A 57,671-nucleotide genomic window follows, 5' to 3' on the forward strand; every position below is an offset into this window, starting at 1 on the left:
ATCTTCCGTTTTTATCAATTCAGTTCCGCATTCCGGACAGTTTTTGATGTATTCTAACTCTTTGCTGTCAGAAGTCCTCCTTTCAGTATTTACACCGACAATCTTCGGAATAATTTCCCCGCCTTTTTCCACGTAAACAAAGTCATTTTCATGTAAACCGAGTTTTTTAATTATATCTTCGTTATGTAAAGATGCTCTTTTTACAATCGTTCCGGCTAATAAAATAGGTTTCAAATTGGCAACAGGAGTGATTGCGCCGGTTCTTCCCACTTGGTAAGAGACACTTTGTAATTCGGTTTCTACTTTTTCAGCTTTAAACTTATATGCCATTGCCCAACGTGGTGACTTGGCCGTGTAACCAAGTTGTCTTTGCTGTTTTAGGGAATTTACTTTTAAAACAATTCCGTCAATTTCAAAAGGCAAATTGTGTCTTTCAACATCCCAAAAATTGATGAATTCTTTTATTTCATCTAATGTTTTGCACAATTTTGCCTGATTGGAAATTTTAAAACCCCAATTTTGAGCTTTATGCAGCAGTTCCCAATGAGATTCAGCGGGAACTTCATTTGAAACAAACTGATAGAGAACAGATGACAGTCTGCGCTTTCTTACCTCACCACTGTCCTGGATCTTCAAACTTCCGCTGGCTGTATTTCTGGGGTTCATAAACGGATCAAGACCTTCTTCTTCCCGGAGTTTATTGATTTTCTCGAAATTTTTTCTCGTTAAATAAATCTCACCCCGCATAAAAAAGCGTTCCGGGAAATCTCCGGTCAGTTTTAAAGGTATATCTGAAATTGTGCGAACGTTTGAAGTAATTTCATCACCCTGAAATCCGTCACCACGGGTTACGGCTTGAGTCAGCTTTCCGTTTTCATAAAGAATAGAAATAGATGCACCGTCATATTTCAATTCGGCAACAAATTCTACAGGATCATCTATTGTTTTAATAATCCGCTTTTCCCAGTCTTCCAAATCATCAAAATCGTAAGAATTATCTAAAGAATACATTCTGAACTGATGCTGAATCGTAGGAAAAATCTTTGTAACACCACCTCCGACACGAATTGTGGGCGAATTATCATCATGAAATTCCGGATATTTTGCTTCCAGATCCTGAAGTTCTTTTAAAAGAAGATCAAATTCCATATCAGAAATATTCGGCTCATCCAAAAGATAATAGTTTTCGTTGTGCTGATGAAGTTCTTTTCTTAATTGATCAATTTTATGCTGAATATTTTCGGACATGCGCTTTCTATCTTTTCAACAAAAATAATAAGTATTGCGGAGAAAACAGTTATTAAAATTAAGATTAAGTTCAAGAAATAATCAGATCGATTTTAAAACTAATCAGGAATCTCTTTCTACCTTTGTGCTCAAATCTGTTTAAATCATTATCTTGTTTTAAATTTCAGTTTTAAAAGAGATTTAATGCTAACTGAAAAAATAATAATGCAGAAGAATAATTAAATTATGAAAAAGTTTATCTTAGGGTTTGCAGTTTTAACGACCGTTTTTATGAATGCACAAACTCAAATTATCGCACACAGAGGTTATTTTCAAACCAATCCTCCTACAACCGAAAACTCTGTTAAAGCATTGGAAAATGCTCAGAAATTAAAAATCTACGGAGCTGAATTTGATGTAAGAATGACGAAAGATGGTGTTTTGGTGATCAATCATGACGAGCATCACGGTAAAATGATTATTGAAGAAACTGATTATAAAGAATTAGAAAAACTAAAACTTTCAAACGGTGAAAAACTTCCGACTTTAAAAGATTATCTGAAACAAGGGAAAAAAGACACATCTGTAAAGCTGATTATCGAGATTAAACCCATTAAATCTCAGGAAAAAGAAAATGAGATTGTAGCAAAAACGGTCAAAATGGTGAAAGATATGAAGCTTGAATCCCAAAGTGAATTTATATCTTTTAGCTTAAATATCTGTAAGGAAATTAAAAAAACTGCCCCAAAATTTAAAGTTCAATATCTGAATGGCGAATTGTCTCCTGAACAAATAAAAAATGAAGGTTTAGATGGGATGGATTATCACTACAGTGTTTTTCAGAAAAATCCAAGTTGGATTTCGGAAGCAAAAGCTTTGGGATTAATCACGAATTCATGGACGGTAAATGATATAAAAGTTTACGAAGAATTAAAAGGTCAGGGAATTAATTTCGTGACAACCAATATTCCGGATCAGCTGAAAGGAAAATAATTCAGCTAGGATAAAATTTAACTATAAATCTGCTTCAATTGAGGCAGATTTTTTTCTTTAAAGACAGATTTTTTCAACTTAGATACTGTGAGGTACTTATTTTTGTATATTTTTCTCAATAGATAACGTCGCTAAAGATGTACAAACTATGATCTTTATAAGATTATTTTGAACTTTAATTTTACGATTAAAAATATACAATTGAAATTTCAAATGATAAAAATCTATTAAATAAAGAGAGTTTAAAAGGTTTTACATTTCATCTTTCGTAAATTTGTGCCATTAAAATTTAAATAATGAATCTAAACGGAAAAAACGCCATCGTTACAGGTGGTGGAAGAGGTCTGGGAAAAGCTGTTGCTTTAATCCTTGCCAGTGAAGGAGTGAATGTAGGAATCACCGGAAGAAACGAAGAAAATCTAAAAATGACTGTTGATGAAATCCAGAAATTGGGTGTAAATGCAGCATACGCAGTTTTCAGTATAGATAATGAAATTCATGTAAAAGCAGGAATAGAATCGATCGCTGAACAGTTGGGCGGGGTAGATATCCTGATCAATAATGCCGGAATCGGTGACTTCGGAAGCATCGAGGAGATGTCATCTGAAGTTTGGGAACAGGTGATCAAAACCAATCTTTTCGGAGTTTATTATGCTGCAAAAGCGGTGTATCCTTTCCTGAAAGAAAGAGGGGAAGGTGATATAATTAATGTTGCTTCAACGGCAGGTTTAAAAGGCGGACCCAATATGTCGGCTTACGCAGCGTCAAAAGCAGCAGTTGTTTCTCTGTCTCAATCAATGATGGCAGAATGGAGAAAACAAAACATTCGGGTTGTAACATTAACGCCGAGTACAATCGCATCTGATATGTCAATAGAAGGCGGATTAACAGACGGAAATCCCGAGAAAGTTCTTCAACCTGAAGATTTTGCAGAATGGGTAAGAGATATTTTGAAAATGAACAGACGTGCTTTGATCGCCAATGGTTCTATTTTTTCTACAAACCCATAGAGAGAATTAAAAATTTGATTCTAGAAATCAGTTTTCGAAATAAACAAAAACAGCAGCGGACTTCGGTTCGCTTTTTTATGCTTAAATCTTTTCATTGTGAATAGCAGAGCGATGAAGTAATCCTAACATTATTAAAAAAGATTGATCTGAGATTCCTGCAGAATGATAAAAATGACGACAAATCAAAAAAGTAGTTTTATTTTTGCAGCAAATTATTTACATGCAAAATTATTTAGAATTCGATTTCAGGATTTCGCCACTTCAGCCTTGGAACGAAATATTAATGGCAGAGCTTATCGAGATAGGTTTCGACAGTTTCACGGAAGAAATTCATGGTATTTTAGGATATATTCAGAAAGATTTATTCAATGAAGAAGAATTAAAAGCTTTACCACTTTTCCAGAATGATGAAGTTAAAATCGAATATACTTTCACAGAAATGCCGAATATTAATTGGAACGAAGAATGGGAAAAGAATTTCGAACCCATAAATATTGATGATAAGGTCTTAATCAGAGCCGAATTTCACGAATCTGTACCGGGAATGCACGAAATTGTTATTCAGCCAAAAATGTCTTTCGGAACAGGACATCATCCGACGACGCATTTGATGATTCAACAAATGATGGATATTGATTTTAAAAACAAAAAAGTTTTAGATATGGGATGCGGAACGTCAGTTTTAGCAATTTATGCAAAACAAATCGGAGCCGGAGACACTAAAGCAATCGATATTGACGAATGGTCAGTTGAAAATTCTAAAGAAAATGCTGTAAGAAACAATGTAGAGCTGGATATTGAATTGGGAACTGCGGAAAATTTGGGTAAAGAAAACTTTGATGTAATTTTAGCGAATATCAACAGAAATATTTTGATCTCAGACATTCCTACTTATGTTTCTGTTTTAAATGAAGGGGGAAAATTATTACTTTCAGGATTATGTTTCTTTGATGTAGATGATATTTTGGAGGTTTGTAAAGTGAATAATTTAGAACTTAAAAAGAAATTACAGCGCGAAGAATGGGTAAGTTTATTGCTTGAAAAATAAGTAGCTAAACTTTAATCTTAAACTTAGCCTCAATCTAAAATTATGAAAACCTTCTTCACCATTTTATTACTATTCATAATTCAGATTTTTTCTGCTCAGGAAGAAGATTACACTTATGCAAACGGAGTTTTCAGTTTCGAAGAAAATAAGCCACAAAAAATATTTACTGACTGGGCGAGAATTCGGCAATTACCCGATGTAAGCGGTAAAATTCTGGATTCTCTGCAAACCAATCAGAAGATTTTAATTCTTAAAAAAGAGGAAACTATTTTAAAACTGGGCGAAAGAAGAGCCAACTGGTATAAAATATCATATCAGAAAGGTGATAAAACTTCAGAAGGCTACATTTGGGGCGGAAATCTTTGTGTAGGTTTTAGAAATAAAAACGGTTATGATTTTCTTTTTGGTTTAACAAAAACAGTGAATAAAAAAGACGAAAAATATCCTGAAATTATTATTCAACAAAATGTTGCGTCAATAAAAGTTGTTGAAGGAAATACTTTGATTGATGAGGTTTCCTTTGAAACTGGTTCTGCTGAAAGTCTGAGCTATGGAACTTTTAGCATTGAAAGTAATCATAAATTACAAAATGTAGAATTCACTTTAAAAGCAAGTGTTTCCGGGGAAGCATGTGGAATTGCTAATTATCATCAATATGTTCTTTTTAAGGATAAAAAGCTAATTCCTTTACCTCAGTTAATGAATGTTGGAGATGCCGATATCTATTATCACAACGAAGAATTTATTTTCTCGAATGATAAAGGCGGAATTCCCAACGCTTTTATTTTTAAAATGGAAGAAATGGAAAGGGATGAAAAAGATCGCGAAATAAAGAAAAAAGCTTCGAAAACCTATCTTTGGAACGGAGATTCTTATAAGCTGAAATAAGATTTATGACTGTCCGTATTGGTAGTAATTTAAGTTAAGAGTTTGTTCGTCATTCCGGAGGAATCTAAACATTCTGAAATAAAGCAGCTTAGATTACTCTTGAATGACAAATTGACTGCTGATTTAGAGTTATAATTAAAAACGGATATTCTCGAAATATGGCATAATACTGAAAAGAGATCTTTTGCAAAAAAAGTAATAGAGAGGGATACTAAGTGAAACGATAGTTCCTTTCGAATATCACATTTATCCTAAAAGTTTTGAACATTTAGAGTTTGGAGAAATGAAGGCTCAATCACAAAACCTGGGGAGAATTGTTGAAAGTTTTTAACTTTGCTTCATGTCTCAAGATCAAGAATTATTAAAACTGTTACTTCCCGAATATTTAGTGGCGTATTTCGATTTCGTAAAATCTGAAGAAAAAGAAGGACTTCTTCATCTTTACTTTGAAGAAAAAAACAGTGTTCCTAAAGAGTTTTCCTCATTAAATCTTCAATCGAAAGGATTTCACGAAGAAATTGCCGTTGATGATTTTCCGCTTCGTGGCAAAGCCGTAAAACTCAACATTAAGCGTAGAAGATGGACGGATATGAAGTCTGGAAATATTGTTCAACGAGATTGGAATCTCATCGCTAAAGGCACTCGCATGACACAGGATTTTGCAGAGTTCTTAAAAAAAATCAGCCGATACTAAAGCGCTTCCTTTGGAAATCATTGGCGAGATGTATGGTGTCAACGGAAAGAAATTTCGCAGACAGTACAAAAAATCCCTCAGTGAATTTAAAGACTGGAACCAGAAATCCCATGCCGAAGATTACATTTTATACCCCGCAAACTGCCTCTCACAACTCTCTTTAGACGAAGTAGCCTTGTCTCAGGGCGAACTTTACACCGTGCTTACATCCAAGCATGCCAAGGGCAGGAAAGGCAGTATTGTTGCCGTCATTAAAGGAACAAGAAGCGAAGATGTTATTGATAAACTCTTAAAAATAAGCAGAAAATTAAGGCAAAAGGTAAAGGAGGTTACCTTGGATATGGCGGGCTCTATGAAGCTTATTGCCAAGCGGTGTTTTCCCAATGCCGTGCAGGTTGTCGACCGTTTCCATGTACAAAAACTAGCCATCGAAGCTGTTCAGGAATTAAGAATCAAACATCGTTGGGCAGCCATAGACAAGGAAAATGAAGCATTAAAAACCGCAAAAGAAACCAAAGCAAGAGCGAAAATCGAAATCTTTGAAAATGGCGATACCCAAAAACAACTTTTAGCCAGAAGCCGATATTTGCTCTACAAAAGCAGAGAAAAATGGACTGAAAACCAATCTGCCAGAGCCAAAATTTTATTTTCTCAATATCCGGACTTGGAAAAAGCTTACAACTTATCGGATAATCTCAGGAAAATTTACAACCAAAACATGACAAAGTCTGTAGCCATGCTCAAATTGGCTCGTTGGTTTAAAGACGTAGAAGAATCCGGTTTTAAATCATTTTCTATACTCAAAAATACTATTATGAATCATTATAATGATATCCTTAACTATTTTGAACAAAGAAGTACCAATGCCTCTGCAGAAAGCTTTAACGCTAAAATCAAAAACTTCAGAATGCAACTTCGAGGAGTAAGGGACAAATCATTTTTCTTATTCAGATTGTCAAAACTTTCAACAATTCTCCCCAGGTTTTGGATCAATCACAAAACCTGGGGAGAATTGTTGAAAGTTTTTAACTTTTCTTCATGTCTCAAGATCAAGAATTATTAAAACTGTTACTTCCCGAATATTTAGTGGCGTATTTCGATTTCGTAAAATCTGAAGAAAAAGAAGGACTTCTTCATCTTTACTTTGAAGAAAAAAACAGTGTTCCTAAAGAGTTTTCCTCATTAAATCTTCAATCGAAAGGATTTCACGAAGAAATTGCCGTTGATGATTTTCCGCTTCGTGGCAAAGCCGTAAAACTCAACATTAAGCGTAGAAGATGGACGGATATGAAGTCTGGAAATATTGTTCAACGAGATTGGAATCTCATCGCTAAAGGCACTCGCATGACACAGGATTTTGCAGAGTTCTTAAAAAAAATCAGCCGATACTAAAGCGCTTCCTTTGGAAATCATTGGCGAGATGTATGGTGTCAACGGAAAGAAATTTCGCAGACAGTACAAAAAATCCCTCAGTGAATTTAAAGACTGGAACCAGAAATCCCATGCCGAAGATTACATTTTATACCCCGCAAACTGCCTCTCACAACTCTCTTTAGACGAAGTAGCCTTGTCTCAGGGCGAACTTTACACCGTGCTTACATCCAAGCATGCCAAGGGCAGGAAAGGCAGTATTGTTGCCGTCATTAAAGGAACAAGAAGCGAAGATGTTATTGATAAACTCTTAAAAATAAGCAGAAAATTAAGGCAAAAGGTAAAGGAGGTTACCTTGGATATGGCGGGCTCTATGAAGCTTATTGCCAAGCGGTGTTTTCCCAATGCCGTGCAGGTTGTCGACCGTTTCCATGTACAAAAACTAGCCATCGAAGCTGTTCAGGAATTAAGAATCAAACATCGTTGGGCAGCCATAGACAAGGAAAATGAAGCATTAAAAACCGCAAAAGAAACCAAAGCAAGAGCGAAAATCGAAATCTTTGAAAATGGCGATACCCAAAAACAACTTTTAGCCAGAAGCCGATATTTGCTCTACAAAAGCAGAGAAAAATGGACTGAAAACCAATCTGCCAGAGCCAAAATTTTATTTTCTCAATATCCGGACTTGGAAAAAGCTTACAACTTATCGGATAATCTCAGGAAAATTTACAACCAAAACATGACAAAGTCTGTAGCCATGCTCAAATTGGCTCGTTGGTTTAAAGACGTAGAAGAATCCGGTTTTAAATCATTTTCTATACTCAAAAATACTATTATGAATCATTATAATGATATCCTTAACTATTTTGAACAAAGAAGTACCAATGCCTCTGCAGAAAGCTTTAACGCTAAAATCAAAAACTTCAGAATGCAACTTCGAGGAGTAAGGGACAAATCATTTTTCTTATTCAGATTGTCAAAACTTTTTGCTTAGTCCCCAGATTTTGTTACTGATCCCAGGTTTTGTTACTGATCCACATTTAGAGTTTGGAGAAATGAATAAATTTATATTTAAAACAAAAAAACTCACAACTGCTGTTGTGAGCTTTAAGTGAGCGCGTCAGGATTCGAACCTGAGACCGTCTGCTTAGAAGGCAGATGCTCTATCCAGCTGAGCTACGCACCCATTGTAATTTTGAGAAAATTATCGAAAACTGTCGGGGCGGCAGGATTCGAACCTGCGACCTCCTGGTCCCAAACCAGGCGCGATGACCGGACTACGCTACGCCCCGATTAAAGATCATCCGAAACAAATATTACCTTGTTTTTTGTGGGTGCAAAGATAGGATATTTTTTTATAAATCAAAATCAAAACTAAGATAATTTTAGTTTAATATTCATGTGTTGATTTTTTTGTTTATTTACTGAGTTAGTAACCATTGCTTTAAGCGAAATTTAAAATGGAAAATAAAATTTTATTTTTGTTCTTTTTACAGATGATAATTTAGATTGTTTACAATTTTATAGTGAGAGAAAACTTCATGTGATTTTATCGAAGATTAAAACTAAAAATATCAAAAGCCTGGAAGATCTTTCAACTAAAAATTTTTCTAAAATAAAATTAAAAACAGAGATGAGAATTTACAGTAAAAATTAATAAATATGAATGTTGATCAATGTAAATATAATTTTCTTTTCTTTTTTCAAAAATGAAAAAAATGTCTGTAAGTAAAGGTGAAATATTTAAGTTCAAATCAATGTTTAAAATTGAAAGATTTAAAAATTGTAATTAAATTTTTTAGAATAGATAAAACAAAAAAAACTCACAACAGAAGTTGTGAGTTTTAAGTGAGCGCGTCAGGATTCGAACCTGAGACCGTCTGCTTAGAAGGCAGATGCTCTATCCAGCTGAGCTACGCACCCATTGTAATTTTGTGAAAATTATCGAAAACTGTCGGGGCGGCAGGATTCGAACCTGCGACCTCCTGGTCCCAAACCAGGCGCGATGACCGGACTACGCTACGCCCCGAAAAATATTTTGTAAAAAGAAAAAGCGGAGGGTAAGGGATTCGAACCCTTGCGACACTTTCGCGTCGACAGTTTAGCAAACTGCTCCATTAACCACTCTGGCAACCCTCCTTTATTCTTTATTTTTAATGATCGTTGTTCTGTTATTGCGAGTGCAAATATAGAATAGATTTCTTTATTTACCAAATAAAATTCAAGAAAAAATTGTGTATTTTTACGCTAATAAACTGCTAAAAAATCAAACTGATGCGTAAAACATTATATATCATCGGCTTAAGTACACTGGTTTTTTCTTGTACATCACAAAAAAACGTAAAAAAAAGTACTTATCGTCCTAAAACAGGGGTTGCACAGCCAAAAGTAGCAACAAATCCTGTTGCTGCTGAGAAAAATAAACCTCAAATATCAAAGGAACATGGAGTTGAGTTTTTCACTACAAATATTGCAGATGCTGCCAAAAATGATAATACTGCAAGTTACGGATCAATCGTTTCTGCAAAACCTGCAGGATACAAAGTGGTAAAAACTTATTTTCCGGCAATTGCTCAGAATTTCAGACAAAAATATCTGATTTTACATTACACAGTTTTACCGGATGACAAATCAATACAGGTTCTTACGCAACAATCGGTAAGTGCCCATTATTTGGTAAATAACCTAGGAGATAATGAGATTTATCAACTGGTTGATGAAAACAAACGTTCTTATCATGCAGGAGTCAGTGCTTGGCGCGCAGATAAAAATCTTAATGATACATCAATCGGAATCGAAATCGTTAATATGGGCTACACTGCTGATGCAGCGGGTACAAAAACTTTTCAACCTTTTAGTGATGATCAGATTAAAAAAGTAGCAGCTTTGGCGAAAGATATTGTAACCAGATATCAGATTCCCGCTACCAATGTTTTGGCACATTCGGATATTGCACCGACAAGAAAACAGGATCCGGGACCGCTTTTTCCCTGGAAAAAACTGTATGACGAATATCAAATAGGAATGTGGTATGATGAAGCTTCCAAAGAGGCTTTGCTTACAAATGCACAAACAGATATTTCTACAAAATATAATGATGCAGTATTTATTTATACCGTTCAGATGGCATTGCAGAAATTTGGGTATGCTCTTGACAGCAGCGGGAAATGGGATGATGCCACAAAAAAAACAATTGAAGCATTACAATATCATTTCCGCCCTCAAAACTATAACGGAATTATGGATGCCGAAACATGGGCAATTCTTCAGGCTTTAAATCAAAAATATCCTTCTAAGTAAGGCTAAGGTAGAGGTTAAAAGTTTTAATTATTATCAACACAAATCTATTTCAACCTTAATCTTAACCCAATACTCAACCTTAATTTATGGAAAATTTCAGACAGGAAAGCGATCTTCTCGGCGAATTAAATGTTCCGATCGACGCTTATTACGGTGTTCAGACTCAAAGAGCGATAGATAATTTTAAAATTTCAGGACAGCTTTTATCATCATATCCGGAATTTATCAAAGGTTTGGCTTTCGTGAAGAAAGCGGCGGCAAAAACCAATTATGAACTGGGACTTTTAGATCAGGATTTATATTTTAAAATTGCAGAAACCTGTGATGAAATTTTGCTGGGAGATCTTCACGAGCAGTTTCCTGTAGATATGATTCAGGGCGGAGCAGGAACTTCAATTAATATGAATGCGAATGAAGTGATTGCCAACCGGGTTCTAGAAAAATTAGGAAAAAATAAAGGCGAATACGAATTTTGTTCACCCAACGATCATATTAACTTATCTCAATCAACCAATGATGCTTATCCTACTGCGATCAAAATGGGATTATTGCAGATGAATGCTACATTGGTTAAAAAACTTGAAACCATTGTTGAAGCTTTTCGTGAAAAAGGAAAACAGTTTCATGATGTAATTAAAATGGGGAGAACGCAGCTTCAGGACGCTGTTCCTATGACGATGGGACAAGAATTTGAAGCTTTTGCAGCAACTTTAGAAGAAGATGTTTCAAAACTGAATAATAACGCCAATCTTTTTGTTGAGGTAAATATGGGTGCGACGGCGATTGGTACAGGAATTAATGCTCCCATCGGATACGCGACACTTTGTGCGAAAAATTTAGCTGAAATTACCGGTTATCCTGTTGTTTCTGCTCCAAATTTGGTTGAAGCTACACCAGATACAGGTTCTTACGTGATTTATTCTTCCGCAATGAAGCGTCTTGCTGTAAAACTGTCAAAAATCTGTAACGATTTAAGATTACTTTCTTCAGGTCCGAGAGCCGGATTATCTGAAATAAATCTTCCTCCGATGCAGCCGGGCTCTTCAATTATGCCAGGAAAAGTAAATCCTGTAATTCCGGAAGTGGTGAATCAGGTTTGCTTTAAAGTAATCGGGAATGATCTTACCGTAACTTTCGCAGCAGAAGCCGGACAATTGCAATTAAATGTAATGGAACCCGTTCTTTCTCACGCCATTATGGAAAATATCCATTTTCTTTGCAATGCTTTAGATACGCTGCGTGATAAATGTATTGTAGGAATTACCGCCAATAAAGATGTCTGTCTGAATATGGTGAAACACAGCATCGGAATTGTAACGGCTCTAAATCCTTACATTGGTTATAAACAATCTACAAAAATTGCCAAAGAAGCTTTGGAAACCGGTAAAAGTGTTTACAATCTGGTTCTCGAACATGGTTTGCTTTCGCAGGAAAGCTTAGATGAAATTCTTGATCCTAAAAATATGCTGAAGCCACACAATAAATAGTATTTCGGTGAGTAAAATAAAGAAAACTTTTCAGGCTTTACAAAATATTGCGCAGGAACCAAGTTTGCTCAATTTGGTAATTAATGATAACGAATCTAGGAAAAAAGAATTTCTTGAAACGTATGCTCATCTGAAAAGTCTTCCTCAAGTTGACTTTGCAGATTTGTCTGATGATTTTGATGAAAGCGTTGATCTGGCATTTTTAGATGGCGGTTCTCTGCCTACAGATTTAGCTTTGCTGAAAACATTGGCAAAAGGCAAAAATAGTTACTTCGAAATCGGAACATGGAGAGGAGAAAGCGTTTGGAATGTTGCCAAAATAATAGATGACTGCACAACTTTTAATTTATCGAAGGAAGAAATCAATACATTAGGTTTAGATAAAAGATATGCCGAATTGCATGGAATTATCTCTAAAAAAAATCCCAGTATTCTTCATTTGGAAGGCAATTCTAAAACTTTTGATTTTAAAAGTTTAAATAAAAAATATGACCTGATTTTCATTGATGGCGATCATTCATATGACATGGTGAAAAACGATACTGCAAAGGTTTTTAAAAGTCTTGTGCACGAAAATTCGGTGGTCGTTTGGCATGATTATGCATTTAATCCTGAAAAAGTAAGATATGAGGTTTTCAAAGGGATTTTAGATGGATTACCGAAAGATTTACATTCAAATTTATACCATGTTGCCAACACGATGTGTGCGGTTTTTACAAAACAAAATTTTAAAACCAAACAGTTTGAGGAGCTGAAAAATCCCGAGTTTTTGTTTGAAGTGAATTTAAAAATTAAAAAATAAGTTGAGGTTTCTAATCATAATTCCTGCACACAACGAGGAAAATAATCTTCCGTTTACATTAGATTCTTTACAGCGACAAAGTTGTAAAGATTTTAAAGTTGTGGTTGTCAACGATGGTTCGACAGACGGAACTTCTGATGTAATTAAAAAATATACCGAAACTGATACCAGATTTGAAACCATAAATCTTCAAAAATCGTCTCATCAACCAGGTTCAAAGGTTGTTGCAGCTTTCAGAAACGGATTACAGACTCAGAATTTGAATGAGTTTGACATCATTTGTAAATTTGATTCGGATGTTATTTTAGAAACAAATTACCTTCAGAGTGTTGCAAATGCTTTTGTCGAAAATCCGGATTATGGTTTGGTTGGCGGACTTTTATACATTGAAAAAAATGGAGGATGGGTGTACGAAGGGAATTCCAACAAGCATCATGTTCGTGGCCCCATGAAAGCATACAGAAGAGAATGCTTTCTCCAAATGGGCGGTTTGCGTGAAACTTTAGGTTGGGACAATATTGATGCAATTTTGCTTCAGAATTTAGGCTGGAAAGAAGTGGTTTTATCCGATTTACACGTGAAATTAATTAAAGTAAAAGGAGCAGATTATACGATAAAACCGGCAGATTATTACGGCAGATATTTTTATTTTTTAGGATTAAACCGGTTTTTGACGTATGTTGCTTCTGCAAAGGAAGCCATGAAAATAAAATCGCTATCGTTTCTATTTCAAATTATCATTTCGTACGAAAAATGTAAATCTCAGAATCTTGAATTGAAAATTTCAAAAAACGAACAGAAAATAATCAACCAGCAACGCTGGAATCAGTTTAAAAAGAAATGGTTTAAGATTTAATTTAATAGGAACGGGCTTTAGTCCGTTTAATCTAAAAAGAATAGTTCCATTGGCTTAAGCCAAAACATAATCTAAAATTTATTTGAAAAAAATAGCCTACATCGAAATTGATACTCACGCAGAAATTGCTGCAGATTTTATGGATTTAATGGAAGATTCAAAAGAGTTTTCTGTGGATTATTATTTTTCCGGGAAGATCAAAAAACAGATTGCCGGATGTCACGAAAATGTTTTTTTATCGGATAATCTGATGATTTTAGATCAGTTAGAAACCAAGAAATACGATTTAATTATTATAGGAACCGTTCACCGCTATTTCAATACTTTTTTTAATATCACCCAGAGATATAAAACAGCAGTCATTGCTCATAATCTTAATTTCTCAAAAGCGTCTAAATTAGATTTAATTAAAAATATTTTCAAGGAAGATGTTATTTATCGCTTGAAATTATGGTGGAAAGAAGGTTTGTTTAATTCTTCAGAAGTTTATAGAAATGCAAGTCAGCTTTTGGTTTTGGATAAAGGACTTTCATCATCAGAACATCAGTTTCTGCCACTTTTTTATGCGAAAGAATTTCAGCAGAATAAAAATGAAAGCTTAAAGGTTGTAATTCCGGGTGGAGTTTCTCAAAAAAGACGTGATTACAGCCATGTTTTGAATATAATTTCAAAATCTGAAGGTGCTGAAAACATTGAATTTATATTGCTTGGAAAGGCAAAAGGTGAGGAGCTTGAAAATATCAAAAAAGTTGCTGAACAATTTAATCTAAAATACTTCACAGAAAGAGTTTCGCAGGAAGATTTTGAAATGTGGATGAAAAAAGCGGATGTTCTCTGGTGCCCGATTCAGCGGAAAACAGAGTTTTTTAGCCTGGAAGAAATTTATGGCAAAACCAAAATGACCGGAAATATCGGCGATGCCATTAAGTTTGGTAAAGTCGCGGTTTTTCCTGAAAACTATTCTTCAAATCTCGAGTTTGTAATTCCTGAAAAAGAGAATGTTATTCAACAGTTTGAAGAGTTGGAAGATTTTAAGTTTGATTTTCAAAAAGATTACAGTAAAAAAATGATTCTTGAGAATTTAGAAAAATTGCTAGCTCAACTTATTTGAATTTAAGAATACTTTTGATGAATTTCAGATTAATATACTGCTCGACCGGAAAGATTTTGGTGAAATGATTTCCAATGAAAATCAGCAGTAAAACAACGGCTGGTTTGTAAATTAAATTGATGAAATTATTATCAAAAACCGGCAAAACAATCGCAACAGTAATCGCCAAAGTACAGATAATGGATACAAAAATCATTTCAATAGAAAAAGGTGAAACTTTAAACACGAAATAATTAAATACAACTTTTATCAGATTGTAAATGGTCACAGAAATTGCTGTTGATAAAGCAATTCCAATCAAAGAAAGGTCTGTGTGATGGATGAAATACCAATTCAGCCCGATCGTTAATCCCGCCAATAAAAGCATGACGATGATGTTGAATTTGTAATATTTTGAAAGTGAAATAATATTTCCATTAAATCCGGTTGCTAAATCCATTAAAACCGCAGAACCCCAAATCCAGATTACAGGCTCATACATTCTCAGTAAATCTCCTTTATTAGGCATAAAATGAGTCAGGTAAGGAAATCCGACCATAATGCATCCGAATAAAACAGCTCCTAAAAAATAGATTGTTAATGATGTTTTTTTGTGGAATCTGTCGAGTTCCAGCATATCACCATCGGCTAAATTTTTTCTGATTAATGGGGCAGAAATATTAAATAATCCCAATTGTGGAATAGAAATCAACGAAATTAAAGCCAATAAAATGCTATAAACTGCGATTTCTTCTTCACCAATAAATTCACCAATCATGTAATTATTGATTGCCATGTGATTTCCGAAAGTTCCTAAAAATCCAAAAAAGCTGTATGCCGCAAATTCTTTATAAAAATTGTTTTGTTTGAAGTAATCTCTGCTGAAATCAAGGTTTACTTTTTCAAGTTTGTTGGTGTAATAAATATATCCTGAAAGCATTAAAGCAAACATTCCGAAGAAAAAAGCCAATGCAATCTGCTCTGAAAACTGAAAATAAAAGAACAGGCAAAATGCACCGAGATTGGCTAATTTCGGTAAAAGATTATCGAAAATATTAGAAACAACAATTCTTTTATAGTTGGAAATGTATTTATTAAAAATGGCACACAATGACAGCGTTAAAACAAGCGGAAGAATGTATTTTTTGCTCTCCCAGATTTTCATTTTTGTAAAATCCGGAAAAAAATACGGAATGAGAAAAAAGATCACAAGAAAAACAAGAAAGTTGAAAGAAACTACTGCCAAAGAAAGCGATAACATATTTTGATGTTTATCGTCTTCGTGCGCTCTTCCGAAAAACTTTACATTAGAATACGAAATTCCCAAAACAACAAAAGGAACCAGCATTTCTGCAGCAGACATTATGTATCTCAATGTTCCGTAAAAGAAAAGATCGTTTGTGAAAATAAAAATCGAGAACATCCCGATCAATGTCGCAACGTATCCTACAACCGAATATTTAAAACCCTGCCTTGCAACTACACTCATACCTAGATTTTACAGATTTTTGGGAAGGAAAATAATATTGTTAATGTATTCGGTTTTATTTTTTTCGTCGCTGATGTTTTTTAATAAAATTTCTTCAGTAAGCTTTTCGGGTATAAAAGTTTTCCGGTTTAAATAATTGGCTTCAAAACCCCAGCTTTCAATTTCGGAAATTTCATTCCAAATTGGTTTTTCGTGGTGTCTCTGCTCCATTTCAACCATTAAGGTTGGCTTAAATTTTTGAATGGTTTCTTTCCCTCCGAAAAGAGTTTTCATTTCATTTCCCTCTACATCAATTTTAATGAAATCAATCTTGATAACCTTCTTAGATTTCGTCCAGTCATCCAGTTTTACAACGTCTACCGTTTCGGTGTAGCTGTTTTCTTCGTCTTTTTCTTTGTAAGAAGTATTGAGTGTTCCTCGTGAAGCGACCATTTTTCCTTTAATAATCGGAACTTTAAATTGTGCTGTTGTATTTTCGTCAGAAAGTGCCACAGAAGAAATATTCATCAACGGAAAAAGTCTTTTCAGTCGGATGTTGAGCTTTTTATTAGGCTCAAAAGCATAAATGTTTTTATGGTTCAGCTTGTTTTCAAACTGATAAAGAAAAGTTCCTACGTTAGCTCCGATGTCGAAAATTACGGCGTCATTTTGTAAATATTCTTTAATCCAAACCAATTCCGGCTCTACATTTCGTCCTGAAAAATTTTCTTTCGTAAGGTTTTTTAAACTTTTAAAATACCTCTGTTTGTAAAAACTTGGACTGATGTACTGTAGCTTTTCGGCTAATTGTTGGTATAAAGACATGTGTGATTGTTTGACGACCAGCAAAGGTAATGAAAAATGTTAAATTGTTGTTAAAAAAGAGTAATTATAATGCCTTGATTATCAATGTGAAATTGCCTTTCGTCTAGTTTTGAGTATTTGAAATTGGGGTATCCAGAAAATCATTCAAAGGTTTTCCTGCTTCAAATATTTTTGACACATTTTTCACTGCGTTTTTATCCATTAAGTCTTTATTCGTCATATTATGAACTCCGATGAAGCTTTTCAGTTTTAAAAATTCTGCCATCGGATCTTCTTTCTCAAAACCTTGCGGAACGTTTTTCAGTTTGTGTTCCGGATCAAGTTCACCATAATATTTTTTAAAATCTTTATCCTCAATAGTTGTAAGAAAATCGTTTTTAAATAAAGAAATTTCTTTTCTGATTTCTTTTAAGATAGGAGCATCGGGTAAATAAATTCCGCTTGCTAAAAAAGATTTTCCGGATTCTATATGTAAATAAAAACCCGATTTTGAATTCATTTTTCCCATTCCCAAAGAGGTCCCGAAATAGGTTTTATAGGGAGTTTTATCTTTTGAAAATCTGGTATCACGATAAATTCTGAGTAAAGATTTTTTGGCATCTAACTTTAACATATTTTCATCAAATTTTCCCATTTCAGCAATGAGTGCTTCCACAAAATCCTGAAAATCTGATTGCGCTTCCAGGAAAAGACTTTTATTTTCATTAAACCACTCTCTATTGTTATTTTTCTCGATCAGTTTTAGAAAATCGAATATTTTTGCTGAAATCTGTGATGCCATATCATTTATTTTACTCAAATGTAGATAATATTTTTGTAAATAGGTGTTGCAAAATTTTTAATCATTCATAAGTATTGCTGTAGAAAACAGCTGATCCCGTAATTTTAATTAATGTTGAAAAATTTTTAAATTAAAAATAAAAAAGGTGTGGTTTTTTTGTTTAAATATAAAAATGATTATGTTTTTCTAAAATAAAATTATCAATTCGTTAATATTATATAATTGAGTATTCGGAAAAAAGTTATATCTTTGCAAAAATTTTATAATATTTAATGAATTTATTTACGGAGTCCAATTTAAGTCCTGATATTCTTAAGGCCATTGGCGAACTGGGTTACGAAAGCCCGACAGAAATCCAAAAACAGACTATCCCTTTCATTCTTTCAGATATACGCGATCTAATCGCACTTGCGCAGACAGGGACAGGCAAAACAGCAGCATTTTCGCTTCCGATTTTGGATATGATTGACGATACGAGTCGCAAAATCCAATTTTTGGTGCTTTGTCCGACACGAGAATTATGTCTTCAAATTTCAAAAGACATTAAAAATTACACGAAGTACATGCCGAACATTAAATCGACAGCGGTTTATGGAGGAAGCAGTATTGTGGATCAAATGCGTTCTTTAAAGGAAAAACCGCAAATTATTGTAGGTACTCCGGGAAGAGTTATTGATTTAATTAACAGAAAAGCATTAGACTTTTCAGCAATTCACTGGTTGGTTTTAGACGAAGCAGATGAGATGCTTTCTATGGGTTTCAAAGACGAATTGGAAACAATTATGAAAGAAACTCCGGAAACAAAACAGACTTTCTTGTTCTCAGCAACGATGAGCAAAGAAGTAGAGAGAATTTCTAAAAATTATTTAACAAACCCTCACAGAATTTCTGTCGGTTCTATTAATGAAGTTAAGAAGAACATCAAACACGAATATTATGTAGCGGGTTACCGTAATAAAAAAGAGGCTTTGAAGAGATTGATCGATTCAAATCCTAACCAGTATTCAATTATTTTCTGCAGAACCAGAATGGAAACTCAGGAAGTTGCCGATTTCCTGATGCAGAATGGTTATGCTGCAGATGCCCTTCATGGTGATCTTTCTCAAGCGCAGAGAGATACGGTAATGAAGAAATTCAGACTGAAAAATATTGATATATTGGTAGCAACAGATGTTGCAGCAAGAGGTTTGGATGTTGATTCATTAACTCATGTTATCCATTTCTCTTTACCGGATGATCCTGAAGTATTTGTTCACAGAAGTGGTAGAACAGGTAGAGCAGGTAAAGATGGTATCTCAATGTCTTTGATTAAGCCTGAAGAAAGCAGAAAGCTAAAGCAGATAAAAGCGACAACGAAAATTGATATCGTTGAAAAGAAAATTCCTACAGGTGACGAAGTGATTTCGGCTCAGGTGAAAGGTGTTTTTGAAAATCTTATGACAGAGCACGAAAATATCTTTGAATTTGATCAAAGTCTTGTTCCTGATCTAAGTAATTTCACCAAAGAAGAATTGGTTGTACAGTTGCTGCAGTTCCAGTTAAAAGATATGGCTTTGTATTACAAAGACAGACAGGATTTACTGGAGCAGAAAATGAGCAATAGAGATGATGACAGAGGTGGAAGAGATCGTGACAGAGGTAGAGACCGTGACAGAGGAAGAGATCGTGACAGAGGACCGAGAGGTGACCGTGAAGGAAGAGGAGAGAGAGGTAGAAGCGGTGGTAAACCAAGACAGAGAGATGAAAACATGACCAGATTTTTCTTCAACCTTGGTAAAAAAGACCAATTGAAAAAACTGGATGTTTTGGAAATTATCAACAAAGCAACTTCGAGCAAAGGGAACAAGAGAGCCGAAATCGGTAATATTGAAATCCTTGAAAAATTCTCATTCTTTGAGATTGAAAAATCTTATAAAAATGAGCTTTTAGGTAACATTTCTTCAATGAAATTCAAAGGAAAAGACATGAGAGCTGAAGAAGCGAACTAATCTTATTCTTACAACATAATAAAGCCGGCGATTTTGCCGGCTTTTTTGTGATTTTATGTGAACAAATATTACCTCAATGTGAACAAAAATTAACGCGGGAAGCTTTTTGGTAAGATGCTTTTTTAAGAAATTTGCACACGAATTTATAAATACTATAAAATGGGCATTGGTAATATTTTCCACGCTTTTCAACCGAAAGATAAAATCTTCTTTGTGCTTTTCGAAAAAGTTACAGATAACCTGGTTGCTATGTCAAACGATTTTAATCACGGAATCAAAGATTTTGATCTTAATGACGATTCTATGTTGAAATTAATGAGCGACTATGAGCACAAAAATGATGAACTTACTCACGAGATTTTCGTTGAATTGGGGAAAAACTTCATTACACCTTTCGATCGTGAAGATATTCACACTTTAGCAACAGGATTAGATGATATCGCAGATTATATCTATGCTTCTGCAAAGTATATTTTCCTTTACAAATCTCCTTTGATGAAAGCGTACGCAGATTTTTCATTATTGATTCATAAAGCTTGCCTTGAGATTCAGAATGCGATGAAAAACCTTAAAGGTTTCAAAAATATGGAGCAGGTAAAAGAAGCTTGTATCAAAGTAAACTCTATTGAAAACATTGCAGATGATCTTCTTTCAAATTCTATGGTAGAATTGTTTGAAACCAATGATGCCATCAATATCATCAAAATTTCATCAGTATTAAATTATCTTGAAGTAGTAACAGATAAAGCAGAAGATGTTGCCAATACGATTGAGAACATCATGATTAAATACGCATAAAACAATATAACAAAAATGGAATTTCCTATTTTACTTACGGTTATTATTGCTTTAGCTTTAATCTTCGATTATATCAACGGTTTTCATGATGCGGCAAACTCAATTGCAACAATTGTTTCTACTAAAGTTCTTACGCCATTTCAGGCAGTGCTTTGGGCAGCACTTTGGAATTTTGCAGCATTCTTTATCGCTGTTTATATCATCGGAGAATTTAAAATCGGTAATACGATTGCAAAAACCGTAAACGAAAACTTTATTACCCTTGAAGTAATATTTTCAGGTCTTATTGCAGCCATTGCATGGAATCTTTTGACATGGTGGTTTGGTATTCCTTCATCATCATCTCATACCTTAATTGGTGGATTTTTAGGAGCAGCTCTTATGCACGCTTTTCTGATGGATTATCGTGAAGTTGTGGCAGCTCAGCCAGATTTGGGTGCATTTGCTACAATAAAAGAAGCGATAATGAAAGTCACAACGCAGGATGTTGTAAAATTTGGCAAAGTAATCCCAATCTTCTTATTTATATTTTTGGCACCGGTTATCGGGATGGTTATCTCAATTATCATCACCTTAATTATTGTGCATCTTTATAAAAAATCAAATCCTTATAAAGCAGACAAGGCATTTAAAAAACTGCAATTGGTTTCTTCGGCTTTATTTAGCTTGGGACATGGTTTGAATGATGCTCAGAAAGTAATGGGAATTATTGGTGCGGCTATAATTTATTATCATGTAAATATGCTCGCAGACCAGGATTATTTAAGAATTGCAGCAGCAGATCGTTTTAATCATTTCTCAAAAGATTATATGTGGGTTCCTCTGGTTTCTTTCATTGCCATTGCATTGGGAACAATGAGTGGAGGTTGGAAAATCATTAAAACAATGGGTACTAAAATTACAAAAGTAACTCCATTGGAGGGGGTAAGTGCTGAAACAGCAGGGGCAATTACGCTTTTCATTACCGATCACTTTGGTATTCCGGTTTCTACTACGCACACTATTACAGGTTCAATTATCGGAGTTGGTCTTACAAAAAGAATCTCTGCAGTACGTTGGGGAATCACCGTAAGTTTACTTTGGGCATGGGTTTTAACGATTCCTATCTCGGCAATTGTGGCAGGAATTACTTATTTAGCCATCACTTATTTAACGTAATTATAACTTCTTTCTAAAAGATTATTACACTACATAAAAAAGATACTGACGTTTTACTAAAAACGTCTGTATCTTTTTGTTAAAACGTCCGCACGTTTTTATGAAAGATGCGTATCTTTTAAATAGGTTATTATTTCGATGAATTCAATAGTCTTTCGATCAGCTTATTCTGCATTTCCATAAGTTGACTTATTTGTTCCTGTTGCTTTGATAATTGATTCTGATTTTGAACGAAATTTTCTAATAAATTTTCAGAAACTGTATTATGTATCGTTATTGTACTGTTATGCATATTACCAACTGCTGAGTTGTGATTGTCCGCAATATTTTGAACAACTTGATCATCTAAAAAATATTGTGGCTCTACTTTAAATAATTCAGCAACTTTCTGCATAAAGAGGAAATCTATTTTCTCTACAACACCATTTTCTAATTTGCTGAGATAGCTTTGGGAAATATCCAGCTGGAAAGCCATATCTTCCTGTGAAATATTTTTCTGTTCTCTGAGTTTCTTTATTTTAAAGCCGATACTGTTATTCATTAGTGCTGAATTTTAAACGTAAAGATACTGTTTTTTCGAATGATATTGTATTCCGGATGGAATAGCGTTTTATTCTTTTTGGAATTGTTGGGACATAATTTATTTTACATTTTTGTTATTCAGAAATAAATAATATATTTAACTCTTTAAAAAACAAATGAAAATGAAGAAAAATCTATTTCTCAGGCTTTGCCTGATTCTTATGGTGACACTGTCACTTTACTCCTGTATTCATGATGAAATCATTTCATCATCAGATTCTGCTTCTACGGAATATGTCAACAAAAGCCTCTGGAAGCAAGACGAAAAGTACATTAAAAATGTAATGAAAGTCTATGCCGAAAATGAAGCAGAGATTAAAAAAGTAAACGGCATCCCTTACTGGAACTTTGCAACTACAGTAGACAGCTTTGATGAAAGCTATGTAGCAATACCTGTAGTAAACAACGAAAAAGTAGTTTCTGTACTGAAAGTACCGAGACACGGAAAAAACATCTATTTTTACTACACCAATGAAGAGGGCGATCTTAATTTCTTTCAAGGATTGGTTTTTGCTAAAACGAAAAAAGCAGGAACACCCGATGGTTCTATGGCTCAGACAGACGGGATGGCGTGTACCAGACAATGGATATCGATGTGGTTTCCTGATAATGAACAATTCCCTACACCAGAGACCGGATCGGGGCATTGGGAAAGTGTATCTGTGGTGAAATGTAAATCAATAAAAGACGAATGTGTAGGCGTTGTCAATGAATTTGGAATTTGTGAAGGTGATACCGGTGATGATGGTGGCTATCCTTATCCTGGAGGAGGAGGAGGTGAAGCACCACAAGAAGAGGAGGAAACACCTTGTGAGAAGCTTACTAAAATAGGTAAATCATCAGATACGAAATCTTACATGAATACACTGAAAGGTAAAACTAATGATACGAAAGAGCATGGGTATGTTTTAGCTGAAGCCGGAGGAACTGTTTATGATTATCCTGTACAGGGAGAAGATGGCAAGGCAGGAATTACTTTCACTCTAGGAGTCGGAGATAAAATAGATGGATATATCCACAGTCATTACACCGGATTATTATCGATATTTTCTCCTGATGATATGTTTTCTATCGCAATATTTCTCAAAAATAACGCTATCAAAAATTTAGATACATTTGTAATAGGTGTAGTAACAGCTTCGGGAACACAGTACATGATGGTAATAGATGATTCAACGAAGTTCCAAACATTTGCTAATGGTTTATTTACAGGTAATAGTTTTTACCAAGATGCATTAGATAATTATTCATTAATGTATAATGATTTCTTTAAAATAACTCCATCCAATTCCGCAGCAGAAAATGAAAGAAGTTTTTTAAACTATATCGAAACCAGCGGGAGCGGGTTAAAGGTTTTGAAAGGTTCTTCGGATATGCAAAACTGGCAATCTCTACAATTAGATCAAAATAACAATGTTGTACCAACTAACTGTAATTAAAAACAATAAAATGAAAAATATAATATTCTTAATTTTCGCATTATTTATGATCAATATCAATGCTCAAAATACTTTGCCTCAACCAGGAGATAATATTTTAGATCCTAATGCAGATAAATTCATGGGGACATGGAAATGGGAAAATGGAAATAGCAGTTTCACATTAATTATGCATAAAGAGAATGTTTTGGTACCCTTCCCCGATAATGTGCATGCGGATTGGGTTATAGGGTTTCATAAATTCATAAATAATGGATCTATTATTGAAGATTTTAGTATGTTTTCTAATACAAATTTTAATGATAAGAAAAAAAGCATTGTTGCTAAATCAAAAAATGGTTTTCCAAATATATTACACGGATATATGCAACATAAATCAAAAAATAAATCTGTTGAGTTTGAAATTGAATATATAGATTCTACCCATATAAAACTGTTAAGTTTAAAAAACAAGCCTGGAACAAAAGTAACAATTCAGGGACAACCTGCTTTTGACTGGAGTATATCATTACCACAGAATATTATTTTAACAAAACAATAAAACTATTATTTTGAAAATTAAATTTCACTATCAGTATTGTTTTTTATTCTGTTTTTTTTCAATTTTTTTGTTTTCGCAAAAAGTTGATATATACAATGATGTTTCTATAATTGGAAAAACTTCTGTATCTGGAGAAAAAAATATTTACAAATACATTCGAAATAATAATGAATATATCGCTTTTAGGTTAAAAAGAGATAGTGTCTCTAAGTTGTATAATTATGATGGTGAAGTAATTTCTATAAAAAAAGATTTCGATACTATAAAGATTATAAACCCAAAAGACAAAAAACTCCATGCAGATTTTGAAAGACTAAAAAAAATAGAAGAAAAATATACTTATTATCATAAAGATTCAATCTTTCTTACAAATGCACAAAAACGTAAATATCAAAGATTACTTAATAAAATAAATTCCACATCAGAAAACAATCTTAAGATAAAGCTAAAGAATGAATTTACTGTAACAATAGACGGCACAGCATATACTTTTAATTTGTCAATTATAAATGTAAAAAAATCAATTGGTATTTATGGTCTTACTAAAAAAGAATATCCGCTTCTATATAACTTTTTAATATTTACAAAAAAATATTTTCTGAAAAAATAATCGAACGAAGAATTCAAAAGATTAATATTTATAGAAAATAAATCTGTCAAGTTTGAAATAGAATATGTTGCTTCTATTCATATCAATTTTAAGTTTAAAGAATCCGTCTCACAACCACCAAGTGAGGCGGATTCTTTTAATTCGTCTAAAGCATTTCCTAAAATCCCTTCGACGATTATACCAAAAGCTCCCGTCGATTTAGACAAGTCCTCGAGAGCTTTTAGAAAATGCAGGCTTGCATTTTTAAAAAGCTAAGTAACCATTTTTGAAAAGCACGCCTGCATTTTAAAATTGCTTAGTTAGCTTTTTTTTAAATTAAAATTATTAAGAAAAATATTGTGCTTGAAACTGATAAAATTTTGTCGAAACGGACAAAGTTTTTTGTTTTAAAACCCCTCAGAAAATCGTATTTTTGTTCAAACTATTAGATTTTATGGAATTTTTAGACACCTACCAACAGATTGTTGCTGATGCCATTACCAAATATACTTTTAAAGATAAACCTACGGAACTGTATCAACCGATGAACTACATCATTTCACACGGTGGAAAACGTCTCCGCCCGATAATGGTTTTAATGGCTTGTGATTTATTTGGTGGCGATTTGAAAGAAGCAATTAAGCCTGCTTTGGCAATAGAATTTTTCCATAATTTCACGCTGATTCATGATGATATTATGGATGAAGCGCCTTTGAGAAGAAACAAACCAACAATTCATACCATTCATGGTCTCAATACAGGAATTCTTTCGGGAGATGGTCTAATGTTGAAAGCATATAAGTTTTTCGAAGATTTAGAGCCTGAAATCTTTAAAGCTTGTATCAGAATTTTCACACATACTGGTTTGCTTTTATGTGAAGGTCAGCAATATGACATCAATTTTGAAACTCAGGAGAATGTGACTTTTGATGATTATATCAGAATGATTACTTACAAAACAGGAGTTTTAAGTGCATCTTCATTTGAAATCGGAGCTATGATTGCTAAGGCTCAGTTTAAGGATGCAAAAGCAATTTTCAATTTCGGAAAACATATTGGTATTGCTTTCCAGATTATGGATGATTATCTGGATGTTTTCGGTGATCAGGCTCAGTTTGGTAAAAAACATGCAGGAGATATTTATGAAAACAAAAAAACCGTTCTTTATCTTTTGGCAAGAGAACACGGAACGGATGAAGAGCGTAAAGAATTAGATTATTGGTATTCTAAAAAGACGGACAATATTGATAAAGTTTATGGCGTTGAAAAAATCTTCAGACGAACAAAAGTTGACGAAAAAGCATTGCGTCTGATTGAATCTCACAACGAGATCGGACAAAGCTATTTATCTAAAATTGATGTTCCCGAAGAGAGAAAAAAACCTTTTTCTGAACTGGCAAACTATTTATTGAGAAGAGAGTCTTAATTTGACAATTCGGCAATTTGAAAATTTGAAAACGAATAAGACGGGTTTTTAGATTTTAAATTGGCACATTCTCAAATTTTCAAATTGATTTAATGAAATTTCGTACTGAAGTTGACATCAGACCGTCGCAGAAAAAAATAGAGATTGGAGATAAAATATTTTCAATCGGTTCTTGTTTTGCTTCGGAAATGTCAGATTTATTTCAGAAAGGTCAGCTTCAGACGGTAAATAATCCTTTTGGAACGATTTTTAATCCGTTCTCTATTAATAATTCAGTTAAAAGACTCCACGATTCGGAATTTTATCATGAAGATGAGCTGATTACCTATCACGATGAGTTCATTTCTCTGGATCATCATTCAAGTTTTGACACGAGATATATTCATCAGACTTTAGATAAAATCAATTCAAAATTAGAAGAAGGAAACGGTTTTTTACAGGATGCAAACTGGATAATTATTACCTACGGAACTTCATTTATTTATGAATTTGAACCTAAGAAAAAACTTGTTGCCAATTGCCACAAAATTCCACAAACGTTCTTTGAAAAAAGACTGTTGACGAATCAGGAATTGACAGATTCTATTTACAATACGATTATTAATCTAAAAGATATTTGTAAAGACGATTTGCAGATTCTTTTCACTGTTTCGCCGGTTCGCCACACCAAAGATGGAATGATTGAAAATCAATTAAGCAAATCTAAACTGATTTCTTCGGTGCATGAAGTGATTTCTCAGTTTAAATACTGCCATTATCTTCCGATTTATGAGATTTTAATGGATGATTTGCGGGATTACAGATTTTATAAAGATGATTTGATTCATCCGAATTCTCAGGCAGTCAATTATATTTTTGAGAAATTTGGTGAAGCTTATTTTTCTGATGACACGAAAGATTTTATTAAAGAAAATTTTAAAATTAATAAAGCTTTAGAACATCGAACTGATGATGAAAAAGATCCGAAATTTATAGAATTTAAAGAAAAATTAAGTCAAAGAATTGAAGCTCAGCGACAGAAAGTAAAGCATAAAATATTTTCAAATGACTGATTTTACAAAACTTGATTATCTGAAAGTAGGAAATGAGAGACAAAAAAGAGCTTATGAAGTTATTGCAAAATATAGAATTTTTCATGTTTTAGAATCTTATTCATCAATTCTTGCAGGAACTATTCCTATTGAGATTGATATTGAAGGGTGCGATTTGGATATAATCTGTGAACTGGATTTTAAATTTGAGGAAGATTTTTTAGATGATATCGCATTTAGTAAAATGATTCCATTAGGAGCAGATGTAAAAGTTGAATATCCAATAATTAATGGTGAAAAATCTGTTACTATAAATTTTATGTTAGAAGAATTTCCCATTGAAATTTTTGCACAAAATAAACCGACTATACAACAGAATGCTTATCTCCATATGATTGCCGAATACAAAATATTACAGGAAAAAGGAGAAAAATTTAAACAAAAAATAATAGATCTTAAGAAACAGGGAATTAAAACCGAGGCGGCTTTCGGAATGCTTTTGAACTTAGAAAATCCTTATGAAGATCTCTTGAAATTTTAAAATTATGATTGATACTCATACCCATTTATACGCAGATGAATTTGATGAAGACAGAAAAGAAGCGATTCAAAGAGCTTTAAACAAAGGTATTACAAGGTTTTACCTTCCTGCAATTGATTCTGAATCCCATGAAAAAATGCTGCAGTTGGAAAGGGAATATCCAGACCAAATTTTTTCGATGATAGGATTGCATCCTTGTTATGTAAAACCTGAATCTTGGGAACGAGAACTGGAAATTGTAAAGAAATACCTTGATCAAAGACATTTTCCGGCGATCGGAGAAATAGGGATTGATCTGTACTGGGATAAGACGACTCTAGATATTCAAGTGAAAGCTTTCGAGCAGCAGATTGACTGGGCCATTGAAAAAGATTTACCGATTGTCATTCATACCCGGGAAAGTTTTGATGAAACTTTTGAGGTTTTAGAAAGAAAAAAACATCCAAAACTTCGTGGAATTTTCCATTGCTTCTCAGGGAATTTAGAACAGGCAAAACACGTTATAGATTTAAACTTTATTTTGGGAATCGGTGGAGTAGTGACGTTTAAAAATGGTAAAATCGATCAGTTTTTACATGAAATTCCGCTTGATAAAATTGTTTTGGAAACCGATTCGCCTTATCTTGCTCCCGTTCCGTTCAGAGGAAAAAGAAATGAAAGCTCATATCTTGATTTGGTTGCCGGGAAACTGGTTGATATTTATAAAAAAGATTTTGTGGAGATCGACAGGATTACGAGTGAGAATGCGAAAAAAATGTTTATACATTAAATGATATGGAATTCATTAAAAAGTATTTTCATTACTTCCTTTTACTTTCTTCTATTTTCTTTTTGGGAAGTCCGGCAAAGTTTCCTGTTGATGATGGTTTTTTTTAAATCAAAGAATATGAAAACCCGGCAAAAACCTGGCAGACCAACTAGTATATACAAAACAAAATTTTAACATTATTAAAAAAGCCTTCCAAATCCGGAAGGCTTATATTTTATTTCTTTCTTGAGAAATTACTTTTATTGTTTGGCTTCTTGAAACCCACATCTTTTCTCTGTTGAGCAGGATTTCCTGGTTTTGGTCTCGGAATAAACGGTTTGTTGTTTGAATCTCTTTTTTCCACAACCAGATTATCAGTATGGTAAGGATGATCTTTCACGACAGGAATTTTCATACCTATTAATTTTTCAGTATCTCTCAGGTTAAGTAAATCCAGACCATCAACGAATGAAAGTGAACTTCCCTCAGATCCTGCACGACCCGTTCTTCCTATTCTGTGAACATAAGTTTCCGCAACATCTGAAAGTTCAAAATTAATGACATATTTCAGTTCATCAATATCAATACCTCTTGCTGCAATGTCGGTTGCTACCAAAACACGCGTTTTTCCTGATTTAAAATTATTTAAAGCATTCTGTCTTGCATTTTGAGATTTATTACCGTGAATAGCTTCCGTTGTAATTTTTGCAGCCAGCAATTTTTTTGCAATTTTATCGGCTCCGTGTTTCGTTCTTGAGAAAACCAAAACAGATTCTGAAATGTTATTTTGTAAAATATGAGTCAGAAGATCAAGCTTTTTGTCTTTATCTACAAAATAAATTGATTGCTTAATCGTTTCTGCCGTTGACGAAATTGGCGTTACAGAAACTTTAATCGGTGTATTCAAAATAGAATCTGCCAATTTTTGAATTTCCGTCGGCATTGTTGCAGAGAAGAAAAGTGTTTGTCTTCGTTGAGGTAAAAGTTTAATAATTCTTTTTACATCGTGCACAAAACCCATATCAAGCATTCTGTCGGCTTCATCCAAAACGAAGATTTCAAGATTTTTGAGAGAAATAATTCCCTGAGCAATAAAATCAAGCAATCTTCCCGGAGTTGCTACCAAAATGTCAACGCCTTTTCTTAAAGCTGAAACCTGACTTCCCTGTTTTACACCTCCAAAAATTACCAAATGTTTTAGAGGCAAATTTTTTCCGTACGCATTGAAGCTTTCTTCAATTTGAATGGCTAATTCTCTTGTTGGCGTAAGAATCAGTGCTTTTATATGATTGTTTTTCGGGCCTTTTCTTTCGGTAAGGTTTTGTAGAATCGGGATGGCAAAAGCGGCTGTTTTTCCTGTTCCTGTTTGTGCTGTTCCCAGAACATCTCTTTGTTCTAATATTGATGGAATCGCCTGTTCCTGAATGGGTGTAGGTTTTTCGTAACCTTGAGTCTGAAGCGCATCTAAAATGGGCTTAATCAGTTTTAAGTCTGTAAATAACAAAATTTTTGTTGTGTATTAAAATAATGCGGTCGAAGCAGTATACTTCATCATTTTTAGCAAATCTGTTAAAGTTTTTTTAACAGAGTTTTTAAGTAAAATCATTTACTATCTGGCTGAGAATGCCGCGAAATATGCTGCAAAGATAGGCTAAATTATTTTAACAATAATTACTGAACTTTTTCCCACTTTTGATTATGTTTCAAATCTTCAAAAAATTGGTAAACTGCGATTAGTTTTTCAGTTCCTCGTTTTCCGTAATCTTCTATATTTTTGTCTGTGCCATCTGAGAATTTGATTCTTAGGTAAGAAGTTGGCAAATCTGTAATATCTCGTGTTCCGTATTTTTCATTTAAACTTTTTACATTTAAACCGTCAAGAAGAGTTATCAATTTTTTGTAATCTTCATCTTTTATGTTTGTTTTAAAAGTTCCTTCTCTTGGCTTATCAAATTCACCTTTAGAAAATCCTTGAGAAAAATTAAAATGCTCTGCTTCCAAAACGGCAGTTCGGTCAGGATTGATGGTCATTTTAAAAATCGGGCAAGAACCAAAACAGGCTCCTGCTTCATATTCTATTGTGGAGTATTTCGACTGCATTTTCTGTGATTGGCATGAGAATAAAACTACAATGGCAAACAGGCTTAATAAATATTTCATTTATTTTAAATTTTGAAAAGTTTGTTTCAATAAACATTCCAAAACTAAAAATAAAAAAGAGAAACCCAAAAAGTTTCTCTTTAATTTATAATTCATAGAAAATTAATTTCTATCCATGAAGTCTTTTCCAAATGGCATCTTTCAGCTCAACCAAACCTTCTCCGGTAACCCCCGAGAAAAATAAAGGTTTTCTGTTTTCAGGAAATTCGGCTGAAATTTCTTTTCTCAATTCCTCGTCCAAAAGATCAGATTTAGAAATCGAAATGATAAAATCTTTATCTAATAATTCAGGATTGTATTCTTTCAGCTCGTTTTCCAGAATTTTAAACTCCTGAAAATGACTTTCAGAATCTGCCGGAATTAGAAATAGTAAAATTGAATTTCTTTCGATATGTCTTAAGAATCTGTGACCAAGACCTTTACCTTCTGCAGCTCCTTCGATAATTCCCGGAATATCTGCCATTACAAAAGATTTATAATTTCTGTAATCAACAATTCCTAAGTTGGGAGTTAATGTGGTAAATGCGTAGTTCGCAATTTTTGGTTTTGCCGCAGAAACAGAAGCTAATAAAGTAGATTTTCCGGCATTTGGGAAACCGACAAGACCTACATCTGCCAGAATTTTAAGCTCAAAAACAATATAACCTTCCTGACCTTCCATTCCCGGTTGTGCAAATCTTGGAGTTTGGTTGGTAGATGTTTTAAAAAATTCATTTCCTCTTCCACCTTTACCTCCTTCCATCAAGATGATTTCCTGGCCGTCTTCTAAGATTTCTCCTACAATTTCGCCTTCTTCATTCTTGGCAATTGTTCCAATGGGAACATCTATATAAACATCCTCACCGAAAGCTCCTGTTAATTGGTTTTTTGCTCCGTTTTCTCCACGTTCAGCTTTTACGTGACGGGTATAACGAAGCGGAAGTAAAGTCCATTCATGTGCATTTCCTCTCATGATCACATGACCGCCCCGACCTCCGTCTCCACCATCAGGACCACCTTTAGGAATATATTTTTCGCGGCGAAGATGGGCAGAACCTGCACCTCCGTGACCGCTTTTACAATGAATCTTTACGTAATCTACAAAATTTGACATAATTTTTTGTTGTCAGTTAATGGTTGTCAGTTGATTGCTGACAACTATCAACCATCAACTATCAACTGTTTTTATTTTACTTTTTCTACTTCAGCAAAAAGTTTTTCAGAAATCTCGTTGATTTCTCCTACGCCGTTGATCTCTACATATTTACCCTGTTGTTTGTAAAGTTCGGCTACTTCTGCTGTTTTTGCGTAGTATTCTTTGATTCTGTTTTCTATGATTTCCACATTGCTGTCATCTGATCTTCCGCTGATTTCTCCTCTTTTCAGTAATCTTTCAACCAAAAGAGAATCTTCTACAACCAAAGAAAGACAAACGTCGATAGTATCATTCAGTTCTTCTTTGACTATTTTTTCCAAAGCTTCTGTCTGAACTGCCGTTCTTGGATATCCGTCGAAAATAAATCCTGCAGCATCGCTTGGTTTTCTGATTTCGTCAATCAGCATATCTGTTGTTACCTGATCCGGAACCAATTCTCCTTTATCGATGTAAGATTTAGCCAATTTTCCAAGTTCAGTATCATTTTTCATGTTAAATCTGAAAAGATCACCTGTTGAAATTTGTTTTAAATTAAATTTCTCGATTAAATTTTGAGCTTGAGTACCTTTTCCACTTCCCGGAGGACCGAACAGAACAATGTTTATCATAATGTAGTTTAGCTGTTGGCAATTGGCGATAGGCTTCTTGCTTTAGCATTTTTAAATTAATAATTACTTTTTATTGAGATATAATTTTTAAAAGCTAATAGCCAAAAGCTAGAAGCTGATAGCAGTTTAATGGTTGATTTGTCCGTCTTCTAATTGATATAGATTCGGTAGGTTTCTTCCTAATTCATCATAATCCAATCCGTAGCCTAAAACAAATTTGTTTGGAATTTCCTTTCCGATATAATCCAGCTTAAAATCTTTCTTGTAAACATCAGGTTTCAGTAAGAATGAAGCAATTTTTACAGATTTCGGACGTTGAGTTTCGTTAAAATATTTAAATAGACTTTCAACAGTATTTCCTGTGTCTACAATGTCCTCAACAAGAATGATGTGACGGTCTTTCACGTCTTTCGTCAGTTCCATTTTCTGGTATACGATTCCTGTAGATTCAGTTCCTGCATAAGAGCTCATTTGGATGAAAGCAATCTCACATTCTCCAGGATAATGTTTAAGAAGGTCAGAAAAAAACATGATAACACCGTTTAAAACACCGATGAAAACAGGTACTTCATCTTTATAGTCTTCATAGATTTTCAAAGCTGTCGCTTTTACAATTTCCTGAATCTCGGCATCTTTTAAATAGGGAACAAATTTTTTGTCGTGAACTTGAATACTTTCCATAAAATTTTTAGTAGTCGGCAAAGTTAGGGATTTTTGATGAAAATGTTTTGCAGTTTTTTTAAGAATGCTTTTCTTGTAGGCTAAGTTTAATTTTTAAAAGACAATTTATTTGCAGTGATTTTATTTTAAACAGCCGGTATATTTATAGAATGATTAAATATTTTACTTTTAAAGATGAAGTTCAACTAAAGCAGGACAATGATCAGAATGTACTGCTTCTTTTAAAATAACAGCTCTCGAAAGTTTATCCTTTAAAGAATATGAAGCAAAATTATAATCCAGTCTCCATCCTTTATTATTGGCTCGGGAATTTTGTCTGTAGCTCCACCAAGTGTAATTGTCTGGTTGATCATTAAAAAACCTGAAACTGTCAATCAGTTCGCACTCTTCAATAAAATTGGTCATCCATTCTCTTTCCATTGGTAAAAAGCCTGAAGTATTTTTTAAACCAACCGGATTGTGGATGTCAATCGCCTGATGACAGATATTAAAATCTCCCGAAATAATCAGATTCGGGATTTCTTTTTTTAAATTTTTTATATATTTTGAAAAATCATGGCAAAACTGCATTTTAAATTCCAGTCTTTCGATATTTGAGGCAGACGGAACGTAAACTGAAATCACTGAAAATCCATCAAAATCCGCTCGCATCACTCTTCCTTCGTTATCGTAACTTTCAATTCCGCAACCATATTCAATATGATTAGGCTTTATTTTTGATGCAATTCCGACTCCGCTGTAGCCTTTTCTTACCGCTGAATGCCAATAACTGTGATAACCCGCTTTTTCAAGACTTTCAATATCGATCTGATCGTTTCCAGCTTTACTTTCCTGAATACAAATGATATCCGGATCAGCAGTTTTAAGCCAACCTAAAAAATCTTTTGTAAAAGCTGCTCTTATTCCGTTGACGTTGTATGTAATTAATTTCATAATTTTATTTTTCCCAACAAGAAATACATAAGTCTATCTCTGAATCACCAAGTAACTTCAATGTTTTAGCTGGTAGTTCTAAATTACACTGGTTTTGATATTCGTATAAGATCCAGAAAGAAATATGATTGCGATGAATGTTTAAAGTTTTTAAGGTTTCAAAATGGGGATTTAAAATTTTAATGAAATAGTCCACAAAATTTAATGCTTTTTCAGATTCATTAATTTCATAAATCCATACATCGGAAAATTTTGAAAGAGGCTGAACATTTAAATGTTTTGTAACCTGTTTAAAATTTGCCGTATTATTCTTTAAATCAATTCTTATTTGATATGTAATTCCCATTTCTCTCCAAAAATACAAAATGAAAATGGGTTCTAATCTCATAAAATAGTTTCGGGCGAAAAAAATCTTAGATTTTTTTCGCCCGAATTAAGTTTGTTGCTAAAAGCCAACTGCCAAAAGCAAGTTGCTAAGAGCTGACTATTTCGGCTCAAGAATACTAATCGGAATTATACATTCTTCCAAAGAAATTCCACCGTGCTGATACGTTTCCTTATAATAATTTACAAAGTGATTGTAATTTTTAGGATAAGCTAGAAACGTATTGTTTTTTGCGAAAATATATTTCGAACTTAAATTTCCTTTAGGTAAAAATAATTTCTCAGGATTGCTCACTGCCCAAACATCTTTGTCATCATACGTCAAACTTTTTCCGGTTTTGTATCGGATGTTGGTTGAGGTTTCTCTGTCTCCGACAACACGGCTTGGTTTTTTTACATAAACCGTTCCGTGATCAGTGGTAATCACCAGTTTGAATCCGCTTTCAGCAGCAAGTTTAATAATTTTGACTAATGAAGAGTTTTCAAACCAGTTGGAAGTCAAAGATCTGAACGTTTTATCATCTCTGATTAATTGATCAACAATATGATTATCTGTTTTTGCGTGGGAAAGAATATCAATAAAGTTATAAACGATCACCAAAAGATCATTGTTTTTATGCTGATTAAAATCGTCGTAAATTTTTCTTTCAAAATCAGCATTTAAAACCTTAAGGTATTTCATGGATTTTGAACTTAGACCAACTCTTTTCATCTGATCTTCCAGAAAATCTCGCTCAAATTCATTTTTGTTTCCATCTTCATTATCATTAAACCATTTTTCAGGAAAACGTTTTTCGATTTCTGAAGGTAAAAGTCCGGCAAAGAAAGAGTTTCTTGCATATTGAGTCGCAGTTGGAAGAATACTGTAATAATAATCTTCAGAAACCTTGTTGTAATATTTCTTGAAAAGAGGTTCGATCACTTTCCATTGGTCATAACGTAAGTTGTCGATCATCAAAAGAAGTACTTTATCTTTTTCAACTTCAGGTTTCACTTTATCCTTAAATAAAGTATGGCTCATCATTGGTTTATCAGAACCATTTAGCCAGTCTTCGTAATTATTTTCAATAAATTTTGCAAACTGAATGTTTGCTTCCTCTTTTTGTGATTGAAGAAGATCTGCAAACTCGTTATCAGTTACTTTATCAAATTTAAGTTCCCAATTCACGATTTTTTTGTAGTACTCTGCCCAATCCTGGTACGTTCTCAAATAAGAAAGTTCCATTGAAAGGCTTCTGAATTCCTGTTGATACTGAAGAATCGTTTTTTGCTCAACCAAATTATCTTCCTGAAGATTTTTCTTTAATGAAAGTAAAATCTGGTTTGGGTTTACCGGTTTTAAAATATAATCGGCAATCTGCGAACCGATGGCTTCTTCCATAATGTGTTCTTCTTCACTTTTCGTTACCATTACGATTTTCAAAGAATTATCTTTCTCTTTAATCATCGGAATAGCTTCCAGACCGGAAATTCCCGGCATATTTTCGTCGATTAATGTTAAATCAAATTTTTCCGAATCTATCAATTCCAAAGCTTCATTTACATTATTCACCGGAGTTACGTGGTAACCTTTCTTTTCAAGAAAAACAATGTGAGGTTTTAGTAAATCTATTTCATCATCAATCCATAATATTTTGTCTGACATACAAGTTTATTTTTTATGTGGATTAAACCATCAAAACTGTAACCAAAATTTGGTAAAAACTGCCAAATTAAAAGATATAAAAGTTAAATCTTCGTTAAAGATATCAGTTAGAAATTCAATCCTGAATTATTGCATGAAGATAAGATAAATAAGGCGATTTGTAAACAAATTTTAATGTTTATATTTTAAATAATAATTGTCAGTTTTCTTTGAATTGACTTTAAAAACTTAATTTTGCAATAGTCTCAGAACATTTCCATGCAGAATAAGCTTAAAATCATCAACGATCCGGTTCACGGTTTCATAAAAATTCCTCACGAAATTTTATTTGATGTCATCGAACATCCGTATTTCCAAAGATTAAGAAGAATTTCGCAGACCGGACTTTTAAATTTGATTTTCCCCGGAGCAACGCACACAAGATTTCACCATGCCATTGGCGCGATGCATTTGATGTTTACTGCTTTGGAAACTTTAAAACAAAAAGGAATTATTATTTCTGTTGAAGAAGAAAAAGGCGCGATGTTGGCAATTTTGATGCACGATATTGGTCACGGTCCGTTTTCTCATGCTTTAGAAAGTATGTTGATGGATGATTGGCATCACGAAAATCTTTCTTTATTATTAATGAATCGATTAAATGATGAATTTGAAGGTCAGTTGTCAATTGCAATTGAAATGTTTCAGGGGAAATATCACAGAAAGTTTTTTAATCAGCTGATCAGTTCGCAATTGGATGTTGACCGATTGGATTATTTAAACAGAGACAGTTTTTTTACAGGGGTTTCGGAAGGAAATATCAATACACAAAGGATTATTTCGATGATGAACGTCTGTAAAGAAGAATTGGTGATTGATGCAAAAGGGGTTTATTCTATTGAAAATTTCCTTACGGCGAGAATGTTTATGTATTGGCAGGTTTATTACCATAAAACTTCAGCTTTGGCAGAATTTATTTTGGTGAAAATCCTGGAAAGAGCAAAATATCTGGTTTCCGAAGGAGTTGATTTACCGGCAACCGAAAACTTAAAATATTTTTTAAGCAGAGGAAAAAGTGCAGCAACTGATGAAGATGTAGAGCGTTTTACACAATTGGATGATAATGATGTGATTCAGGCTATGAAAATTTGGCAGAAATCAGATGATTTTATCCTTTCTTATTGGTGCAAATGTGTGATTCAGCGTGATCTTCCAAAGACGATTATTTCTTCACACCCTTTTGATGAAAAATTTATTGAAGAAAAAATAAAGAATACGAACGATTTTTTTGGAATTGATAACGGTAATGAATTGGTGCATCAGATTAAGAGAAGTCTACTTCCTTATGATACAGAAAAACAGCCTATTTATCTTCTTCAGAAGAGTGGGAGAGTTTTAAAATTAGATGAGTCCGAAGATCAGCTTTTATCAGGTTTAATAGTTCATAAAACGCAAAGATACATTCTTGCATTTCCGAGACTATGATGGTGAATTTTTCTTAAATAATATTAAAATCGATATTCCATAAACTAAAAAATGTTTGCGAATAAGAGAATTTCTTATCTTTGCAGAATATGGAATTTACAGCTTCGCAAATTGCAAGTTTTATTGATGGAAAAATTATAGGTGACGCAGACGCACTTATTACCGGAGTTTCACCGATTGAAAGCGGAGAATCCGGGCATTTGTCATTTATTGCTCAAGACCGCTTTGCGCATCATTTAGATACTTCAAAATGTTCGGTACTTATTGTTACCGAGACACTTATCGATAAAAACCAATACAATCCCACACTTATTGCCGTAAAAGATGCTTATCTTTCATTTCAGGTTTTAATGAATCTGTATCAGGAAATGCAGGGCAGAAAAGAAGGTGTTGAAGATGGTTCTTCAATCCACGAAACTGCTGTGATTGGAGAAAAAGTATATATCGGAGCATTTACTTATGTTTCCGAAAAGGCTAAAATTGGTGAAGGTACACAGATTTATCCGCAGGTTTACATAGGTAAAGGGGTAAAAATAGGTAAGAACTGTAAAATTGACAGTGGTGCAAGAATTTATGATTACTGCATTATTGGTGATAATTGTGTTATTCATTCGAATACCGTAATTGGAGGCGACGGTTTTGGTTTTCAGCCCACTCCGGAAGGCTTTCAGAAAATTCCTCAATTAGGAAATGTTATCATTGAAGATAATGTGGAAATCGGATCAAATTGCAGCATTGACAGGGCTACAATCGGTTCTACCACAATCGGTAAAGGAACTAAAATTGATAATTTAATTCAAATTGCACACAACGTAAAAATTGGGCAGAATAATGTGATCGCCTCTCAAACAGGGATTGCAGGTTCTACAATTGTTGGTGACTGGAATCAGATTGGAGGTCAGGTGGGAATAGTAGGTCATATCAAAATCGGAAATCAGGTTAAAATTCAGGCACAAAGTGGTGTAAATTCCAGCGTTGATGATAAAGAAACGGTATACGGTTCTCCTGCAATTAGTTACAACGACTATCTTAGAAGCTACGTGCATTTCAGGAATCTTCCTGAGCTTGCGAAAAAAATAAATAAACTTGAGAATAACTCAAAAGATCATACTAATGAGTGATATGCAAAAAACCCTTCAGGAAGAGGTTACTCTTTCCGGGATAGGTCTTCATACTGGTAAAGAAGTAAAATTAACCATTAAACCTGCGAAAGAAAATACAGGTTTTGTTTTCGTAAGAACAGATCTTGAGGGCCGTCCTCATGTAGAAGCAGACGTAAACTATGTAGTTGCCACTGAAAGAGGAACTACTTTGGAGAAATTAGGCGTAAAGATCAATACTTGCGAGCATCTTTTAGCTGCTTTGGTAGGTTGCGATGTCGATAATGCTATTTTGGAAATGGATGCTTCGGAACCTCCGATTTTAGATGGTTCTTCGAAGTTTTTCGTTGAAGCTATCGAAAGTGTTGGTCTTGTAGATCAGGCTGTTGCAAGAGAATATCTTGTTATAAAAGAAGTTTTAAGCTACAGCGATCCTGCAACGGGATCAGAAATTACAATTATTCCTTCAGATACTTATGAAGTAACTACAATGGTAGATTTTGGGACTAAAGTTTTAGGAACTCAAAATGCTACTCTAAAAAATATTTCAGAATTTAAAGAAGAAATTTCTTCTGCAAGAACATTCAGCTTTTTGCACGAATTAGAGATGCTTCTCGATCACGGTTTGATTAAAGGTGGAGATATTTCTAATGCAATTGTATATGTTGATAAAGATTTAACTCCTGAAACAACAGAAAAACTAAAAACTGCTTTTGGTAAAGATCACGTTTCAATCAGACCCAACGGAATTTTAGATAATTTAACTTTAAACTATCCAAACGAAGCTGCAAGACACAAATTGCTTGATGTGATTGGTGATTTGGCTTTATGCGGAGTAAAAATTAAAGGTAAAATTATTGCTAATAAACCAGGACATTTTGTAAATACTCAGTTCGCTAAAAAACTGAACCGTCAATGGAAATTACAGAAAAAGAAAAACGTTCCTGATTTTGATTTAAATAAAGAACCGGTTTTTGACATTAACGGAATTATGAGATTAATGCCTCACCGTTATCCGTTTTTGTTGATTGACAAAGTTCTTGAGCTTTCAGATACTCACGTTGTAGGCTTAAAAAATGTTACGTTTAACGAACCGTTTTTCGTAGGACATTTTCCTAAAGAACCGGTTATGCCGGGAGTTTTACAGGTTGAAGCTTTAGCACAAACCGGTGGGATTTTAGTTTTGGCAAGCGTTCCGGATCCTGAAAATTATTCTACTTATTTCATCAAAATTGATAAGGTGAAATTCAAAAGAAAAGTAATTCCGGGAGATACGCTGGTTTTTAAAATTGAATTGATCACACCTATTAGAAGAGGTATTGTTCACATGCAGGGTTACGGATATGTAGGAGATACAATCGCTGTAGAAGCTGAACTGATGGCTCAAGTTGCAAAAAATAAAATTGATTAAATGATTCATCAGTTAGCGGCCGTTGACAAGCGTGCAAAAATCAGCAAAAATGTTGTAGTAGAACCGTTTACTACCATTGCGGGCGATGTGGAAATAGGAGAGGGAACATGGATTGGTTCGAACGTTACCATCATGGATGGTGCAAGAATCGGTAAAAACTGTAGAATTTTCCCGGGAACTGTAATTTCTGCAATTCCTCAAGATCTAAAATTCGATGGCGAAGATACACAAACCATAATCGGTGACGATACTACAATCCGAGAATGTGTAACGGTAAACAGAGGTACAAAAGCTTTAGGTTATACAAAAATCGGAGCCAATTGTCTGATTATGGCAACTTCCCATATTGCACACGACTGTTTAATTGGTGATCACGTTATCATTGTAAACGGTTGCGGAATTGCCGGTCACGTAGAAATAGGTGATTATACGGTAATGGGAGGTTTATCGGCCGTTCATCAATTCGGGAAAATCGGGAAACACGTAATGATTTCCGGTGGAACTTTGGTGAGAAAAGATATTCCGCCTTATGTGAAAGTTGCTCGTGAACCAATGTCTTATGCAGGAATTAATTCTGTTGGGTTAAGAAGAAGAGGTTTTACCAACGAAAAAATCTTCGAAATTCAGAAAATTTACAGAGCAATTTTTCAGATGAAAATGAATGTTTCTCAGGCCGTTTCACACATTGAAAAAGAAATGCTTCCGACTGCTGAAAGAGATGAAATTCTTCAGTTTATTCAAAATTCGCCAAGAGGTATCGTAAAAGGATACGGAACGGGTAAAGAATAATTTAAATTAAAAAATAACTATATAATCGAGTTTAAACCCCTTAAACTCGAAATTTTAAACCAAAAATATGGCAACAAGTAACGATATCAGAAAAGGTCTTTGCATCGAATTCAGCAATGATATTTTCAAAATTATTGAGTTTCTTCACGTAAAACCAGGTAAAGGCCCTGCTTTCGTAAGAACTAAAATGAAATCAGTAACCAACGGAAAAGTTTTAGATAATACTTTTTCTGCAGGTCACAAAATCGACGAAGTAAAAGTAATCACAAGAAAATTCCAGTATCTTTATGATGATGAGAATGGTTTCCACTTCATGAACAATGAAGATTTTTCTCAGTTATATTTAAATAAAGAAATGATTGAAAACTCAAACCTGATGAAAGCAGGTGAAGAAGTGACAATTATCTTGAAAGAAGCCGACGAAACTCCACTTTCTGCAGAATTACCGCAGTCTGTTTACTTAGAAGTTATCGAAGCAGATCCGGGTGTGAAAGGAAATACAGCAACCAATGCTTTGAAAAACGCCATCGTTGAAACAGGAGCAAGAGTAATGGTTCCTTTGTTTATCGAAGCTGGTGACAAAATTAAAGTGAGCACAGAAGACGGTTCTTACTTAGAAAGAGTAAAAGAGTAATCTCACACAATATTCAGGAGCTGAAAGCATAACAACTTTCAGCTTTTATTTTTTTATGGCAGCTTTTTCCGCCCTCCGTTCCCGCTTTTTTGCCTCCGCTTCGCTCCGGCAAAAAGAGCTCCACTCAGGTCGGGCTGCAATGGAGACCAAAATACAAAACTTGTCATCATTTCAAATTTTGACAAAATTGATTTAAACTAAAAAAACATCATTTAAAAATATGACGTTTCATCAGCCACAAAAACTAAAAACAATTGCAGAACTTATCGGAGCAAGGTTTATTGGTCCAGAAGATTTTCAGGTTTTTGGTACCAATGAGATTCACAGAGTAAAAGCAGGAGAAATTGTTTTCGTCAACCATCCGAAATATTACGACAAAGCATTAAATTCCGCTGCAACAATCATCTTAATTGATAAAGAAGTAGCGTGTCCGGAAGGAAAAGCACTTTTGGTTTCTGACGATCCTTTCAGAGATTTCAATAAAATCAATACCCATTTTACAAGAATTTATAATTTCACAGAAACTTTACACGACGTAGAAATAGGAGAGGGTACAAAAATTCACCCTTCTGCAGTTTTAGGAAATAATATTACCATCGGAAAAAATACGCTTATCTTCCCAAATGTTGTGATTGGCGACAGAACGGTGATTGGTGATAATGTGGTCATTCAATCCAATACCGTTTTAGGCGGCGACGCTTTCTATTACCGGAAATTAGACGGAAATTTTGACCGTTTAATTTCAGTAGGAAATGTCATTATCGAAAACAATGTAGAAATCGGAAATGGTTGTACCATTGACAGAGGTGTTACAGATTCCACAATCATTGGTGAAGGTTCAGTTTTAGATAACCAAATCCAAATCGGTCACGATACCATAATCGGAAAAAAATGCCTGATTGCTTCTCAGGTTGGTGTTGCAGGATGTTGCATCATCGGTGATGAGGTGACTTTATGGGGGCAGGTTGGTATTGCTTCCGGAAATCATATTGAAAGCGGTTCAGTACTTTTAGGCAAAACCGGAGTCAACAGAGATCTTAAAAAAGGTACTTACATAGGAATGTTTGCCGAAGATTATAAAACCTATCTGAAAAAAGAGGTGAAATTGAGAAATCTTGAGTAATTAAGGTTTACAAAATCCAGAAATAAATTTTCAAAATCGCTATTAATAGCAATCTGTTTTTACTAAAGCAGATTGTTTTTCTGTTTAGTCTTTTCAAATGTGTTCTTATATTCAGATTCATTCTTTCGATAGAATTTGTTCCAAATCTTTTTGTGCTGTGAATTTCTTTCTGAATTAAATATTGATAGTTTCTGAGTTTGTCGGTGTAAATCTTTTCAGGATTTGAATTGATTAAGGTTTTTATTACTGAGTTTAAAGTCTCATTGGTTCTTTTACCGATATGAAATCCTACGACTTTTTTAGTGTTTTTATTAATGGCATAAACGAGCCATTGCGGATTTGATTTCTTTCTGATGAAAAGTCTCATCTCGTCAAGTTCGTAAGCTTGATAATAACTGATTTTTGGTTGAGAGATTGTTTTGGCAATGGTAAGAATTCTTTTCAATAAAGTTGTTGCAGAAATTTTCAATATTCTTGCAGTGCTTCTTATTCCTAAACCTTCTTTTGTCAGCTGAATTATTTTATAGTTAAGATTTTTCTGATAAGCTCCATAACTGTAAAACTCTATAAATCTGTTCTTACAATTCTTGCAGATATATTGCTGTTTTTTAGTTTTTGTAGAGCCGTTTTTAATGATGTCTTTTGAATTGCATTTATTACAAATTCCACTATCACTAACTCTGATACACGAGGAATGATCTTCAGTCATTTAGATATGTTTTTATCTTCAAAAGTAAACAAGAGTAGGGAATGCCTACTCTTGTTTTAGTTATTTATTTTTAAATTAATATTGAAAATCAGTGAATTAAATTTTTCAAATCGCTCATCACTAACTCTGGAACATTACCAATATATTTTTCATTTTAATTGTTATTTTGAAGTTCCATATATATATATAAGAGTTGCTGGTTGATATATTTCTAAGAGATTCTTCATTTATATCTTCTATTGAATATGCTGTACCTGGATAACTGATCTTATCATAAGAATATCCTACTCTGTAAGCTTCAAGAACTTCTGCGCCTGTACCATTGTTGAAATATTTAAAAGATTATTTAACTTTTATCCATTCTTCACCTTGCCATTGCAGAGTATTTTTATCTTTTATGTACATAAAACTATGATCATATGGTTCAAACTCAAAAAAGCATTGGTCAAAATAAGGCAATTTAATAGTGAAATAATTGTTTTTATGTGTATCAAAGGTTTCATTAAATATTTTAAACATTATTCTACTTTTATATATTTTGCTTCCTGAAACAATAGCATCCAAAGTTAGATTAATAGAGTTTTCAATTGAAGGATCTGATCGCAAATATTTATTTTTAGGCAAAGATATGTGTAGCTTATCCGTAGTATACCATTCACCATAATTAAAATTGAATGTCATAGTAACTGGATGATAATCATTTGGGAATTCAACATCAAAATAAATACTGTCCTGTGAAAGTTTATTCTCCTGTTTCAGTTCATATTTAAAACCATCCTGTTTTATAATATAATCTTCACTTACCAGATCAATAACATCATTGCTGATTTTTGTCCATTTACCTTTAGAAGCTAAATCACATTGTTCGATCACAGGTGAAAAATTGGCTTGTGCATGATAAAGTAAATAGGTATTATCTTCATTTAACACAATTTTTTCATAATTTTTATCTGATAATGCCTGATAGATTTTATTTCCGTTCTTTAATTTATACGTACCTGAAACTTCATCTTTGGTTTGACCAACGGATGAAGTTGCCCAGAAAGATAAAATTATTATGCTTAAAAATTGAAGTAGATTTTTCATGTTAATTATTATTTTGGTGTTCCGTAAATGTATGAGCTACTAGTAGATAAGTTTATTAAAGATTCTTCATTTATGTCTTCTAACGAATAAACAGTACCTGGAAAACTGGTATTATCATAAGAATATCCTACTCTATAAGCTTCTACTTCATTAGCGTTATAATTCAACTTATTATTAATTTTTTTAGGTACATTTAGTAACTGACCTTTTGCATTAAATTTCATTCCTCCAGCTTCAAAACTTTGCCCGACATGTCTTATTTCATGTAATTTCATCGCAGTGGTTGTACCTTCTATATTAATCTTTTCTTTACCATTAGACCCTATCTTTTTAAAAACACTGTGTGTTCCATCTTTTTGTGAAGGACTAGCCAAATAAAATACTTCAGGTGCTTTACCAATAGCTTCAATATCTTTAATAGACTGTTCCATAAATCCAATCATTTTTCTATTTTCAGTGAGCTCTGTCGTAAGTTTAGACAATTGATTATCGCTTAAACCTCCTTTATCAATTTGATCTTGAATTTTATCAATTGCTTTTTGAAGCTTACTAATACGATTAGCAACAAACTTATTAAGGTTATCTTGCTCTTTTGGATCACCCCATGTCCTTCCATCCGGATCAACGAAACGTACAGAATTATTTGCTGAAAAAACATACGTACTCCATCTTCTTGTTTTCTCCGCTAATGGATCAACAACTCCCCATCTACCGATTTCCGGCATGTACATTCTTGCTCCATAATCACTCCATCCTGTTTCCTTTTGGAGTTCTTTATTGTTGTAGCCGTAACCGTAAGCAGGATTTCCAGCCAGTGCATTATACCCTTCATGCTTCATCCCAAAAGGATAATAGTTGTTTTCTTCAAGAACTTCTGCGCCTGTGCCATTGTTAAAATAGCTCAGCCTGATGTTTCCCAAATGGTCTGTATAGTTGTAAATATACTTATTATTTTCAAAATTGAAATACCCTTCCGAAGTAGGAACAAATTTCAGTGAAAACATGTCATCCGTTAACGCTTCGTACTGAAAACCGTCCAGATAATCTGTGGTTTTCTTTACATACATGCTGTTTTCGCTGTATTTGTGCTCTTTTCTCAGCTTCACACCGTCTGCACGGTAATAGCTGTACACATTTTCGTTTACCCATCTGTTTCTGCTGAAGTAGGTTCTGTCGAAAATCATATAGCTCGGCAGATTCAGGTAATTGTACTGTATATTCAGGATGCCTTTGTCCTTATGGGTTTTCATGTTTCCGTTGGCGTCATAGGTGATGGCATTTCCGGATACATCGGGGTAGCCTTTATAGTTTTGGGAAGTATCTGTCACGGTAATCAGCCTGTTGCTGAGATTGTTGTTGTCGTACGCATAAGCCAGCTGGTCGATCTGCTCTGCCATTCCCGATGCACCTTTGCCGTTTCTTTGGAGAGAGGTAATATTCCCGTTGAGGTCATACGCTATGGTTTCGTTGAAGAGGTTATTGGATGGTGTAGAAGAATTGGGTTCAGAATAGACGGCATTCTGTAATCTGCTCAGCGCATCATATTGGTAGGTGTATCTTCTCAGTACGCCGTCGTTGGCGGTTTTCCAGTCTATCTCTGCAATGTTGCCGTTGTATTTTGCAGAAGACTGCGGGGTAGTTACAGGGTTTTGGTATTTTACTTTATACCCGAAAAGCTTACCACCTAAGTTTGCAGGATCATTAATTTTCGTCATCCAACCACGGATGTTGTATGCGTAGTCTATACTCTGCAGGTTGTTTCCCACTTTTTTATTGCTCAGCTGAGAGAGCTCATTGAAGTTATTTTCGGTCAACAGAACCTGAGGCTGGTTATCTACCTGATGATAATGCTTCTTAAGCCTGTTTTGGGCGTCGTACTCAAAGCTTTGGGTAATTATTCTTTCCGTTGTATCTTCTTCCGACCTTTTGTGGTAGGTCTTGGTTTGCTGAGGGACTCCTGCAAAATCCAGTTGGGTTTCCGTTCTGGTATAGCCTCCCAAATGGTTGATGCTGTGTGATCCTATGGCTCTTCCTTTGGTATCATAGTAAGAGTAGTTTATCGTCCAGCTATGACCAATTTCTATGGTTTTCAGATAAGAAGCGAGAGGAAGGCTTTTGGTATTTTTCAGTGCCCCGTTTTCACCCGGCTGTTTCATCACTTCCTGTCCCATTAGCTGCGAAGGAAGAGCGGGGCTTCCTTCAGGATACGTGTCGTAATAATTGACAGAAAGCAGATCGTTGATTGCTGTAGGATATCCTGTATTGGTATAATATACATTTATCTCATGGGTAAATCCTACGGCAGTAGTTCTTGCAACGGTATTGCTTACTTCATTATCTGCATTGGTCTGTTCGGTGCTTCTTGTTCCTCCGGTGGCAATGCCGGTATAGGCAACCCTGCCGAATTTGTCGTATTTGGTAAAAAGCCATTTTCCGTTAGCTTCCAGATTGCTGTCACGGCTCATGATCGGTCTATTTTGTCGGTCATAGACCATATATTCCCATCCCTTACCCGGAATTTTCTTTTCCACAAGATTGTATTTCCCGTCGTATCGGTATTGATAGCAGAGTGCATCTAAGTTGGAGAGCGAGAGTGTAGGAGCATTGGATGCTAAAGGCGGAATCACATACGCCAGTTTATCATATTCGTTGTAAACGTAGTACGTATCTGCTTTGGTAGCGCCGAGCATTTTTCTCAGTAAAACCGTCTGTCCCCATCCGTTTTTAAACTCTATGGTGATATTTCCGTCTTCATCGGTTACGGTATTTTTCTGTAGCTGTCCGTCACCGAATATTCCGGATTCCGCAAGAGTAGTTTTAGTCGCTCCGTTTTCCCATGTGGTTAAAGTAGCAAACTTTTTTACGGCATCTGCAGAATTATTGGCATCATATCCGAAAGTTACGGGTTTGTTTGCCCAGTCATTTCCTGTATGTATCTGCTGCTGTATTCTTTCGAGTGGCGAGTTTTCGAGCACTTTTTCGGCATAGATCTTTTCGCTTCCGTAAATTGCGGATGCATTGGAGAGCGGAGAAGTATAGATCTCTCCGTTTTGTGTTGCGCTTTGCGGAATCGGAAGATAATCTTTTACCTGTCTTCCGAGTTGGTCGTATTCAATCGGGGTTACCACATCTTTTCCTGTGGGTGAAGCTTTTACACCAATAATCTGCTTAGGTCTTCCCAGATAATCAAAATATTGTATGGTCTCTGTTTTTCTGATGCAGTCTGCATCCAGGCAGGAGGTACTTTGGATATAGTTTTCTGTAGCAGTCTGCGCATGAGATAATCCCGCTACAAACGATAATAATATAAATAATGTGTGTTTTTTCATGTGATTTCAGATTAATTTAAAATTCAAAATCTAAAATTTAAATTGACTATGGTTTGTAGTTGTACTTGTATTTTTTGATGGTTTTACCATTTTCATCAATAATCTTATCCAGCCTTCCTGCGGTATCATACTGATAGATTTCTCTCACACCGGAAGGCGGTGTCATGCTTTTCATTCCTATAAGCACATCATATACATAGGTTGTAATCTGTGTATCAGCCAACGCAGGAAGATTTCTGAAAGCATCCAGAGCATTCACAAAAACCTGCTCAGAAGATGCATCCGTATCTGCATCAGATTTGGTAACGATGTCTGAAATATAAGCTGAAACCTGATCGTAGGTAAAGCCTTCTATTTTGGCAACAGGCTGGGTTTTGCCGTATCCCCAGACAACCGCTACAGGGATACCTTCTTTGGTGGTGTACTGCAGCAGATTTCCCTTGCTGTCATACTTATTGTAGGTAATCTCTGTAGAAATGATGTTCGTTCTTGCATCAAGAGCTGCAACAGAGGTAGGGAAAAGATGATTGGGATCGTCATACTTTGTTTCAGATTTAGAGATCAGTTTTCCTGTATCTGAAATATTTTTTTTCTTAATTACGGTTGCTTCCAGAGGTGTTCCAGTCATATTGGCAGCAATAAGTTTAAGATTGTTTTTCTCCAGAGGATATTGATAGGTAGTTTCCTGCACAGATCCGTCAGATGATATTATTCTTTCCAGATTGGTCTTAGAATTATGAATATTTCTTATTACCTCGCTGGAAGTTTCTGTATTTGCAGAGTTGTAGAACATTTTTGAGCGTATTTTCTCATCCTTTATCCATGTCGTTTTTACTGCAAAATTACCGTGAAAAGGTGCTACAAGATATTCGGGGCCGTTATATTCCTGAAAGGTATATTCAAAATTATCTTCCGATACTTTCTGATGAGAAGTATTGTATACTTCTTTTTTATCAAGAAGGCCTTCCCGTGTTACGGTATAATTTGGCCAGAAAGAATATGAAGTGAGCGGGTAATCATCCGGAGCTTTAAAATAATATTTCGTATACCCGTTACCACCGGAAATTTTCACATTTTTGTAAATAACGATGGGGTTTGCCATGTTGATTCCGTTAAGAGTACCTCCTTCTGTAAAATATCCGCTGGATAATGAAGGATTATCAAACCGTGTATATTCATATTCTTCTGTTTTTACCGGTACCGAAAAATTATTTACACTCGCATAGTCCAGATTAAAATATTTGATGTTTTTTATTCTCAAAAGCCCGTTTTCAGGAATCTGTACAGTAATCTGTGTAGGTGAACCGTCGTAATAGAAGGCTCTGAAGCTTACTGCATTGCTCAAAGTAAGTGCAGGATCCGGACTGCTTAAAGAGACATAATATTCTCCTGCTGTGAGCGTTCTTGTCTGTAAGACCGCATAGTTGGGATCAGGATCAAAAGCCGGTCCTACAGAAGTTACAGATTGATAATTGCTTCCTGTTTTTTTGTAGAAACTCAATGACCACGGATGCGCCGAAAGCTGTGCAGCGTAGATTTCTATATTGACTTCTTTATCCTGAGCAATGGTAAAGTAATATTTTTTGGTGGTGGTGTTGATCTGGTCAAAAGATACATTGGCAATGTCAATTTCCGGAGGCATTACTGTTTTTACTGTATCTCTGTAAAAATACGGCAGAAGATCAAAGTTGTATTCTACAGCTCCACCTGTAGACAGGCTCGATCTTCTTATTGCCTTGGCTGTAAGCTGTCCGCCACCGGTATCTGTACTTTGTATATCCTGATAGCTAAATCTCGATGTCTGAACTACATTTTGGCTACTGTCAAATTGTGTAAAAGAATTCAGCGTACGGTAAGGCGTGTAAGAATAATCAAACGTATATTTTTTTACAGTAGTATTGCCGGGAGTTTTTATAAAAATATTTTTGATGCTGAAGATATCATTCTTTTTATGGTGGGTTTCATCTTTATCATAGTTGATCTCTACCACAGCCCGGTCTTTTATTTCGATGCGGGTCAGTTTGTTGGTTTCAGATTCTGAAAACTGAGTCCCCATACCTAGCGGATATTTTATATCTGTAAGATAAGTATACTTTACAATCTCCTGATTATCCGGGTCGAGTATTGTACTGAGAAAAAATACGCTTCTATATCTTTTATTACTGTATACAGCACCATGATTAAAGGTTGTTCCCAAAAATACATTCATGGTCGAGATGTTATAATTCTGAAACTTAAATTTAATTCCTTCATCATTGGTGATCGTAAAAGAATCAAATACCAAGGTGGCTGTATTGCCTGTTCTGGTATATTCTATCTTCGCATTATAGGGTGAAAGCTTGATGATCTGGAAAGTATTGTTGGCAATATCTCTTATCACTCTAAATTTTCCGGACTCCCCCGGAATATTAAAATTATAAATATCGTCGAACGGATTTTTAACGTAATGCATATTAGATGCATCCTCAAATGATTCATCAAAATCACCCATGATCTCTCTTGATATGCTTCCCGATCCCAATAGAGACCAACCCAGACCGGTATCGCTCGCCCATGCATCCTGAGTAATGTTTCCGGTATGATAGCTCAGCCCTAAGTTTATATTGATAGATTTACTATTTGTTGGCAGGTTTATCAATGGATATGATATATTAGGTATCCCCGTTTGTATAGATACAGGAACATTAGCATAAGTAGCCATTGATGACACAGAAGGTACAGGCTGATTTACTCCCGTATTAAGGCTTTGAGACTGGCTGTGAAACAAGTTGCCTATAAAAGCCAATATCAATAATGAATATTTTCTCATAAGTGTTTTATTTTTTAATCAATTTAGCATTCGCAGTTTTCTCATTATCCGTTTTCACCACAATCAGGTAAGCTCCCTGAATCAGATTCTGCGTATTTATTTTAGTCACTTTATTCTTAGTCTTCAGACTCTGAAGCTGCCTTCCGCCCATATCATATATCGTGATATCTGCCTCAAACGCTCCATCTCTCAAGCCCTCAAACCCAATCTCTACATAACAGTAATCACTCACCGGATTCGGATAGATCTTAATATCCTGCTTTTCGATCAACTGGTCAATCTGGCTGTCTCCCAGTTTTACAATCTTCCAGTTTTCTTTTCCGAGTTCTTCAGCACTCGTTCCCGCCAAAACAATCGAACCGTCTTTATTCATTTTCAGATCAGAAAGTCTCTCTTCCTTCTTTCTCGATTCTCCTTTTACGTGTTTTCTCCACTGCTCATTCCCGTTATTGTCTACATACAGCATCCAAAAAGTTTCATCATCAGCTTCTATTCTTCCTTCGGCTTGCGTATAGCCTCCCAACAATATTCCTTTGATTGGACTTACTCCCTTCACCCCGCTTCCGGCATCCCGCATCCCATTGATCACATTCATGCCCATCAGAATATCACGGTTTTTGAAATTATAGGATTTCTGCCACTGTTCTTCGCCTCTTGCATCTAAAGAAATCAACCAGACATCCGTTCCTTCTTCAATTCCTACGGTTTTATTTCCTGATCTTTCCGATCTCGATTCACCACCAATGATATATCCTGATGAAGTAAAAGCCATCGATCTCAAATGATCATCGCCTTTTCCTCCGAAATTCTTTTCCCATTCCACTTTTCCGTCTTTGTTAAGCTTCACGATCCAGAAATCGCCTTCGCCGAAATTGTTGGTAGATTTCGGATGAGTAATAGGTAATGGGTAATTAGTAATATCCGATGAGCCTCCTTTTGCATTCGAATTGCCATTACTCATTACTGATTGCTTATTATTCATAGATGAAGCTCCGCTTCTCGAGTACATCCCAAGCAACGCTCCACCATCCGGAGTGGGAATGATTTTTTCCACCTCATCCAGTCCTCTTCCTCCTAAAATTAATTCTGAAAGCACTTTCCCGTTTTTATCCAGTGTGGTTACCGTGACATCTTTAGATCCAAAACCGTTGGAAGAATTCTGTACATTTCCTGCCACCATAAATCCGAAATTCGTGGTTTGAATGACAGATTTAGCTTCTTCATCCTGTGATGTTCCCAAAGTTTTCTGCCAGAGTTCATCCCCAAATTCGTTGATTCTGATCAGCCAGATATCAGATCCGCCTTTAGAATCTTCTTTTTTGTCTAAGCCTTTGTTTGAAAATGAAGTTCCACATAGAAGAAATCCACCTTCCTGTGTAGCCACCGTTGCCGATAGAAAGTCATGATTCTGTCCCGAGAAATATTTTTCCCAGACTTCCTGACCTTGCTGATTGAGTTTTACGAGATGGAAATCGTAACCGTTGTTTTGTTTTGAGGTTGCAGTTGAACTTCCGGAACCAAGCTTCCCGCTTCCTGCCTGTATGCTGCTTCCCGTAATCAGGTATTGCTGATCGATTGTTGTGGTGACTTGTGAAAGAAAATCCTGGGTATTGGATTTGATGTCTTTCTGCCACAAAACTTCCTGAGCTGAAAAGCCCGTGACGGTACATAATAAGAATGCACTCATGTAGAATTTTTTCATTATTTGAGTTTTTTATGATTATTAAATTTTTGCTAATATAAAAATATATTTATTTTCTACTATGAGGAAAACCATAAGGTTGATTAAAAATTGATGATTTTTTAATTTTAAAAGTTCTTTTCTCATTTCATTTGTTTTTATGTTTTCAACTTCCTTAATGCAAATGTCAATCTACAATGCGACAGAAAGTGACGTATTATTTTTAATTGAAATTTATCACCGTTACTTATATAGAAAATAGAAAGGCGTGGAGCTATATCTACTGTCTTGGAGGTACTGGTATACCTAAATGAACAAATAGACAAGTCCACGCCAAGCGTGAACATTGCTATTCTTGTTCATTTTGAAAATTACCAGTTTACCAAGACAAGAAAGCGAATGCTTTTATATTTTTTTCGTTAAAATCTGCGGCTAATATATAAATATTTTTTAAAATCAAAAATAATGTGATTCGGTAAATAAAAATCGAAAAGAACCCAATTTACAAACCTCTTTTTGTTATCAATTAATATAAAAATGTGATTTAGATTTACTTGTGATATTGGCTAAATAATAAGGTTTAATGTAAAATAAGTTTTAATTGTAATTATCAATTCAATCGGTAAATGTTAAAATTGATGAGTTTTTTATATCGTTAGTGTTGTGTATGTAAAAATACTTTCTATATTTGTTGTTATAATTAAAATAAAACACAATGACGACAAAACAATCCAACAAACTGGATATGGCGAAAACGCTTAAACAGTTTTTTTCAACCGAACAATCAAAATATACAGGTAATAACCCTCTTACTGCAAGAATTGCCGAACTGAATACCATCGTAAGTAATTTGGACGCTATTGCTACATTACAGACAACAGATACTACCGCAAATACTGGCTTAAAGACAGACGCAAGATTATTGATGATTGACTTTACAGTAGCATACGCCAATACGGCAGCAGATTATTTTGATGATAAAGACAGTCCTCTAGCCAAACAGCTTACCACAAACAAATCTAAGATTAAAAATATGACCGGTGTTGAAGCAAAAATTTATTGCAATAAGCTTTATACTACAGTCAATGAAAATACAGCAGATCTCGATCCCGATTATGTGACTGCTACAGAAATGCAGGATTGGCTTACCGCCATCAATAATTTTGATGCCAAAGCATACGACGCGGGAGTAAGCATAGATTCTACACAAAATGCAACGCAGAATCTTGAAATAGAATTTAAAAAGCTGAATATCTGTTTGCAGAAGCTGGACAGACTGATGAAAAAATACGATGTTCTCAACCAGTCATTTCACAGAAACTACAAGATTTCCCGAAAAATTTCCAACCTGGGAACCCGTCATAACAATGAGTCAAAACCTCAGTAATAATTTACAGCCTGATTATTGATCAGGCTTTTTTATTCATAACTGGTTGTGCATTTCTAATCCTTGTCTTTAAAAAAATAAGTGAAACGGCTTTGTTTATCTTTAATATCAGTGTTTTTTAATTGTTGGTGAAAGCAAAGTTTTTACAGAAATATCTTTTTGAGATAAGAATCGCTATTTGTCTACATCAAATCTTCAAAATATACAATAGGATATGTATATTTATTCAAAATACCAATCAGATATCTTTCCGAAGCAGAGAGATCATATGCTTTACTGTACAGATGATTTTCCGAAACGTACAGATAGCATTCTTCATCAAACAGATAGCTTTCAGAACCGTCCGGATGATTTCCCACATCAGACAAATGACATTCTGACCAAAACATTTTACATTCCGACACAATAAGTTGTTATTCTGATATGAACAGTTAACATTCCGTAATATGCATCTCATATTCCGAAACATTTACATATAAAAAACAAACGGCAAGGAAACTATTGTTCAAAATTCTCTTTGTTTCCGAATCTTAAAGATGTAAACTATAATTTTTTTTATGATCACTTCATTAAATTTATGCAGGAAAAAGTAAATTTATTATGTTTGTATTTTGATAATCAATATCTTAAATAAAGTTAGGTTTGAGTTTTTAATATCTCTGTTTAAGTCTGGAAATAAAGCACCCAAATTTTCTGAATATTAGTACTCTATTTATTTTATGTAATGTGATAAAGATTAGTATAAAGGTTTTATATGAAATCAAAGAAAAATAAGTAAATTTGTGAGCATTAATAAATAGATAAGAAAATAAATTTAAAAAACAATAAAATGTCAATTTTAGTAAACAAAGATTCTAAAGTAATTGTACAAGGATTTACTGGTAACGAAGGTACTTTCCACGCAGGTCAGATGATTGAATACGGAACAAACGTAGTAGGTGGTGTTACTCCGGGGAAAGGAGGAAGCGAGCACTTGGGTAAGCCTGTTTTCAATACGGTTGCTGATGCTGTTGCAAAAGCTGGAGCAAACGTAAGTATTATTTTCGTACCACCTGCATTTGCTGCAGATGCTATCATGGAAGCTGCTGAAGCGGGTATCAAAGTAATCGTTTGTATTACAGAAGGTATTCCTGTTGCAGATATGGTGAAAGTAAAATCTTATATCGCTGACAAAGACTGTAGACTGATCGGGCCAAACTGTCCTGGAATCATCACTTCTGATGAAGCTAAAATTGGTATTATGCCAGGTTTCGTTTTCAAAGCAGGTAAAGTAGGTATCGTTTCAAAATCCGGAACTTTAACGTATGAAGCAGCTGATCAGGTTGTAAGAGCGGGTTACGGAATTTCTACCGCAATCGGAATCGGTGGTGACCCAATCATTGGTACTACAACGAAAGAAGCTTTAGAATTATTCATCAATGATCCTGAAACTGAGGCCGTTGTAATGATCGGAGAAATCGGTGGCGGTCTTGAAGCTGAAGCTGCAAGATGGTATAAAGCGAGTGGTTCTACAAAACCTGTTGTAGGTTTCATCGCAGGACAAACTGCTCCTAAAGGAAGAACAATGGGACACGCGGGTGCAATCGTTGGAGGTGATGAAGATACGGCTCAGGCTAAAATGGAAATCATGAGAGAAAACGGTATTACTGTTGTAGATTCCCCTGCAGATATCGGTTCTACTGTAGCAAAAATCTTAGGATAAATTATAACAAATACGATATGAAAAAAATTTTATTAACATCTGCTTTGGCTTTCTCTGTTTTATCTTTCGCCCAGATTGATTTACGAAACACAAGATTTGGTCTTATAGCAGGTGGAAACTATTCAAGAGTTAGTAATGCCCACAATCCTTCAGGCGGAAAATTCGGTTTTCAGGGTGGTGTTTTGGCTTTAATTCCTATGGGAAATGCAGACCAGTTTTATCTGCAGCCGGAAGTAACTTACTACGGTGCGGGTGAATCTGGTAAAAATAAAGATTCTAAAAATGCCGATGGTTACAATGCGGTATATGCAAATAATTATTTAAGCGTTCCTGTGTATTTTAAAGGATATTTTTCTGAGGCAGAATCAGAATTCTTTGGATTAATAGGTCCTAGATTCAATTTTTTGCTAAGCCAGAATGTTAAGAATCCACCGGTGAGCAGACCTTACTATGATCCTGATGTTACGGTTCCTGAATATCCGAAGATTAATGGTAAAGCAAACAGTTTTAACTTTGCCATCGGAGCAGGTATAGGATACAGCTATAAAAGACAATTGGAAATTGCCGTAAAATATGATTTAGGACTTTCGAATACATATCCTAATCTGGTTGAAAGCTTCACGCAGGATCCTGATGCTGCAAAAAAGAAGTCTGAGCAGGTTTTAAGCGTAACTTTAAGTTATATTTTTGAATAAAATTTTTTCAAATCAAACAAAAACTCCCGAAACGCAATTGTTTCGGGAGTTTTTTTTAAATGACTTTTATTAATTTTTAATCCACTTCCAAATTTCCTTTAAGGTCGCTTTATTTCCATACATCAAAATACCGACTCTATAGATTTTTCCGGCAAGGAAAATCATGAATATTGTTGTTCCTAAAAGCAATCCGATAGACAAAGCAATTTGCCATGCCGGAACTCCAAACGGAATTCTTGCCACCATGGCAACAGGCGAAGTGAATGGAATGATAGACATCCAGAAGCCAACAGGTCCATCAGGATTATTGATCACAGAAATACTTCCATACATTCCTAAAGTAAGAGGAAGAATAGCAAACAAAGTGAATTGCTGAGTCTCGGTTTCGTTATCAACTGCAGAACCAATTGCTGCATAAACTGAACTGTAAAACATATATCCCAAAAGGAAAAATATAATAAATACAAAAATAATTAGAGGAAAATTCATTTCCAGTAAACTGTGCGAAGCTTGAGTAGCAATCTGAGCAATATCGAGCTTACTCATCATTTCCTCATTTCCACCGGGAATGGTCTTTTGAAGCGACGAGAAACCTGTGTTTAGCACCAATGCTCCAATAACTGACATTGTAATCCAAACGATAAATTGAGTTAAAGCAACCAGTGTTACTCCCAAAATTTTTCCCATCATCAGTTCGAAAGGTTTCACAGAAGAGATTATTATTTCAACAACTCGATTGTTTTTTTCCTCTAAAACGCTACGCATTACACGAACTCCATAAATTAGAATAAACATAAATGTCACGTACATCAAAACCATACTCAAAACACTTTTTACGCCAAAAGCCAAGTCAGAATCTTCTTTATTATCTTCAGAAACATTGATTGTTTTTAAACTAAAACTTTGATCTAAATTTTCAAGTTGAGCTTCCTGAATTCCAAGTTGTTTAATTTTTTCTTTTTTGATGACATTCGTAATGTCGGAAATAATATGTTGCTTCGTATCAAGACCAATTTTGGTATTTACCACAAGTCTTGAGTTTTTTCCAATATCATCAAGATTATTCCCTGATAAAGCAGGAAGAATTAAGATTCCGTCTAGATTTTCATTGCCTTTTAGGTTTTTAACTTTTGCATTTTCTTCAGCAGCGGGAATAAAAACATAGTTGATCTTATCGTCAGATTTAAGCTGTCCTTTAAACAATCCGCTGTTATCGACCACTTCAATCATGTTGTGAGATTCGTTGGCTTTAAACATAAATCCGATCACCGCTCCGAAAGCAATAATCATTAAAGGAGCTAATAAAGTAAGTATTATGAAAGATTTTTTCTTAACCTGAGTAAGAAATTCTCTTTTTGTAATTAATAAAATATTGTTCATAAAATTAAGAGTTATTGCTTACCGCATTAATAAATACCTCATTCATGCTCGGAATTTTTTCATCAAAAGACCTTACTTTTCCTACATGAACCAAATCTAATAGTATAGTATTTTGGTCAGCTTCATTTTTTAAATCAAATGAAAT

General features: G+C 34.5%; 53 protein-coding genes and 5 tRNA genes (2 of these 58 only partly in view). 32 read left to right on the forward strand and 26 right to left on the reverse strand.

Going from position 1 to position 57,671, the window contains the following annotated elements; genetic code table 11:
* Positions 1-1,248: the 5' portion of an NAD-dependent DNA ligase LigA gene (gene ligA, locus ACOOWA_RS11600; RefSeq protein ID WP_421375397.1), read on the reverse strand. The gene continues 759 nt to the left of window position 1, outside the view; only the first 1,248 of its 2,007 coding nucleotides appear in the window; the start codon lies at positions 1,246-1,248; the stop codon falls past the left edge of the window.
* A gap of 225 nt (positions 1,249-1,473) precedes the next feature.
* Between ligA and ACOOWA_RS11605 the strand changes: the two genes are divergently transcribed.
* From ACOOWA_RS11605 to ACOOWA_RS11640, 8 genes are all read left to right on the forward strand, one after another.
* Positions 1,474-2,220 (forward strand): glycerophosphodiester phosphodiesterase family protein, encoded by a 747-nt coding sequence (locus tag ACOOWA_RS11605; protein ID WP_421375399.1) that lies wholly within the window; start codon positions 1,474-1,476, stop codon positions 2,218-2,220.
* Positions 2,221-2,516: 296 nt separating this feature from the next.
* Positions 2,517-3,230 carry a 3-ketoacyl-ACP reductase gene (locus ACOOWA_RS11610; RefSeq protein WP_421375401.1) on the forward strand — a complete coding sequence of 238 codons (714 nt, stop codon included), beginning with the start codon at positions 2,517-2,519 and terminating at the stop codon, positions 3,228-3,230.
* A gap of 220 nt (positions 3,231-3,450) precedes the next feature.
* Positions 3,451-4,278, forward strand: coding sequence for a 50S ribosomal protein L11 methyltransferase (gene prmA / locus ACOOWA_RS11615; protein WP_421375403.1), 828 nt, complete (start codon positions 3,451-3,453; stop codon positions 4,276-4,278).
* Positions 4,279-4,320: 42 nt separating this feature from the next.
* Positions 4,321-5,166 carry an SH3 domain-containing protein gene (locus ACOOWA_RS11620; protein ID WP_421375404.1) on the forward strand — a complete coding sequence of 282 codons (846 nt, stop codon included), beginning with the start codon at positions 4,321-4,323 and terminating at the stop codon, positions 5,164-5,166.
* A gap of 340 nt (positions 5,167-5,506) precedes the next feature.
* Complete coding sequence (locus ACOOWA_RS11625) at positions 5,507-5,860, forward strand: ISAon1 family transposase N-terminal region protein (protein ID WP_421372726.1); 354 nt, start codon at positions 5,507-5,509, stop codon at positions 5,858-5,860.
* A 28-nt stretch (positions 5,861-5,888) separates the two neighbouring features.
* Complete coding sequence (locus tag ACOOWA_RS11630) at positions 5,889-6,923, forward strand: ISAon1 family transposase (RefSeq protein ID WP_421375590.1); 1,035 nt, start codon at positions 5,889-5,891, stop codon at positions 6,921-6,923.
* The gene (locus tag ACOOWA_RS11635; RefSeq protein ID WP_421372726.1) at positions 6,899-7,252 is read left to right on the forward strand and encodes an ISAon1 family transposase N-terminal region protein; all 354 of its coding nucleotides are present in this window, start codon (positions 6,899-6,901) and stop codon (positions 7,250-7,252) included. Before ACOOWA_RS11630 ends, ACOOWA_RS11635 begins: the two co-directional genes overlap by 25 nt.
* A 28-nt stretch (positions 7,253-7,280) precedes the next feature.
* The gene (locus ACOOWA_RS11640) at positions 7,281-8,225 is read left to right on the forward strand and encodes an ISAon1 family transposase (protein WP_421374626.1); all 945 of its coding nucleotides are present in this window, start codon (positions 7,281-7,283) and stop codon (positions 8,223-8,225) included.
* 118 nt (positions 8,226-8,343) lie between these two features.
* Here the strand turns inward: ACOOWA_RS11640 and ACOOWA_RS11645 are convergent.
* The 5 genes from ACOOWA_RS11645 to ACOOWA_RS11665 all read right to left on the reverse strand — a co-directional run bounded on the left by ACOOWA_RS11645 (position 8,344) and on the right by ACOOWA_RS11665 (position 9,370).
* Positions 8,344-8,417, reverse strand: a tRNA-Arg gene (locus ACOOWA_RS11645).
* Positions 8,418-8,448: 31 nt separating this feature from the next.
* Positions 8,449-8,523, reverse strand: a tRNA-Pro gene (locus ACOOWA_RS11650).
* A 557-nt stretch (positions 8,524-9,080) separates the two neighbouring features.
* A tRNA-Arg gene (locus ACOOWA_RS11655) sits at positions 9,081-9,154 on the reverse strand.
* A 31-nt stretch (positions 9,155-9,185) separates the two neighbouring features.
* A tRNA-Pro gene (locus ACOOWA_RS11660) sits at positions 9,186-9,260 on the reverse strand.
* Positions 9,261-9,285: 25 nt separating this feature from the next.
* Positions 9,286-9,370 (reverse strand) — tRNA-Ser (locus ACOOWA_RS11665).
* Between the two features lie 135 nt (positions 9,371-9,505).
* On the opposite strand from ACOOWA_RS11665, the gene ACOOWA_RS11670 reads away from it, so the two are divergent.
* The 5 genes from ACOOWA_RS11670 (at position 9,506) to ACOOWA_RS11690 (ending at position 14,787) form a co-directional block, all read left to right on the forward strand.
* Positions 9,506-10,531 (forward strand): N-acetylmuramoyl-L-alanine amidase, encoded by a 1,026-nt coding sequence (locus tag ACOOWA_RS11670; RefSeq protein WP_421375405.1) that lies wholly within the window; start codon positions 9,506-9,508, stop codon positions 10,529-10,531.
* Between the two features lie 86 nt (positions 10,532-10,617).
* Positions 10,618-12,018: an aspartate ammonia-lyase gene (aspA, locus tag ACOOWA_RS11675; protein WP_421375406.1), complete on the forward strand. Its 1,401-nt coding sequence runs from the start codon at positions 10,618-10,620 to the stop codon at positions 12,016-12,018.
* A gap of 7 nt (positions 12,019-12,025) precedes the next feature.
* Entirely contained in the window at positions 12,026-12,820 is a 795-nt protein-coding gene (locus ACOOWA_RS11680; RefSeq protein WP_421375408.1) for a class I SAM-dependent methyltransferase, read from the forward strand.
* A 1-nt stretch (position 12,821) separates the two neighbouring features.
* Positions 12,822-13,676, forward strand: coding sequence for a glycosyltransferase (locus ACOOWA_RS11685; protein WP_421375410.1), 855 nt, complete (start codon positions 12,822-12,824; stop codon positions 13,674-13,676).
* Between the two features lie 82 nt (positions 13,677-13,758).
* Positions 13,759-14,787, forward strand: a complete 1,029-nt coding sequence (locus tag ACOOWA_RS11690) for a hypothetical protein (protein ID WP_421375412.1) — start codon at positions 13,759-13,761, stop codon at positions 14,785-14,787.
* Here the strand turns inward: ACOOWA_RS11690 and ACOOWA_RS11695 are convergent.
* The 3 genes from ACOOWA_RS11695 to ACOOWA_RS11705 all read right to left on the reverse strand — a co-directional run bounded on the left by ACOOWA_RS11695 (position 14,780) and on the right by ACOOWA_RS11705 (position 17,840).
* The gene (locus tag ACOOWA_RS11695) at positions 14,780-16,255 is read right to left on the reverse strand and encodes a lipopolysaccharide biosynthesis protein (protein ID WP_421375414.1); all 1,476 of its coding nucleotides are present in this window, start codon (positions 16,253-16,255) and stop codon (positions 14,780-14,782) included. The two genes, ACOOWA_RS11690 and ACOOWA_RS11695, sit on opposite strands and share 8 nt — an antisense overlap.
* Positions 16,256-16,264: 9 nt before the next feature.
* Positions 16,265-17,059: an FkbM family methyltransferase gene (locus tag ACOOWA_RS11700; protein ID WP_421375415.1), complete on the reverse strand. Its 795-nt coding sequence runs from the start codon at positions 17,057-17,059 to the stop codon at positions 16,265-16,267.
* Positions 17,060-17,162: 103 nt separating this feature from the next.
* A complete protein-coding gene (locus ACOOWA_RS11705; protein WP_421375417.1) occupies positions 17,163-17,840 on the reverse strand; it encodes a DUF2461 domain-containing protein in 678 nt (225 codons plus the stop codon).
* A gap of 272 nt (positions 17,841-18,112) precedes the next feature.
* On the opposite strand from ACOOWA_RS11705, the gene ACOOWA_RS11710 reads away from it, so the two are divergent.
* The 3 genes from ACOOWA_RS11710 to ACOOWA_RS11720 all read left to right on the forward strand — a co-directional run bounded on the left by ACOOWA_RS11710 (position 18,113) and on the right by ACOOWA_RS11720 (position 21,784).
* Positions 18,113-19,828 carry a DEAD/DEAH box helicase gene (locus ACOOWA_RS11710; RefSeq protein ID WP_421375418.1) on the forward strand — a complete coding sequence of 572 codons (1,716 nt, stop codon included), beginning with the start codon at positions 18,113-18,115 and terminating at the stop codon, positions 19,826-19,828.
* A gap of 159 nt (positions 19,829-19,987) precedes the next feature.
* Positions 19,988-20,626, forward strand: coding sequence for a DUF47 domain-containing protein (locus ACOOWA_RS11715; protein WP_074229593.1), 639 nt, complete (start codon positions 19,988-19,990; stop codon positions 20,624-20,626).
* A 15-nt stretch (positions 20,627-20,641) separates the two neighbouring features.
* Positions 20,642-21,784 (forward strand): inorganic phosphate transporter, encoded by a 1,143-nt coding sequence (locus ACOOWA_RS11720; RefSeq protein WP_421375419.1) that lies wholly within the window; start codon positions 20,642-20,644, stop codon positions 21,782-21,784.
* 130 nt (positions 21,785-21,914) lie between these two features.
* Here ACOOWA_RS11720 and ACOOWA_RS11725 read toward each other — a convergent pair whose 3' ends face one another.
* Positions 21,915-22,325, reverse strand: a complete 411-nt coding sequence (locus ACOOWA_RS11725; RefSeq protein WP_421375421.1) for a helix-turn-helix domain-containing protein — start codon at positions 22,323-22,325, stop codon at positions 21,915-21,917.
* A 163-nt stretch (positions 22,326-22,488) separates the two neighbouring features.
* On the opposite strand from ACOOWA_RS11725, the gene ACOOWA_RS11730 reads away from it, so the two are divergent.
* The 7 genes from ACOOWA_RS11730 to ACOOWA_RS11760 all read left to right on the forward strand — a co-directional run bounded on the left by ACOOWA_RS11730 (position 22,489) and on the right by ACOOWA_RS11760 (position 28,702).
* On the forward strand, positions 22,489-23,805 hold the full coding sequence (locus ACOOWA_RS11730; protein WP_421375422.1) for a hypothetical protein: 1,317 nt from the start codon (positions 22,489-22,491) through the stop codon (positions 23,803-23,805).
* A gap of 10 nt (positions 23,806-23,815) precedes the next feature.
* Positions 23,816-24,346, forward strand: a complete 531-nt coding sequence (locus ACOOWA_RS11735) for a DUF6705 family protein (protein ID WP_421375423.1) — start codon at positions 23,816-23,818, stop codon at positions 24,344-24,346.
* A gap of 10 nt (positions 24,347-24,356) precedes the next feature.
* Positions 24,357-24,956, forward strand: a complete 600-nt coding sequence (locus ACOOWA_RS11740) for a hypothetical protein (protein ID WP_421375425.1) — start codon at positions 24,357-24,359, stop codon at positions 24,954-24,956.
* A 433-nt stretch (positions 24,957-25,389) separates the two neighbouring features.
* Complete coding sequence (locus ACOOWA_RS11745) at positions 25,390-26,361, forward strand: polyprenyl synthetase family protein (RefSeq protein ID WP_421375427.1); 972 nt, start codon at positions 25,390-25,392, stop codon at positions 26,359-26,361.
* Between the two features lie 92 nt (positions 26,362-26,453).
* Positions 26,454-27,413, forward strand: coding sequence for a GSCFA domain-containing protein (locus ACOOWA_RS11750; RefSeq protein WP_421375429.1), 960 nt, complete (start codon positions 26,454-26,456; stop codon positions 27,411-27,413).
* Positions 27,406-27,933, forward strand: coding sequence for a DUF4269 domain-containing protein (locus ACOOWA_RS11755; protein ID WP_421375431.1), 528 nt, complete (start codon positions 27,406-27,408; stop codon positions 27,931-27,933). The genes ACOOWA_RS11750 and ACOOWA_RS11755 overlap by 8 nt, the downstream gene beginning before the upstream one ends.
* A gap of 4 nt (positions 27,934-27,937) precedes the next feature.
* Complete coding sequence (locus tag ACOOWA_RS11760; protein WP_421375433.1) at positions 27,938-28,702, forward strand: TatD family hydrolase; 765 nt, start codon at positions 27,938-27,940, stop codon at positions 28,700-28,702.
* 214 nt (positions 28,703-28,916) lie between these two features.
* Here the strand turns inward: ACOOWA_RS11760 and ACOOWA_RS11765 are convergent, their stop codons facing one another.
* The 8 genes from ACOOWA_RS11765 to ACOOWA_RS11800 form a co-directional block, all read right to left on the reverse strand.
* Entirely contained in the window at positions 28,917-30,185 is a 1,269-nt protein-coding gene (locus ACOOWA_RS11765) for a DEAD/DEAH box helicase (protein WP_421375435.1), read from the reverse strand.
* Positions 30,186-30,352: 167 nt separating this feature from the next.
* Complete coding sequence (locus tag ACOOWA_RS11770) at positions 30,353-30,841, reverse strand: DUF6438 domain-containing protein (RefSeq protein ID WP_421375437.1); 489 nt, start codon at positions 30,839-30,841, stop codon at positions 30,353-30,355.
* Between the two features lie 109 nt (positions 30,842-30,950).
* The gene (gene obgE / locus ACOOWA_RS11775) at positions 30,951-31,934 is read right to left on the reverse strand and encodes a GTPase ObgE (RefSeq protein ID WP_421375438.1); all 984 of its coding nucleotides are present in this window, start codon (positions 31,932-31,934) and stop codon (positions 30,951-30,953) included.
* 71 nt (positions 31,935-32,005) lie between these two features.
* Complete coding sequence (locus ACOOWA_RS11780) at positions 32,006-32,584, reverse strand: adenylate kinase (protein ID WP_421375439.1); 579 nt, start codon at positions 32,582-32,584, stop codon at positions 32,006-32,008.
* 126 nt (positions 32,585-32,710) lie between these two features.
* Complete coding sequence (gene hpt / locus ACOOWA_RS11785; protein ID WP_421375441.1) at positions 32,711-33,265, reverse strand: hypoxanthine phosphoribosyltransferase; 555 nt, start codon at positions 33,263-33,265, stop codon at positions 32,711-32,713.
* Between the two features lie 168 nt (positions 33,266-33,433).
* Positions 33,434-34,198: an exodeoxyribonuclease III gene (locus ACOOWA_RS11790; RefSeq protein WP_421375442.1), complete on the reverse strand. Its 765-nt coding sequence runs from the start codon at positions 34,196-34,198 to the stop codon at positions 33,434-33,436.
* A 4-nt stretch (positions 34,199-34,202) separates the two neighbouring features.
* The gene (locus tag ACOOWA_RS11795; RefSeq protein WP_421375444.1) at positions 34,203-34,586 is read right to left on the reverse strand and encodes a hypothetical protein; all 384 of its coding nucleotides are present in this window, start codon (positions 34,584-34,586) and stop codon (positions 34,203-34,205) included.
* 96 nt (positions 34,587-34,682) lie between these two features.
* Complete coding sequence (locus ACOOWA_RS11800; protein ID WP_421375446.1) at positions 34,683-36,227, reverse strand: response regulator; 1,545 nt, start codon at positions 36,225-36,227, stop codon at positions 34,683-34,685.
* A gap of 258 nt (positions 36,228-36,485) precedes the next feature.
* On the opposite strand from ACOOWA_RS11800, the gene ACOOWA_RS11805 reads away from it, so the two are divergent.
* The 6 genes from ACOOWA_RS11805 (at position 36,486) to ACOOWA_RS11830 (ending at position 42,748) form a co-directional block, all read left to right on the forward strand.
* Positions 36,486-37,691, forward strand: a complete 1,206-nt coding sequence (locus tag ACOOWA_RS11805; RefSeq protein WP_421375447.1) for an HD domain-containing protein — start codon at positions 36,486-36,488, stop codon at positions 37,689-37,691.
* Positions 37,692-37,780: 89 nt separating this feature from the next.
* A complete protein-coding gene (gene lpxD, locus ACOOWA_RS11810; RefSeq protein ID WP_421375448.1) occupies positions 37,781-38,812 on the forward strand; it encodes a UDP-3-O-(3-hydroxymyristoyl)glucosamine N-acyltransferase in 1,032 nt (343 codons plus the stop codon).
* Entirely contained in the window at positions 38,805-40,202 is a 1,398-nt protein-coding gene (locus tag ACOOWA_RS11815; protein ID WP_421375450.1) for a bifunctional UDP-3-O-[3-hydroxymyristoyl] N-acetylglucosamine deacetylase/3-hydroxyacyl-ACP dehydratase, read from the forward strand. The genes lpxD and ACOOWA_RS11815 overlap by 8 nt, the downstream gene beginning before the upstream one ends.
* A complete protein-coding gene (gene lpxA, locus ACOOWA_RS11820; protein ID WP_421375451.1) occupies positions 40,203-40,991 on the forward strand; it encodes an acyl-ACP--UDP-N-acetylglucosamine O-acyltransferase in 789 nt (262 codons plus the stop codon).
* A gap of 67 nt (positions 40,992-41,058) precedes the next feature.
* On the forward strand, positions 41,059-41,625 hold the full coding sequence (gene efp, locus ACOOWA_RS11825; RefSeq protein WP_267280124.1) for an elongation factor P: 567 nt from the start codon (positions 41,059-41,061) through the stop codon (positions 41,623-41,625).
* Positions 41,626-41,845: 220 nt separating this feature from the next.
* A complete protein-coding gene (locus tag ACOOWA_RS11830) occupies positions 41,846-42,748 on the forward strand; it encodes an LpxD N-terminal domain-containing protein (RefSeq protein WP_421375453.1) in 903 nt (300 codons plus the stop codon).
* A 7-nt stretch (positions 42,749-42,755) separates the two neighbouring features.
* On the opposite strand, the gene ACOOWA_RS11835 is transcribed toward ACOOWA_RS11830, so the two are convergent.
* The 5 genes from ACOOWA_RS11835 to ACOOWA_RS11855 all read right to left on the reverse strand — a co-directional run bounded on the left by ACOOWA_RS11835 (position 42,756) and on the right by ACOOWA_RS11855 (position 52,383).
* Positions 42,756-43,457, reverse strand: a complete 702-nt coding sequence (locus ACOOWA_RS11835; RefSeq protein WP_421375454.1) for an IS1 family transposase — start codon at positions 43,455-43,457, stop codon at positions 42,756-42,758.
* A 342-nt stretch (positions 43,458-43,799) separates the two neighbouring features.
* Positions 43,800-44,543, reverse strand: coding sequence for a hypothetical protein (locus ACOOWA_RS11840; RefSeq protein ID WP_421375456.1), 744 nt, complete (start codon positions 44,541-44,543; stop codon positions 43,800-43,802).
* An 8-nt stretch (positions 44,544-44,551) separates the two neighbouring features.
* Positions 44,552-47,872, reverse strand: coding sequence for a DUF6443 domain-containing protein (locus ACOOWA_RS11845; protein WP_421375457.1), 3,321 nt, complete (start codon positions 47,870-47,872; stop codon positions 44,552-44,554).
* Positions 47,873-47,918: 46 nt separating this feature from the next.
* On the reverse strand, positions 47,919-50,681 hold the full coding sequence (locus tag ACOOWA_RS11850; protein ID WP_421375458.1) for a hypothetical protein: 2,763 nt from the start codon (positions 50,679-50,681) through the stop codon (positions 47,919-47,921).
* A gap of 7 nt (positions 50,682-50,688) precedes the next feature.
* Positions 50,689-52,383 (reverse strand): T9SS type A sorting domain-containing protein, encoded by a 1,695-nt coding sequence (locus ACOOWA_RS11855; protein ID WP_421375460.1) that lies wholly within the window; start codon positions 52,381-52,383, stop codon positions 50,689-50,691.
* 694 nt (positions 52,384-53,077) lie between these two features.
* Here ACOOWA_RS11855 and ACOOWA_RS11860 point away from each other — a divergent pair.
* A complete protein-coding gene (locus ACOOWA_RS11860) occupies positions 53,078-53,749 on the forward strand; it encodes a hypothetical protein (protein WP_421375461.1) in 672 nt (223 codons plus the stop codon).
* A 182-nt stretch (positions 53,750-53,931) separates the two neighbouring features.
* Here the strand turns inward: ACOOWA_RS11860 and ACOOWA_RS11865 are convergent, their stop codons facing one another.
* A complete protein-coding gene (locus tag ACOOWA_RS11865) occupies positions 53,932-54,153 on the reverse strand; it encodes a hypothetical protein (protein WP_421375462.1) in 222 nt (73 codons plus the stop codon).
* Between the two features lie 425 nt (positions 54,154-54,578).
* Here ACOOWA_RS11865 and sucD point away from each other — a divergent pair, with 425 nt between their 5' ends.
* Both sucD and ACOOWA_RS11875 read left to right on the forward strand, forming a co-directional pair.
* A complete protein-coding gene (gene sucD / locus ACOOWA_RS11870) occupies positions 54,579-55,451 on the forward strand; it encodes a succinate--CoA ligase subunit alpha (RefSeq protein ID WP_421375464.1) in 873 nt (290 codons plus the stop codon).
* A 17-nt stretch (positions 55,452-55,468) separates the two neighbouring features.
* The gene (locus tag ACOOWA_RS11875) at positions 55,469-56,146 is read left to right on the forward strand and encodes a porin family protein (RefSeq protein ID WP_421375465.1); all 678 of its coding nucleotides are present in this window, start codon (positions 55,469-55,471) and stop codon (positions 56,144-56,146) included.
* Positions 56,147-56,215: 69 nt separating this feature from the next.
* Here ACOOWA_RS11875 and ACOOWA_RS11880 read toward each other — a convergent pair whose 3' ends face one another.
* Positions 56,216-57,526, reverse strand: coding sequence for an ABC transporter permease (locus ACOOWA_RS11880; RefSeq protein WP_421375467.1), 1,311 nt, complete (start codon positions 57,524-57,526; stop codon positions 56,216-56,218).
* A gap of 4 nt (positions 57,527-57,530) precedes the next feature.
* On the reverse strand, positions 57,531-57,671 hold the 3' end of the coding sequence (locus tag ACOOWA_RS11885) for an ABC transporter ATP-binding protein (protein WP_421375469.1). Its footprint extends 771 nt past the window's final position; only the last 141 of its 912 coding nucleotides appear in the window; its start codon lies beyond the right edge, outside the window — the gene reads right to left on this strand; it ends in the stop codon at positions 57,531-57,533.

The sequence above is a fragment of the Chryseobacterium sp. GP-SGM7 genome, assembly GCF_049166575.1.
Taxonomy (GTDB): Bacteria; Bacteroidota; Bacteroidia; order Flavobacteriales; family Weeksellaceae; genus Chryseobacterium.

Bases quoted from the DNA above. Each gene is read 5' to 3' on its own strand.
- ACOOWA_RS11860 (WP_421375461.1), top strand. From the start codon at position 53,078: ATGACGACAAAACAATCCAACAAACTGGATATGGCGAAAACGCTTAAA.
- ACOOWA_RS11770 (WP_421375437.1), bottom strand. From the start codon at position 30,841: ATGAAATATTTATTAAGCCTGTTTGCCATTGTAGTTTTATTCTCATGC.
- ACOOWA_RS11670 (WP_421375405.1), top strand. From the start codon at position 9,506: ATGCGTAAAACATTATATATCATCGGCTTAAGTACACTGGTTTTTTCT.
- ACOOWA_RS11795 (WP_421375444.1), bottom strand. From the start codon at position 34,586: ATGAGATTAGAACCCATTTTCATTTTGTATTTTTGGAGAGAAATGGGA.
- ACOOWA_RS11625 (WP_421372726.1), top strand. From the start codon at position 5,507: ATGTCTCAAGATCAAGAATTATTAAAACTGTTACTTCCCGAATATTTA.
- ACOOWA_RS11630 (WP_421375590.1), top strand. From the start codon at position 5,889: ATGTATGGTGTCAACGGAAAGAAATTTCGCAGACAGTACAAAAAATCC.
- hpt (WP_421375441.1), bottom strand. From the start codon at position 33,265: ATGGAAAGTATTCAAGTTCACGACAAAAAATTTGTTCCCTATTTAAAA.
- ACOOWA_RS11745 (WP_421375427.1), top strand. From the start codon at position 25,390: ATGGAATTTTTAGACACCTACCAACAGATTGTTGCTGATGCCATTACC.
- ACOOWA_RS11840 (WP_421375456.1), bottom strand. From the start codon at position 44,543: ATGAAAAATCTACTTCAATTTTTAAGCATAATAATTTTATCTTTCTGG.
- ACOOWA_RS11760 (WP_421375433.1), top strand. From the start codon at position 27,938: ATGATTGATACTCATACCCATTTATACGCAGATGAATTTGATGAAGAC.
- sucD (WP_421375464.1), top strand. From the start codon at position 54,579: ATGTCAATTTTAGTAAACAAAGATTCTAAAGTAATTGTACAAGGATTT.
- ACOOWA_RS11605 (WP_421375399.1), top strand. From the start codon at position 1,474: ATGAAAAAGTTTATCTTAGGGTTTGCAGTTTTAACGACCGTTTTTATG.
- efp (WP_267280124.1), top strand. From the start codon at position 41,059: ATGGCAACAAGTAACGATATCAGAAAAGGTCTTTGCATCGAATTCAGC.
- obgE (WP_421375438.1), bottom strand. From the start codon at position 31,934: ATGTCAAATTTTGTAGATTACGTAAAGATTCATTGTAAAAGCGGTCAC.
- prmA (WP_421375403.1), top strand. From the start codon at position 3,451: ATGCAAAATTATTTAGAATTCGATTTCAGGATTTCGCCACTTCAGCCT.
- ACOOWA_RS11700 (WP_421375415.1), bottom strand. From the start codon at position 17,059: ATGTCTTTATACCAACAATTAGCCGAAAAGCTACAGTACATCAGTCCA.
- ACOOWA_RS11715 (WP_074229593.1), top strand. From the start codon at position 19,988: ATGGGCATTGGTAATATTTTCCACGCTTTTCAACCGAAAGATAAAATC.
- ACOOWA_RS11830 (WP_421375453.1), top strand. From the start codon at position 41,846: ATGACGTTTCATCAGCCACAAAAACTAAAAACAATTGCAGAACTTATC.
- ACOOWA_RS11610 (WP_421375401.1), top strand. From the start codon at position 2,517: ATGAATCTAAACGGAAAAAACGCCATCGTTACAGGTGGTGGAAGAGGT.
- ACOOWA_RS11725 (WP_421375421.1), bottom strand. From the start codon at position 22,325: ATGAATAACAGTATCGGCTTTAAAATAAAGAAACTCAGAGAACAGAAA.
- ACOOWA_RS11850 (WP_421375458.1), bottom strand. From the start codon at position 50,681: ATGAGAAAATATTCATTATTGATATTGGCTTTTATAGGCAACTTGTTT.
- ACOOWA_RS11750 (WP_421375429.1), top strand. From the start codon at position 26,454: ATGAAATTTCGTACTGAAGTTGACATCAGACCGTCGCAGAAAAAAATA.
- ACOOWA_RS11815 (WP_421375450.1), top strand. From the start codon at position 38,805: ATGAGTGATATGCAAAAAACCCTTCAGGAAGAGGTTACTCTTTCCGGG.
- ACOOWA_RS11640 (WP_421374626.1), top strand. From the start codon at position 7,281: ATGTATGGTGTCAACGGAAAGAAATTTCGCAGACAGTACAAAAAATCC.
- ACOOWA_RS11880 (WP_421375467.1), bottom strand. From the start codon at position 57,526: ATGAACAATATTTTATTAATTACAAAAAGAGAATTTCTTACTCAGGTT.
- ACOOWA_RS11635 (WP_421372726.1), top strand. From the start codon at position 6,899: ATGTCTCAAGATCAAGAATTATTAAAACTGTTACTTCCCGAATATTTA.
- ACOOWA_RS11730 (WP_421375422.1), top strand. From the start codon at position 22,489: ATGAAGAAAAATCTATTTCTCAGGCTTTGCCTGATTCTTATGGTGACA.
- ACOOWA_RS11710 (WP_421375418.1), top strand. From the start codon at position 18,113: ATGAATTTATTTACGGAGTCCAATTTAAGTCCTGATATTCTTAAGGCC.
- ACOOWA_RS11800 (WP_421375446.1), bottom strand. From the start codon at position 36,227: ATGTCAGACAAAATATTATGGATTGATGATGAAATAGATTTACTAAAA.
- lpxA (WP_421375451.1), top strand. From the start codon at position 40,203: ATGATTCATCAGTTAGCGGCCGTTGACAAGCGTGCAAAAATCAGCAAA.
- ACOOWA_RS11755 (WP_421375431.1), top strand. From the start codon at position 27,406: ATGACTGATTTTACAAAACTTGATTATCTGAAAGTAGGAAATGAGAGA.
- ACOOWA_RS11620 (WP_421375404.1), top strand. From the start codon at position 4,321: ATGAAAACCTTCTTCACCATTTTATTACTATTCATAATTCAGATTTTT.
- ACOOWA_RS11705 (WP_421375417.1), bottom strand. From the start codon at position 17,840: ATGGCATCACAGATTTCAGCAAAAATATTCGATTTTCTAAAACTGATC.
- aspA (WP_421375406.1), top strand. From the start codon at position 10,618: ATGGAAAATTTCAGACAGGAAAGCGATCTTCTCGGCGAATTAAATGTT.
- ACOOWA_RS11805 (WP_421375447.1), top strand. From the start codon at position 36,486: ATGCAGAATAAGCTTAAAATCATCAACGATCCGGTTCACGGTTTCATA.
- ACOOWA_RS11720 (WP_421375419.1), top strand. From the start codon at position 20,642: ATGGAATTTCCTATTTTACTTACGGTTATTATTGCTTTAGCTTTAATC.
- ACOOWA_RS11735 (WP_421375423.1), top strand. From the start codon at position 23,816: ATGAAAAATATAATATTCTTAATTTTCGCATTATTTATGATCAATATC.
- ACOOWA_RS11695 (WP_421375414.1), bottom strand. From the start codon at position 16,255: ATGAGTGTAGTTGCAAGGCAGGGTTTTAAATATTCGGTTGTAGGATAC.
- ACOOWA_RS11780 (WP_421375439.1), bottom strand. From the start codon at position 32,584: ATGATAAACATTGTTCTGTTCGGTCCTCCGGGAAGTGGAAAAGGTACT.
- ACOOWA_RS11835 (WP_421375454.1), bottom strand. From the start codon at position 43,457: ATGACTGAAGATCATTCCTCGTGTATCAGAGTTAGTGATAGTGGAATT.
- lpxD (WP_421375448.1), top strand. From the start codon at position 37,781: ATGGAATTTACAGCTTCGCAAATTGCAAGTTTTATTGATGGAAAAATT.
- ACOOWA_RS11845 (WP_421375457.1), bottom strand. From the start codon at position 47,872: ATGAAAAAACACACATTATTTATATTATTATCGTTTGTAGCGGGATTA.
- ACOOWA_RS11875 (WP_421375465.1), top strand. From the start codon at position 55,469: ATGAAAAAAATTTTATTAACATCTGCTTTGGCTTTCTCTGTTTTATCT.
- ACOOWA_RS11855 (WP_421375460.1), bottom strand. From the start codon at position 52,383: ATGAAAAAATTCTACATGAGTGCATTCTTATTATGTACCGTCACGGGC.
- ACOOWA_RS11790 (WP_421375442.1), bottom strand. From the start codon at position 34,198: ATGAAATTAATTACATACAACGTCAACGGAATAAGAGCAGCTTTTACA.